This window comes from Xanthomonas sp. NCPPB 3569 (genome assembly GCF_041475645.2).
Taxonomy (GTDB): domain Bacteria; phylum Pseudomonadota; class Gammaproteobacteria; order Xanthomonadales; family Xanthomonadaceae; genus Xanthomonas; species Xanthomonas phaseoli.
Map to the genome: position 1 here is coordinate 1199827 of NZ_CM192969.1, position 54497 is coordinate 1254323.

At 62.6% G+C, this 54497-nt stretch carries 61 protein-coding genes and 5 tRNA genes (1 of these 66 running past the window's edge); 57 read left to right on the forward strand and 9 right to left on the reverse strand.

Annotated elements, in window-relative coordinates; all coding sequences use genetic code 11:
• The 25 genes from ACCQ03_RS05070 to tuf (ACCQ03_RS05190) form a co-directional block, all read left to right on the forward strand.
• Nucleotides 1-208: the 3' end of a tetratricopeptide repeat protein gene (locus ACCQ03_RS05070; RefSeq protein ID WP_057678922.1), read on the forward strand. It extends 1481 nt beyond the left edge of the window; 208 of the gene's 1689 nt are visible here — the last part of the coding sequence; its start codon lies off the left edge, out of view; it ends in the stop codon at nt 206-208.
• Nucleotides 205-858 carry a lipoprotein insertase outer membrane protein LolB gene (gene lolB / locus ACCQ03_RS05075; RefSeq protein WP_057678923.1) on the forward strand — a complete coding sequence of 218 codons (654 nt, stop codon included), beginning with the start codon at nt 205-207 and terminating at the stop codon, nt 856-858. The genes ACCQ03_RS05070 and lolB overlap by 4 nt, the downstream gene beginning before the upstream one ends.
• Entirely contained in the window at nt 840-1727 is an 888-nt protein-coding gene (gene ispE, locus ACCQ03_RS05080; RefSeq protein WP_057678924.1) for a 4-(cytidine 5'-diphospho)-2-C-methyl-D-erythritol kinase, read from the forward strand. The genes lolB and ispE overlap by 19 nt, the downstream gene beginning before the upstream one ends.
• 3 nt (nt 1728-1730) lie before the next feature.
• Nucleotides 1731-1807 (forward strand) — tRNA-Gln (locus ACCQ03_RS05085).
• 165 nt (nt 1808-1972) lie between these two features.
• On the forward strand, nt 1973-2932 hold the full coding sequence (locus tag ACCQ03_RS05090) for a ribose-phosphate diphosphokinase (protein WP_003486761.1): 960 nt from the start codon (nt 1973-1975) through the stop codon (nt 2930-2932).
• Nucleotides 2933-3039: 107 nt separating this feature from the next.
• Nucleotides 3040-3675, forward strand: a complete 636-nt coding sequence (locus tag ACCQ03_RS05095; protein WP_017155010.1) for a 50S ribosomal protein L25/general stress protein Ctc — start codon at nt 3040-3042, stop codon at nt 3673-3675.
• A 51-nt stretch (nt 3676-3726) separates the two neighbouring features.
• On the forward strand, nt 3727-4311 hold the full coding sequence (gene pth, locus ACCQ03_RS05100) for an aminoacyl-tRNA hydrolase (protein ID WP_041019062.1): 585 nt from the start codon (nt 3727-3729) through the stop codon (nt 4309-4311).
• 74 nt (nt 4312-4385) lie between these two features.
• Entirely contained in the window at nt 4386-5477 is a 1092-nt protein-coding gene (gene ychF, locus ACCQ03_RS05105; protein ID WP_041019061.1) for a redox-regulated ATPase YchF, read from the forward strand.
• 154 nt (nt 5478-5631) lie between these two features.
• Nucleotides 5632-5717: transfer RNA gene (locus ACCQ03_RS05110), tRNA-Tyr, on the forward strand.
• 29 nt (nt 5718-5746) lie between these two features.
• Nucleotides 5747-5820: transfer RNA gene (locus tag ACCQ03_RS05115), tRNA-Gly, on the forward strand.
• Between the two features lie 33 nt (nt 5821-5853).
• A tRNA-Thr gene (locus tag ACCQ03_RS05120) sits at nt 5854-5929 on the forward strand.
• A gap of 46 nt (nt 5930-5975) precedes the next feature.
• On the forward strand, nt 5976-7166 hold the full coding sequence (gene tuf, locus ACCQ03_RS05125) for an elongation factor Tu (RefSeq protein WP_003486726.1): 1191 nt from the start codon (nt 5976-5978) through the stop codon (nt 7164-7166).
• A gap of 106 nt (nt 7167-7272) precedes the next feature.
• Nucleotides 7273-7348, forward strand: a tRNA-Trp gene (locus tag ACCQ03_RS05130).
• Between the two features lie 49 nt (nt 7349-7397).
• Complete coding sequence (gene secE / locus ACCQ03_RS05135) at nt 7398-7805, forward strand: preprotein translocase subunit SecE (protein WP_005917581.1); 408 nt, start codon at nt 7398-7400, stop codon at nt 7803-7805.
• 13 nt (nt 7806-7818) lie between these two features.
• A complete protein-coding gene (gene nusG / locus ACCQ03_RS05140) occupies nt 7819-8376 on the forward strand; it encodes a transcription termination/antitermination protein NusG (RefSeq protein ID WP_017156205.1) in 558 nt (185 codons plus the stop codon).
• Nucleotides 8377-8572: 196 nt separating this feature from the next.
• Nucleotides 8573-9001, forward strand: a complete 429-nt coding sequence (rplK, locus tag ACCQ03_RS05145) for a 50S ribosomal protein L11 (RefSeq protein ID WP_017156206.1) — start codon at nt 8573-8575, stop codon at nt 8999-9001.
• Nucleotides 9002-9004: 3 nt separating this feature from the next.
• Nucleotides 9005-9703, forward strand: a complete 699-nt coding sequence (rplA, locus tag ACCQ03_RS05150) for a 50S ribosomal protein L1 (RefSeq protein ID WP_003486747.1) — start codon at nt 9005-9007, stop codon at nt 9701-9703.
• Nucleotides 9704-10249: 546 nt separating this feature from the next.
• A complete protein-coding gene (gene rplJ, locus ACCQ03_RS05155) occupies nt 10250-10783 on the forward strand; it encodes a 50S ribosomal protein L10 (RefSeq protein WP_017156207.1) in 534 nt (177 codons plus the stop codon).
• Between the two features lie 54 nt (nt 10784-10837).
• Nucleotides 10838-11203 (forward strand): 50S ribosomal protein L7/L12, encoded by a 366-nt coding sequence (gene rplL / locus ACCQ03_RS05160; RefSeq protein WP_017156208.1) that lies wholly within the window; start codon nt 10838-10840, stop codon nt 11201-11203.
• A 295-nt stretch (nt 11204-11498) separates the two neighbouring features.
• Entirely contained in the window at nt 11499-15650 is a 4152-nt protein-coding gene (rpoB, locus tag ACCQ03_RS05165) for a DNA-directed RNA polymerase subunit beta (RefSeq protein WP_003486738.1), read from the forward strand.
• 149 nt (nt 15651-15799) lie between these two features.
• A complete protein-coding gene (gene rpoC, locus ACCQ03_RS05170; RefSeq protein ID WP_011346539.1) occupies nt 15800-20014 on the forward strand; it encodes a DNA-directed RNA polymerase subunit beta' in 4215 nt (1404 codons plus the stop codon).
• A gap of 218 nt (nt 20015-20232) precedes the next feature.
• Nucleotides 20233-20607, forward strand: coding sequence for a 30S ribosomal protein S12 (rpsL, locus tag ACCQ03_RS05175; RefSeq protein WP_002811712.1), 375 nt, complete (start codon nt 20233-20235; stop codon nt 20605-20607).
• A 12-nt stretch (nt 20608-20619) separates the two neighbouring features.
• Nucleotides 20620-21087 carry a 30S ribosomal protein S7 gene (gene rpsG / locus ACCQ03_RS05180; protein WP_005917592.1) on the forward strand — a complete coding sequence of 156 codons (468 nt, stop codon included), beginning with the start codon at nt 20620-20622 and terminating at the stop codon, nt 21085-21087.
• A 137-nt stretch (nt 21088-21224) separates the two neighbouring features.
• Nucleotides 21225-23342: an elongation factor G gene (gene fusA / locus ACCQ03_RS05185; RefSeq protein WP_209227938.1), complete on the forward strand. Its 2118-nt coding sequence runs from the start codon at nt 21225-21227 to the stop codon at nt 23340-23342.
• A 48-nt stretch (nt 23343-23390) separates the two neighbouring features.
• Entirely contained in the window at nt 23391-24581 is a 1191-nt protein-coding gene (gene tuf, locus ACCQ03_RS05190) for an elongation factor Tu (protein ID WP_003486726.1), read from the forward strand.
• Nucleotides 24582-24868: 287 nt separating this feature from the next.
• On the opposite strand, the gene ACCQ03_RS05195 is transcribed toward tuf (ACCQ03_RS05190), so the two are convergent.
• Nucleotides 24869-25543, reverse strand: a complete 675-nt coding sequence (locus tag ACCQ03_RS05195; RefSeq protein WP_057679582.1) for a hypothetical protein — start codon at nt 25541-25543, stop codon at nt 24869-24871.
• Between the two features lie 58 nt (nt 25544-25601).
• The gene (locus tag ACCQ03_RS05200; protein ID WP_205626767.1) at nt 25602-25748 is read right to left on the reverse strand and encodes a hypothetical protein; all 147 of its coding nucleotides are present in this window, start codon (nt 25746-25748) and stop codon (nt 25602-25604) included.
• Nucleotides 25749-26827: 1079 nt separating this feature from the next.
• Here ACCQ03_RS05200 and rpsJ point away from each other — a divergent pair.
• The 28 genes from rpsJ (at nt 26828) to ACCQ03_RS05340 (ending at nt 41999) form a co-directional block, all read left to right on the forward strand.
• Nucleotides 26828-27139 carry a 30S ribosomal protein S10 gene (gene rpsJ / locus ACCQ03_RS05205; protein ID WP_003486723.1) on the forward strand — a complete coding sequence of 104 codons (312 nt, stop codon included), beginning with the start codon at nt 26828-26830 and terminating at the stop codon, nt 27137-27139.
• A gap of 11 nt (nt 27140-27150) precedes the next feature.
• Entirely contained in the window at nt 27151-27801 is a 651-nt protein-coding gene (gene rplC, locus ACCQ03_RS05210) for a 50S ribosomal protein L3 (protein WP_005993363.1), read from the forward strand.
• A gap of 12 nt (nt 27802-27813) precedes the next feature.
• Nucleotides 27814-28419, forward strand: coding sequence for a 50S ribosomal protein L4 (gene rplD / locus ACCQ03_RS05215; protein WP_010371054.1), 606 nt, complete (start codon nt 27814-27816; stop codon nt 28417-28419).
• The gene (gene rplW / locus ACCQ03_RS05220; protein ID WP_057679583.1) at nt 28416-28730 is read left to right on the forward strand and encodes a 50S ribosomal protein L23; all 315 of its coding nucleotides are present in this window, start codon (nt 28416-28418) and stop codon (nt 28728-28730) included. Before rplD ends, rplW begins: the two co-directional genes overlap by 4 nt.
• Nucleotides 28731-28740: 10 nt before the next feature.
• Nucleotides 28741-29568, forward strand: a complete 828-nt coding sequence (rplB, locus tag ACCQ03_RS05225) for a 50S ribosomal protein L2 (protein ID WP_003486715.1) — start codon at nt 28741-28743, stop codon at nt 29566-29568.
• Between the two features lie 6 nt (nt 29569-29574).
• Nucleotides 29575-29844, forward strand: coding sequence for a 30S ribosomal protein S19 (gene rpsS, locus ACCQ03_RS05230; RefSeq protein WP_005917128.1), 270 nt, complete (start codon nt 29575-29577; stop codon nt 29842-29844).
• A gap of 12 nt (nt 29845-29856) precedes the next feature.
• Entirely contained in the window at nt 29857-30192 is a 336-nt protein-coding gene (gene rplV / locus ACCQ03_RS05235) for a 50S ribosomal protein L22 (RefSeq protein WP_003486710.1), read from the forward strand.
• Between the two features lie 17 nt (nt 30193-30209).
• Nucleotides 30210-30944, forward strand: a complete 735-nt coding sequence (gene rpsC, locus ACCQ03_RS05240) for a 30S ribosomal protein S3 (RefSeq protein ID WP_057679584.1) — start codon at nt 30210-30212, stop codon at nt 30942-30944.
• A 5-nt stretch (nt 30945-30949) separates the two neighbouring features.
• Nucleotides 30950-31363, forward strand: a complete 414-nt coding sequence (gene rplP, locus ACCQ03_RS05245; protein WP_042823914.1) for a 50S ribosomal protein L16 — start codon at nt 30950-30952, stop codon at nt 31361-31363.
• Nucleotides 31363-31548, forward strand: coding sequence for a 50S ribosomal protein L29 (gene rpmC / locus ACCQ03_RS05250; protein ID WP_017156219.1), 186 nt, complete (start codon nt 31363-31365; stop codon nt 31546-31548). The genes rplP and rpmC overlap by 1 nt, the downstream gene beginning before the upstream one ends.
• Nucleotides 31549-31559: 11 nt before the next feature.
• Nucleotides 31560-31829, forward strand: a complete 270-nt coding sequence (rpsQ, locus tag ACCQ03_RS05255; RefSeq protein ID WP_057679585.1) for a 30S ribosomal protein S17 — start codon at nt 31560-31562, stop codon at nt 31827-31829.
• A gap of 14 nt (nt 31830-31843) precedes the next feature.
• On the forward strand, nt 31844-32212 hold the full coding sequence (rplN, locus tag ACCQ03_RS05260; protein ID WP_003486699.1) for a 50S ribosomal protein L14: 369 nt from the start codon (nt 31844-31846) through the stop codon (nt 32210-32212).
• Nucleotides 32213-32227: 15 nt separating this feature from the next.
• The gene (gene rplX / locus ACCQ03_RS05265; RefSeq protein ID WP_003486696.1) at nt 32228-32545 is read left to right on the forward strand and encodes a 50S ribosomal protein L24; all 318 of its coding nucleotides are present in this window, start codon (nt 32228-32230) and stop codon (nt 32543-32545) included.
• A gap of 11 nt (nt 32546-32556) precedes the next feature.
• Nucleotides 32557-33099, forward strand: coding sequence for a 50S ribosomal protein L5 (rplE, locus tag ACCQ03_RS05270; RefSeq protein ID WP_008571668.1), 543 nt, complete (start codon nt 32557-32559; stop codon nt 33097-33099).
• Nucleotides 33100-33117: 18 nt separating this feature from the next.
• On the forward strand, nt 33118-33423 hold the full coding sequence (gene rpsN, locus ACCQ03_RS05275) for a 30S ribosomal protein S14 (RefSeq protein ID WP_005917137.1): 306 nt from the start codon (nt 33118-33120) through the stop codon (nt 33421-33423).
• A gap of 205 nt (nt 33424-33628) precedes the next feature.
• Complete coding sequence (gene rpsH, locus ACCQ03_RS05280) at nt 33629-34027, forward strand: 30S ribosomal protein S8 (protein ID WP_003486688.1); 399 nt, start codon at nt 33629-33631, stop codon at nt 34025-34027.
• Between the two features lie 15 nt (nt 34028-34042).
• The gene (rplF, locus tag ACCQ03_RS05285) at nt 34043-34570 is read left to right on the forward strand and encodes a 50S ribosomal protein L6 (RefSeq protein WP_017156220.1); all 528 of its coding nucleotides are present in this window, start codon (nt 34043-34045) and stop codon (nt 34568-34570) included.
• A 91-nt stretch (nt 34571-34661) separates the two neighbouring features.
• Nucleotides 34662-35021 (forward strand): 50S ribosomal protein L18, encoded by a 360-nt coding sequence (gene rplR, locus ACCQ03_RS05290; RefSeq protein ID WP_003486684.1) that lies wholly within the window; start codon nt 34662-34664, stop codon nt 35019-35021.
• 158 nt (nt 35022-35179) lie between these two features.
• The gene (rpsE, locus tag ACCQ03_RS05295; protein ID WP_003486682.1) at nt 35180-35722 is read left to right on the forward strand and encodes a 30S ribosomal protein S5; all 543 of its coding nucleotides are present in this window, start codon (nt 35180-35182) and stop codon (nt 35720-35722) included.
• The gene (gene rpmD / locus ACCQ03_RS05300; RefSeq protein ID WP_209226037.1) at nt 35715-35906 is read left to right on the forward strand and encodes a 50S ribosomal protein L30; all 192 of its coding nucleotides are present in this window, start codon (nt 35715-35717) and stop codon (nt 35904-35906) included. Before rpsE ends, rpmD begins: the two co-directional genes overlap by 8 nt.
• A gap of 4 nt (nt 35907-35910) precedes the next feature.
• A complete protein-coding gene (gene rplO / locus ACCQ03_RS05305) occupies nt 35911-36354 on the forward strand; it encodes a 50S ribosomal protein L15 (RefSeq protein ID WP_003486676.1) in 444 nt (147 codons plus the stop codon).
• Nucleotides 36355-36361: 7 nt separating this feature from the next.
• Complete coding sequence (secY, locus tag ACCQ03_RS05310; protein WP_008571664.1) at nt 36362-37726, forward strand: preprotein translocase subunit SecY; 1365 nt, start codon at nt 36362-36364, stop codon at nt 37724-37726.
• 332 nt (nt 37727-38058) lie between these two features.
• Nucleotides 38059-38415 (forward strand): 30S ribosomal protein S13, encoded by a 357-nt coding sequence (gene rpsM / locus ACCQ03_RS05315; RefSeq protein WP_057661874.1) that lies wholly within the window; start codon nt 38059-38061, stop codon nt 38413-38415.
• A 10-nt stretch (nt 38416-38425) separates the two neighbouring features.
• Nucleotides 38426-38818: a 30S ribosomal protein S11 gene (gene rpsK, locus ACCQ03_RS05320; protein ID WP_003486671.1), complete on the forward strand. Its 393-nt coding sequence runs from the start codon at nt 38426-38428 to the stop codon at nt 38816-38818.
• A 15-nt stretch (nt 38819-38833) separates the two neighbouring features.
• Nucleotides 38834-39460, forward strand: coding sequence for a 30S ribosomal protein S4 (rpsD, locus tag ACCQ03_RS05325; protein WP_002811641.1), 627 nt, complete (start codon nt 38834-38836; stop codon nt 39458-39460).
• 53 nt (nt 39461-39513) lie between these two features.
• A complete protein-coding gene (locus tag ACCQ03_RS05330; protein ID WP_002811635.1) occupies nt 39514-40512 on the forward strand; it encodes a DNA-directed RNA polymerase subunit alpha in 999 nt (332 codons plus the stop codon).
• Nucleotides 40513-40693: 181 nt separating this feature from the next.
• Nucleotides 40694-41077: a 50S ribosomal protein L17 gene (gene rplQ, locus ACCQ03_RS05335; RefSeq protein WP_003486665.1), complete on the forward strand. Its 384-nt coding sequence runs from the start codon at nt 40694-40696 to the stop codon at nt 41075-41077.
• A gap of 403 nt (nt 41078-41480) precedes the next feature.
• Nucleotides 41481-41999 (forward strand): disulfide bond formation protein B, encoded by a 519-nt coding sequence (locus ACCQ03_RS05340; protein WP_008571663.1) that lies wholly within the window; start codon nt 41481-41483, stop codon nt 41997-41999.
• A 139-nt stretch (nt 42000-42138) separates the two neighbouring features.
• Here ACCQ03_RS05340 and ACCQ03_RS05345 read toward each other — a convergent pair whose 3' ends face one another.
• Genes ACCQ03_RS05345 through ACCQ03_RS05355 form a run of 3 tightly spaced genes read right to left on the reverse strand, consistent with a single transcriptional unit; the run spans nt 42139 to nt 44892 of the window.
• Nucleotides 42139-42489, reverse strand: a complete 351-nt coding sequence (locus ACCQ03_RS05345) for a hypothetical protein (protein ID WP_057679587.1) — start codon at nt 42487-42489, stop codon at nt 42139-42141.
• A 59-nt stretch (nt 42490-42548) separates the two neighbouring features.
• Nucleotides 42549-44672 carry a TonB-dependent receptor gene (locus ACCQ03_RS05350; RefSeq protein WP_150145596.1) on the reverse strand — a complete coding sequence of 708 codons (2124 nt, stop codon included), beginning with the start codon at nt 44670-44672 and terminating at the stop codon, nt 42549-42551.
• 34 nt (nt 44673-44706) lie between these two features.
• Nucleotides 44707-44892 (reverse strand): hypothetical protein, encoded by a 186-nt coding sequence (locus ACCQ03_RS05355; protein ID WP_081022913.1) that lies wholly within the window; start codon nt 44890-44892, stop codon nt 44707-44709.
• A 24-nt stretch (nt 44893-44916) separates the two neighbouring features.
• On the opposite strand from ACCQ03_RS05355, the gene ACCQ03_RS05360 reads away from it, so the two are divergent.
• On the forward strand, nt 44917-46314 hold the full coding sequence (locus tag ACCQ03_RS05360; RefSeq protein WP_150145598.1) for a class II 3-deoxy-7-phosphoheptulonate synthase: 1398 nt from the start codon (nt 44917-44919) through the stop codon (nt 46312-46314).
• An 84-nt stretch (nt 46315-46398) separates the two neighbouring features.
• Nucleotides 46399-47526, forward strand: coding sequence for a mechanosensitive ion channel family protein (locus tag ACCQ03_RS05365; RefSeq protein ID WP_057679590.1), 1128 nt, complete (start codon nt 46399-46401; stop codon nt 47524-47526).
• A gap of 307 nt (nt 47527-47833) precedes the next feature.
• On the opposite strand, the gene ACCQ03_RS05370 is transcribed toward ACCQ03_RS05365, so the two are convergent.
• The 3 genes from ACCQ03_RS05370 to typA all read right to left on the reverse strand — a co-directional run bounded on the left by ACCQ03_RS05370 (nt 47834) and on the right by typA (nt 51903).
• Nucleotides 47834-49483: an amidase gene (locus tag ACCQ03_RS05370; protein WP_209226063.1), complete on the reverse strand. Its 1650-nt coding sequence runs from the start codon at nt 49481-49483 to the stop codon at nt 47834-47836.
• Nucleotides 49484-49586: 103 nt separating this feature from the next.
• The gene (locus tag ACCQ03_RS05375; RefSeq protein WP_017156227.1) at nt 49587-50006 is read right to left on the reverse strand and encodes a DUF2127 domain-containing protein; all 420 of its coding nucleotides are present in this window, start codon (nt 50004-50006) and stop codon (nt 49587-49589) included.
• A 67-nt stretch (nt 50007-50073) separates the two neighbouring features.
• Nucleotides 50074-51903, reverse strand: a complete 1830-nt coding sequence (gene typA / locus ACCQ03_RS05380) for a translational GTPase TypA (RefSeq protein ID WP_057679592.1) — start codon at nt 51901-51903, stop codon at nt 50074-50076.
• A 241-nt stretch (nt 51904-52144) separates the two neighbouring features.
• Between typA and ACCQ03_RS05385 the strand changes: the two genes are divergently transcribed.
• Together ACCQ03_RS05385 and ACCQ03_RS05390 are read left to right on the forward strand one after the other, a co-directional pair.
• Nucleotides 52145-52639 (forward strand): peptidylprolyl isomerase, encoded by a 495-nt coding sequence (locus ACCQ03_RS05385; RefSeq protein WP_017156228.1) that lies wholly within the window; start codon nt 52145-52147, stop codon nt 52637-52639.
• A 118-nt stretch (nt 52640-52757) separates the two neighbouring features.
• Entirely contained in the window at nt 52758-53744 is a 987-nt protein-coding gene (locus ACCQ03_RS05390; protein ID WP_057679593.1) for a malate dehydrogenase, read from the forward strand.
• Between the two features lie 83 nt (nt 53745-53827).
• On the opposite strand, the gene ACCQ03_RS05395 is transcribed toward ACCQ03_RS05390, so the two are convergent.
• A complete protein-coding gene (locus ACCQ03_RS05395) occupies nt 53828-54442 on the reverse strand; it encodes a glutathione binding-like protein (RefSeq protein ID WP_057679594.1) in 615 nt (204 codons plus the stop codon).
• Nucleotides 54443-54497 lie beyond the last annotated feature (55 nt).

A 54497-nucleotide genomic window follows, 5' to 3' on the forward strand; every position in this document is an offset into this window, starting at 1 on the left:
GTACCGGATGGGCCGCACCAAGGAAGCGCTGGTGCAGCTGCGTCGGGCCTGGGCGCTGGTCAAGGACCCGGAAATCGCGGCCCACGTGGGCGAAGTGCTGTGGGTCAGCGGCAAGCAGGATGAAGCGCGTCGCTACTTCGATGAAGCGCGCCGTCTCGACCCGGACAACCGTGCGCTGCAGCGCGCCGTGGAAAAGTTCGGGCTATGAGCAAGATGGTTCGAACGCTGGCCCTGGGCGGGCTGGTGCTGGTCGGCCTGTCGGCCTGCGTCAGCGTGCCGCGCGGGCAGGGCAGTGCGGCGGCCGTGGTCGATCATGTTTCCGACGGTGCGCGCCAGGCTGAAGCCGCTCGCCAGGCCTGGTTGCAGGTGCATCCCAACTGGTCCTTCCAGGGCCGGGTGGCGATCAGCAAGGACCGCGACGGCGGCAGCGGCCGCATCGATTGGCAGCAGGACGGCCCACGCTACCGCGTGCAACTCAGTGCGCCGGTCACCCGGCAAAGCTGGGTGCTCACCGGCGACACCACCAGCGGCGCCGGCCGGCTGGAAGGACTGGACGGCGGTCCGCGCAGTGGCCCCAATGCCGAGCAGGTGCTGCTGGAAGCAACCGGCTGGACTATCCCGGTCAACCAGATGCCGGACTGGGTGCGCGCGCTGCGCATCGCCGATGCGGCTGCCGCACGCGTCGATCTGGATGCGGCCGGGCGCCCGCGCACCGTGCAGCAGGACGGCTGGACCATCGATTTCCTGGCCTGGGCGCCGGCCGGCGTTGGCCAGCCCGAGCTGCCACAGCGGATCGAAGCCCGCAACGGCCAAGCAAAGGTGCGCCTGTTGGTCGACCAATGGACCGTATCGCCCTGATGGACGTGCCGGGAAGCGATTGGTTGGCGTGGCCCGCGCCGGCCAAGCTGAATCTGTTCCTGCAGATCACCGGGCGCCGTGCCGACGGCTACCACCTGCTGCAGACCGTGTTCCGGCTGCTGGACTGGGGGGACACCGTTCATCTTCGTGTGCGCCGCGACGGTCAGATCCGCCGCCTGGGCGAGAGTTTGCCCGGCGTTGCCGAAGACGATGACCTGGTGGTCCGCGCCGCGCGCCTGCTGCAATCGGCAACCAACGCCCAGGCGGGCGCGGAGATTCGGGTCGACAAGCGCATCCCGGCCGGCGGCGGTTTTGGCGGCGGCTCCTCGGACGCGGCGACCGTGCTGGTCGCGCTCAACGCCTTGTGGGGCCTGGGTCTGGCGGCCGATGCGCTGGCCGCGCTGGGCTTGCAGCTGGGCGCAGACGTGCCGGTCTTCGTGCGCGGCCGCAATGCCTGGGCCGAAGGCGTGGGCGAACAGCTGACCCCGATTTCCCTGCCGGAAGCGGCATATCTGCTGGTCGACCCTGGCATTCATGTGCCGACCCCGGCGTTATTTCGATCACAGGAATTGACGCGGGATGCTGCGCCCGCGAAAATAGCGGACTTCGCTTCCGGTTCCCTGCTCGACAATGCGTTCGAGCCGGTCCTGCGGCGCCGCGAACCCGCCGTCGAGGCGGTGTTCCAGGCGCTTTCCAGGGTCGGTACACCGCGTTTGACCGGGTCGGGAAGTGGTTGTTTCGTCGAGTTCGCCACGCGCGCTGCTGCAGAACAGGCGCTGGCGCAGTTGCCGGGCAGCCTGCGGGCGTGGGTGGTGGAGGGTGCAGTGCACTCGCCATTGCTCGACGCGCTGGACGCGACACAGGTTTGATGCAGGGGCGTCGCCAAGAGGCCCAAGGCACCAGGTTTTGATCCTGGCATTCGTAGGTTCGAATCCTACCGCCCCTGCCAGTTTGTCGAGAAAGGCAGGTCCGCCTGCATCAGGTTTCACTGCAGATCCTTTTGCAACACCTCGCGCATCCTTGCGCGGGAATCGAACGAAAGCCCGGCATTGGTTCGGCTTTGTCCTGCTCCACCATCGATCCGCACGCTCTTCGCCGCCGCCCGAGAGATCTCATGCAAGACCAACGTAATCTGCTGGTGTTCTCCGGCAATGCCAACAAGCCGCTTGCCCAGAGCATCTGCAAGGAACTGGGCGTTCGCATGGGCAAGGCGTTGGTCACGCGCTTTTCCGACGGCGAAGTGCAAGTGGAAATCGAAGAAAGCGTGCGTCGGCAGGAAGTGTTCGTCATCCAGCCCACCTGCGCGCCCAGCGCCGAAAACCTGATGGAACTGCTGGTGCTGATCGACGCGCTCAAGCGCGCCAGCGCCCAGTCGGTGACCGCGGTGATCCCGTATTTCGGTTATTCGCGCCAGGACCGTCGCATGCGCTCCTCGCGCGTGCCGATCACCGCCAAGGTGGCTGCCAAGATGATCTGCGCCATGGAGGCCGACCGCGTGCTGACGGTCGACCTGCACGCCGACCAGATCCAGGGCTTCTTCGATGTGCCGGTCGACAACGTCTATGCCTCGCCGCTGCTGCTGGCCGACATCTGGCGCGCCTACGGCACCGACAACCTGATCGTGGTGTCGCCGGACGTGGGCGGCGTGGTGCGCGCACGCGCCGTCGCCAAGCGCCTGGATGACGCCGATCTGGCCATCATCGACAAGCGCCGTCCGCGCGCCAACGTGGCCACCGTGATGAACATCATCGGCGACGTGCAGGGCAAGACCTGCGTGCTGGTCGACGACCTGGTCGATACCGCCGGTACCTTGTGCGCCGCTGCCGCAGCGCTGAAGCAGCGCGGCGCGCTCAAGGTCGTGGCCTACATCACCCACCCGGTGCTGTCGGGTCCGGCGGTGGACAACATCAACAATTCGCAGCTCGACGAGCTGGTGGTCACCGACACGATTCCGCTGAGCGAAGCGGCGCGCACCTGCGCCAAGATTCGTCAGTTGAGCGTGGCCGAGCTGCTGGCCGAGACCATCCGCCGTATCGCCTTCGGCGAATCGGTCAGCTCGCTCTACGTCGACTGATGCCCATTCGGTGCCCGGATTGCCGGGTGCCGCCACACGTCTCACCTGGTCGCGGGTGAGACGCTTCATCGCCGCGAGGCGGTGTTCCAACTAGGTAGTGAAATCCAATGGCAAAGACTCATGAAATCAAGGTCGAGCGCCGCGCTGACGAGGGGAAGGGTGCGAGCCGCCGCCTGCGTCACGCTGGCGTCATTCCGGCCATCGTGTACGGTGGCGAACTCGAGCCGGTCAGCATCCAGCTCAACCACGAGCAGATCTGGCTCGCCCAGCAGAACGAGTGGTTCTACTCGTCCATCCTGGACCTGAACCTCAATGGCGACGTGCAGCAGGTGCTGCTGCGCGACATGCAGCGCCATCCGTTCAAGCAGCTGATCATGCACATCGACTTCCAGCGCGTCAGCGCCAACGAGAAGCTCAGTGCTGCCGTGCCGCTGCACTTCATCAACGAAGCCAACTCGCCGGCCGGCAAGTCGAGCGAAGTGGTCGTCACCCACGAGCTCAACGAAGTGCAGGTGGTCTGCCTGCCGAAGGACCTGCCGGAGTTCATCGAAGTGGACCTCGGTGCACTGGAAGTGGGCAACGTGATCCACCTGTCCGAAATCAAGCTGCCGGCCGGTGTTGAAATTCCGGAGCTGAAGCTGGGCAAGGAGCACGACGTGGCAGTGGTTGCTGCCAAGCACGTGCGGATCGAAGAAGACGACGCTGCCGGCGAAGAAGGCAGCGAAGGCGCCGAGACCAAGTAATCCGTCGGCCGATCCCCTGCACTACGCGCGGGATCGGCTGCGGTCACTGGCATGTCTGCACTCCGCCTGATCGTCGGGCTCGGCAATCCGGGCCCGGAACACGCGCAAACCCGGCATAACGCCGGGTTTCGTTTCGTCGATGCCCTTATCGAGCGCAGTGGCGCCCGCTGGGCATTGGACAGCAAGTTGTTCGGCGAGACCGCCAAGGTCGAGATCGCCGGGCAGCCGGTCTGGCTGCTCAAGCCGGCCACCTTCATGAATCTCAGCGGCAAGTCGATCACCGCCGCATTGCGGTTCTGGAAGATCGAGCCCGAACACCTGCTCGTCGCCCATGACGAACTGGATCTGGCGCCCGGCACGGCACGGCTCAAGTTCGACGGCGGTCACGGCGGGCAAAACGGCTTGCGCGACACCATTCGCCTGCTCGGGCACGGCAAGTTTCACCGTCTGCGCGTCGGTATCGGTCATCCCGGTCACAAGGATCGCGTGGTGCCCTGGGTGCTGGGGCGGGCAGGGCGCGAGGACGATGCGGCGATCGGCGCTGCGGTGGATGCCGCCATCGACGTGCTGCCGCTGGCGATGGAAGGCAATTTCAACGAGGCGATGAAACGCCTGCATACCAGCAGGGATGCGTGATTGGGGATTGGGGATTCGTGGCCAGGTGGCATGACGAATCTCCAATCCCGAATCCCAAATCCCGGATGTGACCCATGGGTATCAAATGCGGCATCGTCGGCCTGCCCAACGTCGGCAAGTCGACCCTGTTCAACGCGCTGACCAAGGCGGGCATCGCTGCGGCCAATTTTCCGTTCTGCACCATCGAGCCGAACGTCGGCATCGTGCCGGTGCCCGATCCGCGCCTCAATCAGCTGGCTGACATCGTCAAGCCGCAAAAGCTGATTCCCACTGCGGTCGAGTTCGTCGATATCGCCGGCCTGGTGGCCGGTGCGGCGAGCGGCGAAGGCCTGGGCAACAAGTTCCTGGCCCACATCCGCGAAGTCGATGCGATCACCCACGTGGTGCGTTGCTTCGAGAACGACGACGTCATCCATGTCAACAACAAGGTCGACCCGATCGCCGATATCGAAACCATCGATACCGAGCTGGCGCTGGCCGATCTGGATAGCGTGGAAAAGGCCCTCAACCGTGCCGAACGCAGCGCCAAGGGCGGCGACAAGGATGCGGCGGCGCGCAAGCCGGTGCTGGCCAAGTTGCAGGCCGCGCTGGCCGACGGCAAGGCGGGTCGTGCCGCCGGTCTGGACGATGAAGAAAAGGCGCTGGTGCGCGATCTGTTCCTGCTGACGCTCAAGCCGGTGCTGTACATCGCCAACGTGCTGGAAGACGGCTTCGAGAACAATCCGCACCTGGATGCGGTGCGCGCGCATGCGGCTGTCGAAGGTGCCGAAGTGGTGCCGGTCTCGGCGGCCATCGAAGAAGAGCTGTCGCAGCTGGACGATGCCGATCGCGATAGTTTCCTGGCCGATCTCGGCCTGGAAGAGCCAGGTTTGAATCGTGTCATCCGTGCGGCCTACACACTGCTTGGCCTGCAAACGTATTTCACCGCAGGCGTCAAGGAAGTGCGCGCCTGGACGGTCAAGGCTGGTTCGACCGCGCCGCAGGCTGCTGCCGTGATCCATACCGATTTCGAAAAGGGCTTCATCCGCGCCGAGACGATCGGTTTCGACGACTTCATCAAATACCGCGGCGAAACCGGCGCCCGCGATGCCGGGCGTCTGCGTCTGGAAGGCAAGGAATACCGCGTCCAGGAAGGCGATGTGCTGCACTTCCGCTTCAACGTGTGATCGGCTGTGTGCGGCGCCTGACGCCGCGTGTGGTCAAGAGTGAAGAATTGCTCAAAATTTTTGTTGACACTGCATGCGTCCCACAACAAAATAACGGGCTGCTTCACCCCGAACCGAATTCGCCTCTCGGCGCACAGGTCCGGTAGTAAAAGCTGGAGGGATACCCAAGCGGCCAACGGGGGCAGACTGTAAATCTGCTGGCTTACGCCTTCGGTGGTTCGAATCCACCTCCCTCCACCAGTTTCACGTTGTGGCATGCAGTTCCCGGCGCGGGAGTAGTTCAACGGTAGAACCTCAGCCTTCCAAGCTGATGGTGCGGGTTCGATTCCCGTCTCCCGCTCCATTGAACGCAAATGCATGGCATAATGCAAAACTCGCTCACGTAGCTCAGTCGGTAGAGCACCTCCTTGGTAAGGAGGAGGTCGAAGGTTCGATTCCTTTCGTGAGCACCATTGCTCAATCGTCTTCAACTCCAAACGATTACCGAGACACGCACCCATGGCAAAAGCTAAATTCGAGCGCACCAAGCCGCACGTGAACGTCGGCACCATCGGTCACGTTGACCATGGCAAGACCACGTTGACCGCTGCGCTGACCAAGATCGGTGCCGAGCGTTTCGGTGGTGAGTTCAAGGCGTACGACGCGATCGACGCAGCGCCGGAAGAGAAGGCGCGCGGCATCACGATTTCGACCGCGCACGTCGAATATGAATCCCCGACCCGCCACTACGCGCACGTTGACTGCCCCGGCCACGCCGACTACGTCAAGAACATGATCACCGGTGCAGCGCAGATGGACGGCGCGATCCTGGTGTGCTCGGCCGCCGACGGCCCGATGCCGCAGACCCGCGAGCACATCCTGCTCTCGCGTCAGGTCGGTGTGCCGCACATCGTGGTGTTCCTGAACAAGGCCGACATGGTCGACGACGCCGAGCTGCTCGAGCTGGTCGAAATGGAAGTGCGCGAGCTGCTGAGCAAGTACGACTTCCCGGGCGATGACACCCCGATCATCCACGGTTCGGCGCGTCTGGCGCTGGACGGCGACCAGAGCGACATCGGCGTGCCGGCGATCCTGAAGCTGGTCGAGGCGCTGGATTCGTTCATTCCGGAGCCGACCCGCGACGTCGACCGTCCGTTCCTGATGCCGGTCGAAGACGTGTTCTCGATCTCCGGTCGCGGCACCGTGGTGACCGGTCGTATCGAGCGCGGCATCATCAAGGTCGGCGACGAAATCGAAATCGTCGGTATCCGCGACACCCAGAAGACCACCGTCACCGGCGTGGAAATGTTCCGCAAGCTGCTGGACCAGGGCCAGGCAGGCGACAACGCCGGTCTGCTGCTGCGCGGCACCAAGCGTGACGACGTCGAGCGCGGCCAGGTGCTGTGCAAGCCGGGTTCGATCAAGCCGCACACCGAGTTCGAAGCCGAAGTCTACGTGCTGTCCAAGGACGAGGGTGGCCGTCATACCCCGTTCTTCAAGGGCTACCGTCCGCAGTTCTACTTCCGCACCACCGACATCACTGGCGCCTGCCAGCTGCCGGAAGGCGTGGAGATGGTGATGCCGGGCGACAACGTGAAGATGGTCGTGACCCTGATCAACCCGGTCGCGATGGACGAAGGTCTGCGCTTCGCCATCCGTGAAGGCGGCCGTACCGTCGGCGCCGGCGTGGTTGCCAAGATCATCAAGTAAGCGCCTGTATCCAGCTGCCTGTTGGCGGCTGGATTCAAACGAATGGCGGGCCGGCTGAACCGCGGTCCGCCTTCGTTGTCTTGGGGTTTGCGGTAAACGAGTACATACGCCAGTAGCTCAATTGGCAGAGCAGCGGTCTCCAAAACCGCAGGTTGGGGGTTCGAGTCCCTCCTGGCGTGCCACTCCTCTTTCCGGCCCAGCGATTCGGGTCAGATCGGTAACTAGAGCCGGATGAATAGCAAAATCGAGCCTTCCAAGAGCGCGTCCTCTAGCGCTGATGTCGTTAAGTACGTTGTCTCCGCTGCCCTTGTGGTTGCGGGGCTTTTTGTGTGGTTCTGGTTCTCCGCTCCCGAGCGCGCGACCCAGTTGGGCGCGTGGACGCCGCAGTTGCGTGCGTTGGCTGTCATCGTTGGATTGGTGGCGGGCGCATTTGTGTTTTTGGGCACCGGCAAGGGCCGGGAGACCCGCGAATTCCTGTCCGAATCCAGGTTCGAGTTGCGTAAGGTGGTCTGGCCCACGCGCCAGGAAGCTATCCGCACCACCTGGGTCGTGATTGTGGTTGTAATCATTCTGAGTTTGCTGTTGGGCGGCTTCGACTTTGTCATCCAGAAGCTCACGCAGTGGTTCCTGGCTCGTTGAGGAGAATCAAGCAGTGAAGCGTTGGTATGTCGTTCACGCCTATTCAGGCTTCGAAAAATCCGTTGCGCAGGCATTGCGCGACCGTATTGCGCGCGCCGAGATGGAAGACCGTTTCGGCGAGGTGCTGGTGCCGACCGAAGAGGTCATCGAAATGCGCGCCGGCCAGAAGCGTCGGTCCGAGCGCAAGTTCTTCCCGGGCTACGTGTTGGTGCAGATCGAAACGCATGAAGAGGCCGGTATTCCGCGCATCGACAACGAAAGCTGGCACCTGGTGAAGGAGACTTCGAAGGTGATGGGCTTCATCGGCGGTACCGCGGACCGTCCTTTGCCGATTCGTGATGAGGAAGCGGATGCGATCCTGCAGCGTGTGCAGGATGGCGTCGAGAAGCCGCGTCCGAAGGTGTTGTTCGAGCCGGGCCAGATGGTGCGCGTCACCGAGGGTCCGTTCAACGACTTCAACGGCGTTGTCGAGGAAGTCAACTACGAAAAGAGCAGGCTGCGTGTCGCCGTGCTCATCTTCGGTCGCTCTACGCCGGTCGAGCTCGAATTCGGTCAGGTCGAGAAGGGCTGACCCAGCGGGTGCCGGCTAGGCGCTTGCTCCAAATGCTGCTATAGTGCGCGGCTCGCTGTCCTGGCGAACCGCCTGGAACCAATGGCTGCCGCATGGCGGCCATCTGCGTGTGGTCAACAACGTGAAGCCGGGACACGTGAATCCCGGTCCGATGGGGAGTCTGCAGGTCAGGCGCTAGCACCCGGAGAGTATTGAAATGGCTAAGAAGATTACTGCTTTCATCAAGTTGCAGGTCAAGGCCGGTCAGGCCAACCCTGCGCCGCCGGTCGGCCCTGCCCTGGGTCAGCGCGGTCTGAACATCATGGAATTCTGCAAGGCATTCAACGCCGCGACGTCGAAGCTGGAGCCGGGTTTGCCGACGCCGGTGATCATCACCGCGTATTCCGATCGTACCTTCACGTTCGTCACCAAGAGCACCCCGGCCAGCGTGCTGCTCAAGAAGGCTGCAGGCGTGGCCTCCGGCTCGAAGCGTCCCAACACCGACAAGGTGGGCAAGGTGACGCGCAAGCAGCTGGAAGAGATCGCCAAGGTCAAGGAAGCCGATTTGACGGCAGCCGAGCTGGAAGCGGCAGTGCGCACGATTGCGGGTTCTGCCCGCAGCATGGGTTTGACGGTGGAGGGCTAAGACATGGCACAGAGCAAGCGCGTTAAGGCCATTACGGCCGCTGTCGTTCCGGGCAAGACCTATGCCTTCGAAGACGCAATCAAGATCCTGAAGACCGCCACCAAGGCCAAGTTCGTCGAGTCGATCGACGTTGCCGTGCGCCTGGGCGTGGACGCCAAGAAGTCCGACCAGCAGGTGCGCGGTTCCACCGTGCTGCCGGCCGGTACCGGTAAGAGCGTGCGCGTTGCAGTGTTCGCACCGGCCGGCGCCAAGGCTGACGAAGCCCTGGCCGCTGGCGCCGAGGCAGTGGGCATGGACGACCTGGCCGAAAAGATGCAGGCCGGCGATCTGAACTATGACGTGGTCATCGCGACCCCGGACGCCATGCGCGTCGTCGGTAAGCTGGGCACCCTGCTGGGTCCGCGCGGCTTGATGCCGAACCCGAAGGTCGGCACCGTCTCGGCCAATCCGGGCGAAGCGGTCAAGAATGCCAAGTCGGGCCAGGTGCGCTACCGCACCGACAAGGCCGGCATCATCCACTGCACCATCGGCAAGGCCAGCTTCGACGACGAAGCGCTGAAGTCGAACCTGCAGGCGCTGTTGCTGGATCTGGTCAAGGCCAAGCCGGCCACCTCCAAGGGTACCTACCTGCAGAAGGTGTCGGTCAGCTCGACCATGGGTCCGGGCGTGACGGTCGACCAGTCGAGCCTGTCGCTGAAGTAATCCGATACGTCGGGCGTCATGCGCCTGACGTATTCCTGTAGTACTGCATTGTTTTTCCGGCCCGGGTCACCGTGTGCTGGGAGTCCGTTCCCTCCTTTGGGGTAACGGACATTTTGAAGGCGATCGCCGGCACGTCCGGCGGTAGCCGTCAAAGACCGCAGGTGCGGTCAGCGCAGATCGACGACGGGCAGGGATGCTCGCACTGGCAAGGAGTCGCCGTCGATGCAGCGGGATCGCTTAATTGGTTCGTGTCGAACCGGCCGGCGTAGATGGTGTCGCCCTTCTGGAGCTTTCTGGTTTACGCGCGTCTGGGACATCCCGGATCGAGTCCACTCCAGGTCTAGAGCGGCCACCAAAGGAACATCGGTCGATGTTCCCGGCTTCCAGGAAGGAGGCTGCCCTGGACCGCAACCGGCAGGAGCCGCGAGCGGAGTAGTTTGAAGCGGGGATAGCGATTCGGCATTGGGGATTTGCAGGGGCTGCTTCATGGCCTTCGACGAATCACCAATCACCAATCACCAATCCCGGCTTTAACGGAGGAGTGCAATGGCTCTCAATCTGTCCCAGAAGCAAGAAGTAGTCGCCGAGCTGGCAGACATCGCCGCCAAGGCCCACTCCCTGATCGCCGCCGAATACGCTGGCACCACGGTCTCCCAGATGACCGCGATGCGCAAGCAGGCCCGCGAAACCGGCGTGTTCTTGAAAGTTGTCAAGAACACCCTGGCTGCGCGTGCCGTTGAAGGTACTGATTTCGCTGTCGCTGCTGACAAGCTGGTCGGTCCTCTGCTGTATGCGTTTTCGATGGAGGAGCCCGGCGCAGCCGGTCGCCTGATCAAGGAATTTGCCAAGAGCAACGACAAGCTGCAGGCCAAGGTCGTGTCCATCGGCGGGGAACTGTTCCCGGCTGGTCACGTCGACGTGTTGGCCTCGCTGCCGACCCGTGACCAGGCCCTGGCCATGCTGGCCCGCGTGCTGTCCGAACCGGCTGCCATGTTCGCCCGTGCCGTCAAGGCCGTTGGCGACAAGCAGGGTGGTGGCGAAGAAGCTGCCGCGCCGGCTGCCGAGACTGCCGAAGCTTGATGTCCTAGCGTTCGCTAGAACCCCAATCCAGAAAATCATTTAAAGGTAATCACAATGTCCCTTACCAACGAACAGATCGTCGACGCCATCGCCGAGAAGTCCCTGATGGAAGTGATGGAGCTGGTCAAGGCCATCGAAGAGAAGTTCGGCGTCTCCGCCGCTGCCCCGGTCGCTGCTGCTGCAGCCGGTCCGGCCGCCGTGGTTGAAGAGCAGACCGAGTTCACCGTGGTGCTGACCAGCGCCGGCACCAACAAGGTTGCCGCGATTAAGGCTGTCCGCGGCGTGACCGGCCTGGGTCTGAAGGAAGCTAAGGACCTGACCGAAGCCGGTGGCGTCCTGAAGGAAGGCGCTTCGAAGGACGAAGCCGAGAAGATCAAGAAGGAACTGACCGAAGCTGGCGCGACTGTCGAAATCAAGTAAGCAGTACCTTGCATCGCCAGCGTTTCATGGTGATGCACTGAAGGCTGGGAGCGTAAAGCTCCCGGCCTTTGGCCGTTGATGGAAAGCCGGGATTTGAGATTCGGCATTCGGGATTCGAAGGCGGCCTTCGCTAATCCCCAATCCCGTCATCCCCAATCCTCGCCTCACCGAGTTGGTAGTTGGAAGTAGCGGGAGAAGGCGTGCTGGTGCCGGCAATACCAGCGACTTCCAACTGACAATTTTGTTATTTCAGGGCCGCCGCGACGTGGCCCCCGCAGCCTAGGGTGAAGATCTCATGACGTCTTATTCGTTCACCGAAAAAAAGCGTATCCGCAAGGACTTCGGTAAGCAGCGCTCGATCCTCGAAGTGCCGTTTCTGCTTGCCATCCAGGTGGATTCCTACCGCGAATTCCTGCAGGAAGACGTGGAGCCGAACAAGCGCAAGGACCTCGGTCTGCACGCGGCATTGAAGTCGGTGTTCCCGATTTCCAGCTACAGCGGCAACGCTGCGCTGGAGTACGTCGGTTACAAGTTGGGTCAGCCGGTGTTTGACGAGCGTGAATGCCGTCAGCGCGGCATGAGCTATGGCGCGCCGCTGCGCGTGACCGTGCGCCTGGTGATCTACGACCGCGAGTCGTCGACCAAGGCGATCAAGTACGTGAAGGAGCAGGAGGTCTATCTCGGCGAAATTCCGCTGATGACCGGCAACGGTACCTTCATCGTCAACGGCACCGAGCGCGTGATCGTCTCGCAGCTGCACCGCTCGCCGGGCGTGTTCTTCGACCACGACCGTGGCAAGACCCACAGCTCGGGCAAGCTGCTCTATAGCGCCCGCATCATTCCGTACCGCGGCTCCTGGCTGGACTTCGAGTTCGACCCGAAGGATGCGCTGTTCACCCGTATCGACCGTCGCCGCAAGCTGCCGGTGTCGATCCTGTTGCGTGCGCTTGGCTACAGCAATGAAGAAATGCTGGCCGAGTTCTTCGAGATCAACACCTTCCACATCAACCCGGACGAGGGCGTCCAGCTGGAGCTGGTGCCGGAGCGTCTGCGTGGCGAAACGCTGAACTTCGACCTGGCCGATGGCGACAAGGTCATCGTGGAAGCGGGCAAGCGCATCACTGCGCGTCACGTCAAGCAACTGGAAGCTGCCGGCGTTGCCGCGCTGGCCGTGCCGGACGACTACCTGGTCGGCCGCATCCTGTCGCACGACGTAGTCGATGGCTCCACCGGCGAACTGCTGGCCAATGCCAACGACGAGATCAACGAAGACCAGCTGGCTGCCTTCCGCAAGGCGGGCGTCGATGCGGTCGGCACCCTGTGGGTGAACGACCTGGATCGTGGCCCGTACCTGTCCAATACCTTGCGCATCGATCCGACCAAGACGCAGCTGGAAGCGCTGGTCGAAATCTACCGCATGATGCGTCCGGGCGAGCCGCCGACCAAGGAAGCCGCGCAGAACCTGTTCCACAACCTGTTCTTCACCTTCGAGCGCTACGACCTGTCCACGGTCGGCCGCATGAAGTTCAACCGTCGCGTCGGTCGCAAGGACGTGCTGGGCGAGTCGGTGCTGTACGACAAGAAGTACTTTGCCGAGCGCAACGACGAAGAATCCAAGCGTCTGGTTGCCGAGCACGCCGACACTTCCGACATCCTGGAAGTGATCAAGGTGCTCACCGAAATCCGTAACGGTCGCGGCGTGGTCGATGACATCGATCACCTGGGCAACCGTCGCGTGCGTTCGGTCGGCGAAATGGCCGAGAACGTGTTCCGCGTGGGCCTGGTCCGCGTCGAGCGCGCGGTCAAGGAGCGTCTGTCGATGGCCGAGTCCGAAGGCCTGACCCCGCAGGAACTGATCAATGCCAAGCCGGTGGCTGCAGCGATCAAGGAATTCTTCGGCTCCTCGCAGCTGTCGCAGTTCATGGACCAGAACAACCCGCTGTCGGAAGTGACGCACAAGCGTCGCGTCTCCGCGCTGGGTCCGGGCGGTCTGACCCGCGAGCGCGCCGGCTTCGAAGTGCGCGACGTGCACCCGACCCATTACGGCCGCGTCTGCACCATCGAAACGCCGGAAGGCCCGAACATCGGCCTGATCAACTCGCTGGCCGTGTTCGCCCGCACCAACCAGTACGGCTTCCTCGAAACGCCGTACCGTAAGGTGCTGGACGGCAAGGTGTCCGACGACGTCGAATACCTGTCGGCGATCGAAGAAAACGAGTACGTGATCGCCCAGGCGAACGCGCTTACCGATGCCAAGAACATGCTCACCGAGCAGTTCGTGCCGTGCCGGTTCCAGGGCGAATCGCTGTTGAAGCCGCCGTCCGAAGTGCACTTCATGGACGTCTCGCCGATGCAGACCGTATCGGTCGCAGCGGCACTGGTGCCGTTCCTCGAGCACGACGACGCCAACCGCGCACTGATGGGCGCCAATATGCAGCGCCAGGCCGTGCCGACGCTGCGTTCGCAGAAGCCGCTGGTGGGTACCGGTATCGAACGTGCAGTGGCGCGCGACTCCGGCGTGACCGTCAACGCGCTGCGTGGTGGCGTGATCGAGCAGATCGACGCCGCGCGCATCGTGGTCAAGGTCAACGAGGCAGAAATCGGCGGCGGCACCGATGCCGGCGTGGATATCTACAACCTGATCAAGTACACCCGCTCCAACCAGAACACCTGCATCAACCAGCGTCCGCTGGTGAATGTGGGCGACGTGATCGCGCGCGGCGACGTGCTGGCCGACGGCCCGTCCACCGACATCGGTGAGCTGGCGCTGGGCCAGAACATGCTGATCGCCTTCATGCCGTGGAACGGCTACAACTTCGAAGACTCCATCCTGCTCTCCGAGCGCGTGGTCGAAGAGGATCGTTACACCACGATCCACATCGAAGAGCTGACCTGCGTGGCGCGCGACACCAAGCTGGGGCCGGAGGAAATTTCCGCCGACATCCCGAACGTGTCCGAGCAGGCCTTGAACCGTCTGGACGAAAGCGGTGTGGTGTACATCGGTGCGGAAGTGCGCGCCGGCGACATCATGGTCGGCAAGGTCACGCCGAAGGGCGAAAGCCAGCTGACCCCGGAAGAAAAGCTGCTGCGTGCGATCTTCGGCGAGAAGGCGTCCGACGTGAAGGACAGCTCGCTGCGCGTGCCCCCGGGCATGGACGGCACCGTCATCGACGTGCAGGTCTTCACCCGCGACGGCATCGAGAAGGACAAGCGTGCGCGTCAGATCGAAGAGTCTGAAATCAAGCGCGTCAAGAAGGACTTCGACGACCAGTTCCGCATCCTGGAAGCGGCGATCTACGCACGCCTGCGCTCGCAGATCGTGGGCAAGGTCGCCAATGGCGGCGCCAACCTGAAGAAGGGCGACACCGTCACCGACGCGTACCTGGACGGGCTGAAGAAGTCCGATTGGTTCCAGCTGCGCATGAAGGACGAAGACGCTGCCGACGCCATTGAGCGTGCGCAAAAGCAGATCCAGGCGCACGAGAAGGAATTCGAAGCACGTTTTGCCGACAAGCGCGGCAAGATCACCCAGGGCGACGACCTCGCACCGGGCGTGTTGAAGATGGTCAAGGTGTTCCTGGCGGTGAAGCGCCGCATCCAGCCGGGCGACAAGATGGCAGGCCGCCACGGCAACAAGGGTGTGGTCTCCAACGTGGTGCCCGTGGAAGACATGCCGTACATGGCCACCGGCGAGTCGGTCGACATCGTGTTGAACCCGCTCGGCGTGCCGTCGCGTATGAACATCGGCCAGATTCTGGAAGTGCATCTGGGCTGGGCCGCCAAGGGCCTGGGTCGCAAGATCCAGCGCATGCTGGAAGCCCAAGCCGCCGTCAGCGAGCTGCGCAAGTTCCTCAACGACATCTACAACCACGACAACGCGATCAATGCACAGCGCGTGGACCTGTCGCAGTTCAGCGATGAGGAATTGCTCAACCTGGGCAAGAACCTGATCGACGGCGTACCGATGGCGACTCCGGTGTTCGACGGCGCCAGCGAAGCGGAAATCAAGCGCATGCTGGAACTGGCCGACCTGCCGCAGAGCGGTCAGACCCAGCTGTACGACGGTCGCACTGGCGAAGCGTTCGATCGCAAGACCACGGTCGGCTACATGCATTACCTGAAGTTGAACCACTTGGTCGACGACAAGATGCATGCACGCTCGACTGGCCCGTACTCGCTCGTGACCCAGCAGCCGCTGGGCGGCAAGGCGCAGTTCGGTGGTCAGCGCTTCGGCGAAATGGAAGTCTGGGCGCTGGAAGCCTACGGCGCGGCCTACACCCTGCAGGAAATGCTGACGGTGAAGTCCGACGACGTGCAGGGCCGCAACCAGATGTACAAGAACATCGTCGATGGTGAGCACGAGATGGTCGCGGGCATGCCGGAATCCTTCAACGTGTTGGTGAAGGAAATCCGCTCGCTGGCGATCAACATGGAACTGGAAGAGTAAGAGCCGGGCCCGGTCAGGGGCCGGCAACCCGGAAGAGGCGAGCGCTCAGCGCGTGCGTTCTTCCGGGGGACGGTCCCTGATTCCAGTCCCGATCGAAGCTGTTCGCGTTTCATCTCAGATACGAAATTCCTCCGACCCGGAGATATCAAATGAAAGACCTGCTCAACCTCTTCAATCAGCAGCGCCAGACGCTGGATTTCGACGCGATCAAGATCGCGTTGGCGTCGCCGGACCTGATCCGTTCGTGGTCCTACGGCGAAGTGAAGAAGCCCGAAACCATCAACTACCGGACCTTCAAGCCCGAGCGTGACGGCCTGTTCTGCGCCGCCATCTTCGGACCGATCAAGGACTACGAGTGCCTGTGCGGCAAGTACAAGCGCATGAAGCACCGTGGCGTGGTCTGCGAAAAGTGCGGCACCGAAGTGACCCTGGCCAAGGTGCGCCGCGAGCGCATGGGCCACATCGACCTGGCCTCGCCGGTGGCGCACATCTGGTTCCTCAAGTCGCTGCCCTCGCGCATCGGCCTGATGCTGGATATGACCCTGCGTGACATCGAGCGCGTGCTGTACTTCGAAGCCTATGTCGTCACCGAGCCGGGCCTGACCCCGCTCGAGCGCCGCCAGCTGCTGACCGAAGAGCAGTACCTGACCGCACGCCAGGAGTACAACGACGACTTCGACGCCGCGATGGGCGCCGAGGCGGTGTATGAGCTGCTGCGCACGATCGACCTGCAATCGGAAATGACCCGCCTGCGCGAAGAAATCGCCAGCACCGGTTCGGAAACCAAGCTCAAGCGCCTCACCAAGCGCATCAAGCTGATCGAAGCCTTCCTGGAATCGGGCAACCGTCCGGAATGGATGGTCATGACCGTGCTGCCCGTGCTGCCGCCAGACCTGCGTCCGCTGGTGCCGCTGGATGGCGGCCGCTTCGCGACCTCGGATCTGAACGATCTGTACCGACGCGTGATCAACCGCAACAACCGCCTGCGTCGCCTGCTGGAGCTCAATGCGCCGGACATCATCGTGCGCAACGAAAAGCGCATGCTGCAGGAATCGGTCGATGCGCTGCTGGACAACGGCCGTCGCGGTCGTGCCATCACCGGCACCAACAAGCGTCCGCTGAAGTCGCTGGCCGACATGATCAAGGGCAAGCAGGGCCGGTTCCGTCAGAACCTGCTCGGCAAGCGCGTGGACTACTCTGGCCGTTCGGTCATCACCGTCGGTCCGTACCTCAAGCTGCACCAGTGCGGCCTGCCGAAGAAGATGGCGCTGGAGCTGTTCAAGCCGTTCGTGTTCGCCAAGCTGCAGCGTCGTGGCCTGGCCACCACCATCAAGGCCGCCAAGAAGCTGGTCGAGCGCGAAGAAGCCGAAGTCTGGGACATCCTGGAAGAAGTGATTCGTGAGCATCCGGTGCTGCTGAACCGAGCGCCGACCCTGCACCGTCTGGGTATCCAGGCGTTCGAACCGGTGTTGATCGAAGGCAAGGCCATCCAGCTGCATCCGCTGGTGTGTACCGCCTTCAACGCCGACTTCGACGGTGACCAGATGGCCGTCCACGTTCCGCTCTCGCTGGAAGCCCAGCTGGAAGCGCGTGCGTTGATGATGTCCACCAACAACATCCTGTCGCCGGCCAACGGCGAGCCGATCATCGTGCCGTCGCAGGACGTGGTGTTGGGTCTGTACTACATGAGCCGCGCCCTGGAGAACAAGAAGGGCGAAGGCATGGTGTTCGCCAACACCAGCGAAGTGAAGCGCGCCTACGACAACCGCGTGGTCGAACTGCACGCCAAGGTCAAGGTGCGCATCACCCAGGTGGACGTGGAAGCCGGCGGCAAGCGCAGCAGCGGCACCTCGATCGTGGACACCACGGTCGGCCGGGCGCTGCTGAGCGAAATCCTGCCCGAAGGCCTGCCGTTCCAGCTGGCCAACACCGAGATGACCAAGAAGAACATCTCGCGTCTGATCAACTCCAGCTACCGTCTGCTGGGCTTGAAGGACACCGTCGTGTTCGCCGACAAGCTGATGTACACCGGCTACGCCTACGCTACCCGCGCCGGCGTGTCGATCGGTATCGACGACATGCTGATCCCCGACGAGAAGAAGGGCATCCTCACCGAGGCCGAAGCCGAAGTGCTGGAAATCCAGGAGCAGTACCAGTCGGGTCTGGTCACCGCCGGCGAGCGCTACAACAAGGTCGTGGACATCTGGTCGCGTACCAGCGAGCGCATCGCCAAGGCGATGATGGACACCATCGGTACCGAAAAGGTCGAGAACGCCAAGGGCGAGACCATCGACCAGAAGTCGATGAACTCGCTGTACATCATGGCCGACTCCGGTGCCCGTGGTAGCCAGGCGCAGATCCGTCAGCTGGCCGGTATGCGCGGCCTGATGGCGCGTCCGGACGGCTCGATCATCGAGACGCCCATCAAGGCGAACTTCCGCGAAGGTCTGAACGTGCAGGAGTACTTCAACTCCACCCACGGTGCCCGTAAGGGTCTGGCCGATACTGCGCTGAAGACGGCGAACTCCGGTTACCTGACCCGCCGCCTGGTCGACGTGGCGCAGGACGTGGTGATCACCGAAATCGATTGCGGCACCACCGAAGGGTTGATCATGACCCCGATCGTGGAAGGCGGCGACGTGGTCGAGCCGTTGCGCGAGCGCGTGCTGGGTCGCGTGGTGGCCGAGGACGTGTACCTGCCGGGCAACGACGAAGAGCCGATCGTCACCCGCAACACGCTGCTCGACGAAGCCTGGGTGGCCAAGCTCGAAGACGCCAGCGTGCAGTCGGTGAAGGTGCGTTCGACCATCAGCTGCGAATCTTCGTTCGGCGTGTGCGCACGCTGCTATGGCCGTGACCTCGCACGTGGTCACCAGGTCAACATCGGTGAAGCGGTCGGCGTCATCGCCGCGCAGTCGATCGGTGAGCCGGGTACCCAGCTGACCATGCGTACGTTCCACATCGGTGGTGCGGCATCGCGTGCGGCTGCGGTGGACAACATCACCGTCAAGACCACCGGTTCGGTGAAGTTCAACAACCTCAAGTCGGTGGCGCATGCCAGCGGTTCGCTGGTTGCGGTCTCGCGTTCTGGCGAACTGTCCGTGCTCGATGGCCATGGCCGCGAGCGCGAGCGTTACAAGCTGCCGTACGGTGCGACCATCACGGCCAAAGACGGCGATGCGGTCAAGGCCGGGCAGAGCGTTGCCAACTGGGATCCGCATAACCATCCGATCGTGTCGGAAGTGGCCGGCTTCATCCGCTTCATCGACTTCGTCGACGGCGTCACCGTCATCGAGAAGACCGACGAGCTGACCGGTCTGGCGTCGCGTGAAATCACCGACCCGAAGCGTCGCGGTGCACAGGCCAAGGAACTGCGCCCGATCGTGCGCATCGTCGATGCCAAGGGTAACGACCTGACGATTCCGAATACGGATCTGCCGGCCCAGTACCTGCTGCCGCCGCGCTCCATCGTCAACCTGCAGGACGGCGCTGCCGTCGGCGTGGGCGACGTGGTCGCCAAGATCCCGCAGGAAGCGTCCAAGACCCGCGACATCACCGGTGGTCTGCCGCGCGTTGCCGACTTGTTCGAAGCACGCAAGCCGAAGGATCCGGCGATCCTGGCCGAACGCTCGGGCATCATCAGCTTCGGTAAGGACACCAAGGGCAAGCAGCGCCTGATCATCAAGGACACCGATGGTTCGGAACACGAAGAGCTGATTCCCAAGTACCGCCAGATCATCGTGTTCGAAGGCGAGCACGTGACCAAGGGCGAGACCGTGGTGGACGGCGAGCCGAGCCCGCAGGACATCCTGCGTCTGCTGGGCGTCGAGCCGCTGGCCGCATACCTGGTCAAGGAAATCCAGGACGTGTATCGCCTGCAAGGTGTGAAGATCAACGACAAGCACATCGAGGTGATCACGCGCCAGATGCTGCGTAAGGTCGAGATCGTCGACCAGGGCAATAGCAAGTTCCTCAACGGCGAGCAGGTCGAGCGCCAGCGCGTCATCGAGGAAAATGCCCGTCTGGTCAAGCGCAACGAACTGCCGGCCAAGTACGATCCGGTGTTGCTGGGTATCACCAAGGCATCGCTGGCCACCGAGTCGTTCATCTCGGCGGCGTCGTTCCAGGAGACCACCCGCGTGTTGACCGAGGCAGCCGTCCGCGGCACCCGCGACAACCTGCGCGGTCTGAAGGAAAATGTGATCGTGGGTCGTCTGATCCCGGCCGGTACGGGTCTGGCGTATCACGCCGGACGTCGCAAGGCCTCGGGTCTGACCGACTCGGAAATGGAAACGCTGTCGGGCAAGCCGGCAGCTGCCGAACCGGTCGCAGCAGTGGCCGACGCTGGCGCGGACGAGGAGTAAGCGCTCCGACGGCGGTCGCAAGACCGCCGTAAGCCAAGCGAAAAGGAGGGCAGGACGCCCTCCGTTTTCCGGCCTGGGATGGGCCAGCAGGTTCAGATTTCGTGAAGTTGACGGAGTTCCGTCCTGCCAGCTATACTTCTCTGTCTCGGTGGGCCGGTCTCGGCCTGCCTTCGTTTTCGTGCAGGCCGTCTCGGCCTATCAATCAGAAGAATCAACTGATGACGACGATCAATCAGCTGGTCCGCAAGCCTCGGCAAGCGACCACCTACAAGAGTGCCTCTCCGGCACTGGACAAGTGTCCGCAGCGCCGTGGCGTCTGCACACGCGTCTATACCACTACCCCGAAGAAGCCGAACTCGGCCCTGCGTAAGGTCGCCAAGGTGCGACTGACCAACCAGGAAGAGGTCATCAGCTACATCGGTGGTGAAGGCCACAACCTGCAGGAGCACTCCGTGGTCCTGATTCGCGGTGGCCGCGTCAAGGATCTTCCCGGTGTGCGTTATCACACCGTCCGTGGTTCGCTGGACGCCGCCGGCGTCGCCAAGCGTCGTCAAGGCCGTTCCAAGTACGGCGCCAAGCGCCCGAAGAGCTAAGGAAATACTCAAATGTCCCGTAAAGGTTCTACTCCGCAGCGCACCGTCCTGCCAGATCCAAAGCATGGCAGCGAAACCATTGCCCGCTTCATCAATATGGTGATGCAAAGTGGCAAGAAGTCGGTTGCTGAGAAAATTGTCTATGGCGCAATGGACGTCATTGGCGAAAAGAATCCGAATGCCATCGAGCTGGTGCAGAAAGCACTGGACAACGTGGCCCCGGCCGTCGAAGTTAAATCGCGTCGCGTCGGTGGTGCTACCTATCAGGTGCCCGTCGAAGTGCGTTCCTCCCGTCGCATGGCGCTGGCAATGCGCTGGTTGATCGATTCCGCGCGCAAGCGTGGCGAGAACACCATGCCGCGTAAGCTGGCTGCAGAACTGTTGGACGCCTCGGAAAGCCGCGGCGGCGCGATCAAGAAGCGCGAAGAGACCCACCGTATGGCGGAGGCGAACAAGGCGTTCGCACATTACCGCTGGTGACCTCGGGGGCCTTGGTAACGGGGCCCTTCAGCACCATATGAGTGCTGTTTGCGACGCATGTTGCGTCGCATCCAATCCGAAGGCCGCCGAAAGGCGGCGTTCGGCCATCCGAAATCCAAGAAATTGAGAGGCTCCCCGTGGCCCGCACCACCCCTATCGAGCGTTACCGCAACTTCGGCATCATGGCCCACATCGATGCCGGCAAGACCACCACGTCCGAACGCATCCTGTTCTACACCGGTGTCAGTCACAAGATCGGCGAAGTCCATGACGGCGCTGCAGTGATGGACTGGATGGAGCAGGAGCAGGAGCGTGGTATCACCATCACCTCCGCTGCGACCACCGCGTTCTGGTCGGGTATGGACAAGTCCATGCCGCAGCACCGCTTCAACATCATCGACACCCCCGGGCACGTCGACTTCACCATCGAAGTGGAGCGTTCCTTGCGCGTGCTCGACGGTGCGGTGTTCGTGCTGTGCGCCGTCGGTGGCGTGCAGCCGCAGTCCGAGACGGTGTGGCGCCAGGCCAACAAGTATTCCGTGCCGCGCATGGCCTTCGTCAACAAGATGGACCGTACCGGTGCCAACTTCGACAAGGTCGTTGAGCAGCTGAAGGCCCGTCTGGGTGCGTACGCCGTGCCGATGCAGGTGCCGATCGGCGCCGAAGACGGCTTTGAGGGCGTGGTCGACCTGCTGAAGATGAAGGCGATCCATTGGGATACCGCATCCCAGGGCACCACCTTCGAATACCGCGATATTCCGGCCGACCTGGTCGATGTCGCGACCGAGGCACGTTCGTTCATGGTCGAAGCGGCTGCGGAAGCCAGCGAAGACCTGATGGACAAGTACCTCAACGAGGGTGACCTGAGCGAACAGGAGATCCTGTCGGGTCTGCGCGAGCGCACCTTGAAGGTGGAAATCGTGCCGGTGTTCTGCGGTTCGGCATTCAAGAATAAGGGCGTGCAGGCCATGCTCGACGGCGTCGTGCACTTGCTGCCGTCGCCGGCTGACCGTCCGCCGGTGCAGGGCATCGACGAAGACGAGAAGGAAGATACCCGCGCTGCCACCGATACCGCGCCGTTCTCGGCGTTGGCGTTCAAGATCATGACCGACCCGTTCGTGGGCTCGCTGACGTTCTTCCGTGTCTATTCGGGCACGCTGAACTCCGGTGACCAGGTCTACAACCCGGTCAAGTCGAAGAAGGAGCGCGTGGGCCGCATCCTGCAGATGCACTCCAACAATCGCGAAGAGATCAAGGAAGTGCGCGCGGGCGACATCGCCGCTGCCGTGGGTCTGAAGGACGTCACCACCGGTGACACGCTGTGTGCGCAGGACAAGATCATCACCCTTGAGCGCATGGTGTTCCCGGAGCCGGTGATCTCGATGGCGGTGGAGCCGAAGACCAAGTCGGACCAGGAAAAGATGGGCATGGCCCTGGGCCGTCTGGCGCAGGAAGATCCCTCGTTCCGCGTCAAGACCGACGAAGAATCCGGCCAGACCATCATCTCGGGCATGGGCGAGTTGCACCTGGACATCATCGTCGACCGCATGCGTCGCGAGTTCAATGTCGAGGCCAACGTCGGCAAGCCGCAGGTGGCCTACCGCGAAACCATCCGCAAGTCCGACGTCAAGTCTGACTACAAGCACGCCAAACAGTCTGGTGGTAAGGGTCAGTACGGTCACGTGGTGATCGAGCTGTCGCCGATGACCGAGGAAGAGCGCAAGAGCGAGAACGTCAAGGACGATTTCCTCTTCGTCAACGACATCACCGGCGGCATCATCCCGAAGGAATTCATCCCCTCGGTCGAAAAGGGCCTGCGCGAGACGATCACCAGTGGTCCGATCGCCGGCTTCCCGGTGGTGGGCGTGAAGGTCAAGCTGGTGTTCGGCTCGTACCATGACGTCGACTCCTCGGAAATGGCGTTCAAGCTGGCTGCTTCGATGGCGTTCAAGCAGGGCTTCGCGAAAGCCAGCCCGGTGTTGCTGGAGCCGATCATGAAGGTCGAAGTCGTCAGCCCGGAGGATTACCTGGGCGACGTGATGGGCGACGTGAGCCGCCGTCGTGGCGTGTTGCAGGGTCAGGACGACAGCCCGTCGGGCAAGATCATCAACGCGATGATCCCGTTGGGTGAAATGTTCGGTTACGCCACTTCGCTGCGCTCGATGAGCCAGGGCCGTGCGACGTTCTCGATGGAATTCGACCACTACGAAGAGGCACCGGCCAACATCGCCGACGCCGTCACCAAGAAGGGCTGAGTTCGCCCAGCCGCTTCTCACAAATTTTTCAATTAGAGGTAGTTAGTCATGGCAAAAGCTAAATTCGAGCGCACCAAGCCGCACGTGAACGTCGGCACCATCGGTCATGTTGACCATGGCAAGACCACGTTGACCGCTGCGCTGACTAAGATCGGTGCCGAGCGTTTCGGTGGTGAGTTCAAGGCGTACGACGCGATCGACGCAGCGCCGGAAGAGAAGGCGCGCGGCATCACGATTTCGACCGCGCACGTCGAATACGAATCCCCGACCCGCCACTACGCGCACGTTGACTGCCCCGGCCACGCCGACTACGTCAAGAACATGATCACCGGTGCGGCGCAGATGGACGGCGCGATCCTGGTGTGCTCGGCCGCCGACGGCCCGATGCCGCAGACCCGCGAGCACATCCTGCTCTCGCGTCAGGTCGGTGTGCCGCACATCGTGGTGTTCCTGAACAAGGCCGACATGGTCGACGACGCCGAGCTGCTCGAGCTGGTCGAAATGGAAGTGCGCGAGCTGCTGAGCAAGTACGACTTCCCGGGCGATGACACCCCGATCATCCACGGTTCGGCGCGTCTGGCGCTGGACGGCGACCAGAGCGACATCGGCGTGCCGGCGATCCTGAAGCTGGTCGAGGCGCTGGATTCGTTCATTCCGGAGCCGACCCGCGACGTCGACCGTCCGTTCCTGATGCCGGTCGAAGACGTGTTCTCGATCTCCGGTCGCGGCACCGTGGTGACCGGTCGTATCGAGCGCGGCATCATCAAGGTCGGCGACGAAATCGAAATCGTCGGTATCCGCGACACCCAGAAGACCACCGTCACCGGCGTGGAAATGTTCCGCAAGCTGCTGGACCAGGGCCAGGCAGGCGACAACGCCGGTCTGCTGCTGCGCGGCACCAAGCGTGACGACGTCGAGCGCGGCCAGGTGCTGTGCAAGCCGGGTTCGATCAAGCCGCACACCGAGTTCGAAGCCGAAGTCTACGTGCTGTCCAAGGACGAGGGTGGCCGTCATACCCCGTTCTTCAAGGGCTACCGTCCGCAGTTCTACTTCCGCACCACCGACATCACTGGCGCCTGCCAGCTGCCGGAAGGCGTTGAGATGGTGATGCCGGGCGACAACGTGAAGATGGTCGTGACCCTGATCAACCCGGTCGCGATGGATGAAGGTCTGCGCTTCGCCATCCGTGAAGGCGGCCGTACCGTCGGCGCTGGCGTGGTTGCCAAGATCATCAAGTAAGCAATGCCTGCAGCACGGCAGCTTCCGCTACCGTGTCGCTAGAAAGGAAAGGTCGGCGAAAGCCGGCCTTTTTCTTTGTCTGCGTGTTGGCGAAGTCCCGGCTTGGCGCGGGAATGCAGTTGCCGATGCAGAGAGAGATCAGAGAAAACAGGGCGCCTGCGCCACTCATAACGCTGTGCTAGGTGGCTGAGTCGGTGCGCGCGCAGATCGCACCGGCGGCATGATGATGGATCGACGAGCCGGCTGTCATGACGTAATGCGGCATGGCGCGCAGATGGCGACAATGGTCAGCGAATACCGTTGATCAGGCCGTTTGTCGGGTCTTTGAGCAGATTCAGGCCGGGCAATCGGAAATTGTCCAACTCCTGCTTGGTGGTTGCGATGTTCAACCCGACGATGGCCAAGGTGTCCGGGTCCACGTCGACGCCCAGCGGCATGGCGGGGAACTGGACATAGTCGCGGCTGGCATTCCACTGCGGGCTGCCGCCGATCGTTTGGAGGATGCGGTTGATATGGGTGCCGGCCGGATGGCCGAGCAGCTTGAAGGGCAGGGGCGCCTTCGGATCGGCGAAGGCGATCAGGTTGCTGACGCGGTCATCGCGGAATCCCACCACCAACTCGCCATGCGCCAGGGTGCCAGCTGGACGCGGCTGCTGCGCCAGCTGTGCTTTGAGGTCGCGCGGGTATAGATACAGCAGGCTGAGTCTGTGCGGGTCCACCGCATCGGTGCGAGTAATGTCAGGCTGCCCCAGCGCGGCCACTACCTGTTGCTTGCGCATTCCAAGTGCGACTGGACCGATGTGCGCGCATGCTGCCGGCAACGTGGTCGCGCTGGCGGATGTGGTAAACGCCTGGTGCAACGCATGCGAGCAGGCCTTGCCCTCGTTGTTGGCAGCGTGGGACTGCTGGGCGACGAGTCCGAGGAGCAGCAGGCCGAAAAACGAGAGAAAGTGCTGGGTCATAAAGGTCTCCGATGGCGAAATCCTTCAAGGGCGAGGCGGGCCGGGAAGGAAAGGCTAGCTACTCGTGTTGCTTGACACGCTTATCCTCGTTTCGCCTTTGCATCTGGCGGTTATCTGGCCCGCGATGGAGTTCGACCCGATGAGCGCCGGTGGGGCCTTCGATGTCGCCGAGCCCGGAAGCGTTGATCGCGATACGGTCCAGCATCAGCGCCGTCAGATGCCACGTCGCTTGCGCGGATACGGACGTCTTCGATGAGTTCGATATGGTTGGCGCTGCCAGTGTAATGGGCGGGTTCTAGTGAGTGATCGACACCTTGCTACCGGGTGGGTCGTGGCGTGCTGCTTATGGTGTTGTCTGCAGGGCCATCGTTGTGCGCATCAGTGCTGCGACCTTAGTGTGCTTTGCCCGCACCGGCGGACCGGTGACGCACATGGGGCAAAGTCCTGGGTGCAGAGCGTGCCACGATCACTGCAGTACCGCGGCCACGCGGTTGGGATTCAATATTGCCGTGAAGCAATGTGGCTGCCCCCACTCGTGCGCCGCTAGGTGAATCGAGCGCCTGGTTGCGGAAAAGCGAACTTTCCATTCCACGCTGACCCGATCTCATCATCTGTTGTGAATGCCGTGCCGGTCCTGCCCGGTGGTCGTCACTGGAGATCAGGATGGTGGTGATCTTCTTTCTGACACTTGCAGACTGGCTTTTGCGACCCTTTCGTCGCTAGAGCGACATCGCTCGCGGCATCGGCTGGCGAAGGGCGTCCCCCATGTTGACGACAGGGCGCCGGCTACGACAGGGAGTTCAGTCGTTGTCCATGCCGCCGTGTCTGCGCCCCGGCCCTGAATTCTGGCCAGTCCGGGACTGGTGCCACGACGAGGTGGCGTCCGGAACGGGCTCATGTCCCCAGAGTCGCGACCTTGCTCACTCGGGAGCAGAACAGTGCGCTTGCAGACGCCGCGGCGAGCCACTACAATACGCGGCTCAGTGTCCCTGGGTAGGGCGCTGAGTTACAGCGAAAAGAACGGCAGGATGCCGCTCGTGTTCGCCAGACCGGGAAGGTCGCGTTGCATAGGGCACTCAACAACTCACGTGTTGTTGACCGTGCTCTTGTTGCGCATTATACTTTTCCGTCTGGGCAGGCCGGGTTACCGGGCTGCCTCAGTTTTTGGGCGGAGGAAATGCCCTCGCCAGCAGGATGCGCGGCGATTTCATCAACGTCAGGAATATCGGGGCAGGTATCCCAGAGGCCTTGCCCGTCGCTCTTTTAACGAAGGAAGCTTCCGTCATGTCGGAACAAAAGATCCGGATTCGGCTGAAGGCGTTCGATCATCGTTTGATCGACCGTTCGGCCAGCGAGATCGTCGAAACGGCTAAGCGGACCGGCGCGCAAGTGCGTGGCCCGATCCCGTTGCCGACCAAGATCGAACGTTACACCATCCTCGTATCCCCGCATGCCGACAAGGATGCGCGTGACCAGTACGAAACCCGCACGCACAAGCGTGTGCTCGATATCGTCGACCCGAACGACAAGACCGTGGACGCGCTGATGAAGCTCGAACTCGCGGCTGGCGTCGACGTACAGATCAAGTTGACCTGAGGACTACGACCATGACGAAGAAATATTCGTTGGGCTTCGTGGGCCGCAAGGCTGGCATGAGCCGCGTCTTCACTGAAGACGGCCGCTCGGTGCCGGTTACGCTGATCGAAGCAACTCCGAACCGCATCGCGCAGATCAAGACCGTCGAAACCGACGGCTACAGCGCCGTGCAGATTACCGTTGGCGCGCGTCGCGCCGCACTGGTCAACAAGCCGGCCGCCGGTCACTTCGCCAAGGCGAAGGTGGAAGCGGGTCGCGGCTTGTGGGAATTCCGTGTTGAAGATGCCCAGCTCGGCGATTTCGCCGTCGGTGGCGAAATCAAGGCGGACATCTTCGAGGTCGGCCAGAAGGTCGACGTCCAGGGCGTCACCAAGGGTAAGGGTTTCCAGGGCACCATCAAGCGCTACAACTTCCGTATGGGCGATGCAACCCACGGTAACTCGCTGTCGCATCGCGCGCCGGGTTCGCTGGGTCAGCGCCAGACGCCGGGTCGCGTTTTCCCGGGCAAGAAGATGTCGGGCCACATGGGCGCCGTGCAGCAAAGCACGCAGAACCTGGAAGTGGTCAAGGTCGACGTCGAGCGTGGTCTGATTGCTATCCGCGGCGCCGTGCCTGGCGCAGCTGGTGGCGACGTGATCGTCCGTCCGGCGAGCAAGGCATAAGGAGAGATGACGATGGAACTCGTTATCACGGGTAGCAACAACAAGGTCTCGGTCTCCGACGCCGTGTTCGGTCGCGAATTCAGCGAAGATCTGGTTCACCAGGTCGTCGTCGCTTATCGCAATGCCGGTCGCGCCGGTACCAAGGCACAGAAGACGCGTTCGGAAGTTGCGGGCACGACCAAGAAGTCGAAGAAGCAGAAGGGCGGCGGTGCGCGTCATGGCGCGCTGACGGCTCCGATCTTCGTCGGCGGCGGCGTGACCTTCGCGGCCAAGCCGCGTAGCTTCGAGCAGAAGGTCAACCGCAAGATGTACCGCGCGGCCATCTGCGCGATCTTCTCCGAGTTGAACCGTCAGGGTCGTCTGATGATCGTCGACGCGTTCGATCTCGAAGCGACCAAGACCAAGGGTCTGATCGAGAAGCTGAAGGGACTGGATGTGGGTAAGCGCCCGCTGATCGTCACCGAAGAAGCCTCCGAGCACCTGTATCTGTCCGCCCGCAATCTGCCGTATGTGCAGGTGCGTGACGTGCAGGGTCTGGATCCGGTCGCACTGGTCGGGGCCGATACGGTCGTGATCACCGCCGATGCGGTCAAGAAGGTCGAGGAGTGGCTGGCATGAGCGGCAACGAAAAAAGCAGCAACGAAAAAATCTTCAGCGTGCTGCGTGCTCCGCGAGTCTCCGAAAAGACCGCGCGCCTGCAGGAAATCTCCAACCAGTATGTCTTCGAAGTTTCGAACGACGCCACCAAGGCCGATGTAAAGGCCGCGGTTGAGCAGTTGTTCGACGTCAAGGTCAAGGCAGTCAACGTGGTCAACGTCAAGGGCAAGAGCAAGTCCTTCCGTAACCGTGCTGGCAACCGTGGCAATTGGCGCAAGGCGTACGTCCGCCTGGTCGATGGTCAGTCCATCGACGTAACGGCCAAGGCCTGAGGTCCATCCCATGCCATTGATGAAGTTCAAACCCACCTCTCCCGGCCGTCGTTCCGCCGTGCGCGTGGTCACTCCCGATCTGCACAAGGGCGCACCGCACGCGGCGCTGCTCGACTCGCAGAGCAAGTCCGGTGGTCGTAACCACCATGGCCGCATCACCGTGCGTCACGTCGGTGGTGGCCATAAGCAGCACTACCGCATCATCGACTTCAAGCGCAACAAGGAAGGCATTCCGGCGCGTGTGGAGCGGATCGAATACGATCCGAACCGTACCGCTCATATCGCCCTGCTGTGCTATGTCGACGGCGAGCGCCGCTACATCATCGCCCCGAAGGGCCTGAAGGCTGGCGACCAGGTCATTGCCGGTGCCAATGCACCGATCAAGACCGGCAACACGCTGCCGCTGCGTAACATCCCGGTCGGTACGACGGTTCACGGTATCGAGCTGAAGCCGGGTAAGGGCGCTCAGATCGCACGTGCTGCCGGTGCAGCCGTCCAGCTGGTCGCTCGCGAAGGCATCTATGCCACGCTGCGCCTGCGCTCGGGCGAAATGCGCAAGGTGCCGGTCGAGTGCCGCGCCACCATCGGCGAAGTCGGCAACGACGAGCACAACCTCGAGAAGTTGGGCAAGGCCGGCGCCAAGCGTTGGCGCGGTGTTCGCCCGACCGTTCGCGGTGCGGCCATGAACCCGGTCGATCACCCGCACGGTGGTGGTGAAGCGAAGGCTGGTCAGGGTAATCCGCATCCGGTCACCCCGTGGGGTGTTCCGACCAAGGGTTACAAGACGCGCAAGAACAAGCGCACCCAGCAGTTCATCGTCCGCGATCGTAGGGGCTAATCGACCATGGCACGTTCACTTAAGAAGGGCCCGTTCGTCGATCACCACCTTGCAAAGAAGGTGGAGTCCGCTGCGGGTAGCAAGAAGCCGATCAAGACCTGGTCGCGCCGTTCGATGATCCTGCCTGAAATGGTAGGCATCACCATCGCCGTGCATAACGGCAAGAACCACATTCCGGTGCTCGTCAACGAGAATATGGTCGGCCACAAGCTCGGCGAATTTGCCGTCACCCGGACCTTCAAGGGTCACGGTGGCGACAAGAAGTCGGGCAGGTAAGGAGAGATGACGATGGAAGCGAAAGCAATCCTGCGCACCGCGCGCATCTCCCCGCAGAAGGCCCGCCTGGTCGCTGACCAGGTGCGTGGTTTGTCCGCCGAACGTGCGGTCAATCTGCTGAAGTTCTCGGACAAGAAGGCTGCACACCTGATCAAAAAGGTGGTGGAGTCGGCGATCGCCAATGCCGAGAACAATCAGGGCGCGGATGTCGACGAGCTGAAGGTCAAGACCATCATGGTTGATGAAGGTCCCTCCCTGAAGCGTTTCATGGCGCGGGCGAAAGGCCGCGGTACCCGCATCCTCAAGCGCACCAGCCACATCACTGTGGTTGTGGGCGCCGCCAAGTAAGCGGAAAGGAAAAGACCATGGGTCATAAAGTTCATCCGACTGGAATTCGCCTGGGCATCGCCAAGGACTGGAATTCCAAGTGGTACGCAAACAAGGCCGAGTTCGCCGCCTATCTGGCAGCCGACATGAAAGTGCGTGAAATGCTGCGCAAGAAGCTCGCGCAGGCAGGTGTCAGCAAGATCTTGATCGAGCGCCCTGCCAAAACCGCCCGCGTGACCATTCATACCGCCCGTCCGGGCGTGGTGATCGGCAAGCGTGGCGAGGACATCGAAAAGCTGCGCAAGGAAGTGAGTGAGCTGATGGGCGTTCCGGCGCACATCAACGTCACCGAAGTGCGCAAGCCGGAGCTGGATGCGCAGCTGGTCGCCGAGTCGATCGCGCAGCAGCTTGAGCGTCGCATCATGTTCCGCCGTGCAATGAAGCGCTCGGTCGGTAACGCGATGCGCCTGGGTGCCTTGGGCATCAAGGTCAACGTGGCTGGCCGCCTCAACGGTGCAGAAATCGCCCGTTCGGAGTGGTACCGCGAAGGCCGCGTGCCGCTGCACACGCTACGTGCCGACATTGATTACGGTTTTGCCGAGGCGTCCACGACATACGGCATCATCGGCATCAAGGTCTGGATCTATAAGGGCGAAGTCTTCGACTTCTCTCAGGTTGGCCAGGAAAAGCAGGACGACAGCCCGCGCAACGATCGTAACGATCGCGGCGACCGTGGTGACCGCCCGTCGCGTCCGGCTCGTGAAGCGAGGTAACGGCAATGTTGCAACCCAAGCGAACCAAATATCGCAAGATGCACAAGGGCCGTAACGACGGCCTGGCATGGAGCGGAAACGCCGTCAGCTTCGGCGAGTATGGCCTCAAGGCCACGGCGCATGGTCAGCTGACCGCGCGCCAGATTGAAGCAGCACGCCGCACGATCAGCCGCCATGTCAAGAAGGGCGGCAAGATGTGGATCCGTGTGTTCCCCGACAAGCCGATCACCAAGAAGCCGATCGAAGTCCGCATGGGCTCCGGTAAGGGCAACGTGGAGTACTGGGTCGCGCAGATTCAGCCGGGCCGCATGATCTATGAAATCGAGGGAATCCCCGAAGAGATCGCACGTGAGGCGTTCCGCCTTGCCGCTGCCAAGCTCTCGGTGACCACCACTTTCGTGACCCGGACGGTGCGCTGATGGATACCAAACAACTCCGCGAAAAGTCGGCTGACGAATTGAAGGCCCACCTGATCGATCTGCGTAAGGAGCAGTTCTCGCTCCGGATGCAGCAGGTCACCGGCCAGCTGCCGAAGACCCACGAAACCCGCCGGGTGCGCCGCGAGATTGCTCGCGTCAAGCACCTGCTCGGCAGCACCAAGTAAGGACGGCCGCGATGAGCGACAATAACGAAAAGCAAACGCTGCGCACGGTCGAAGGCCGTGTCGTCAGCAACAAGATGGACAAGACGGTCACCGTGTTGGTGGAGCGCCAGGTCAAGCATGCGCTGTACGGCAAGTACATCAAGCGCTCGACCAAGCTGCACGCACACGACGCCGACAATGCCTGCAACGAAGGCGATGTCGTGCGCGTGACCGAGATTGCTCCGATGTCCAAGACCAAGAACTGGCGGGTGGTGGAAATCGTCGCCCGTTCGGCCGAATAAGGGAGATCTGAATCATGATCCAGATGCAGAGCTACCTCGATGTCGCCGACAATTCGGGTGCCAAGGAAGTGATGTGCATCAAGGTGCTGGGCGGCTCAAAGCGCCGTTACGCACACATTGGCGACATCATCAAGGTGACCGTCAAGGACGCCATTCCGCGTGGCAAGGTCAAGAAGGGCGAAGTCTACGACGCCGTCGTGGTGCGTACCCGCAAGGGTGTGCGCCGTCCCGACGGTTCGCTGATCCGCTTCGATGGCAACGCCGCTGTGCTGTTGAACAATAAGCAGGAGCCGATCGGGACCCGCATCTTCGGGCCGGTGACGCGCGAGCTGCGTTCCGAGAAGTTCATGAAGATCGTCTCGCTCGCTCCCGAAGTGCTGTGAGCGGAGGACATACACATGGCTAACCGTATCAAGAAGGGCGACCAGGTCGTCATCAACACCGGCAAGGACAAGGGTAAGCAGGGTGAAGTGGTGCGTGTGGACGGCGATCGCGTGATCGTCTCCAACGCCAACGTCATCAAGCGCCATACCAAGCCGAACCCGCAGGCAGGCGTTGCCGGCGGCGTGGTCGAGCGTGAAGCGTCGATCCATATCTCCAACGTCAATATCGTCAACCCGGCAACGGGCAAGGGCGAGCGCGTTGGCTTCAAGGTGCTGGAGGATGGACGCAAACTGCGTGTGTTCCGCTCCAGCGGTGAGGCGCTCGACGCCTGAGGAATGAGATCATGAACACTCGTCTCGAAAAGTTTTACAAGGAAAACGTGGTGCCGGCCCTGATGAAGGAATTCGGCTACACCAATCCGATGGAAGTGCCGAAGCTGGTCAAGGTCACGCTCAACATGGGCGTGGGCGAAGCCGCTACCAACAAGAAGATCCTGGAAAATGCGGTCGCCGACATGGCCAAGATCTCCGGTCAAAAGCCGGTGGTCACCAAGTCGCGCGTTTCGGTCGCATCCTTCAAGATCCGTGACGGTTGGCCGATCGGCTGCAAGACCACCTTGCGTCGCGCCAAGATGTACGAGTTCCTGGATCGCCTGATCAACATCTCGTTGCCGCGCGTGCGCGACTTCCGTGGTGTGTCCGGTCGCTCCTTCGACGGTCGTGGCAACTTCAACATGGGTGTGAAAGAACAGATCATCTTCCCGGAAATCGACTTCGACGCCGTCGACGCGATTCGCGGTATGGATATCGCCATCACCACCACCGCCAAGACGGATGCGGAAGCGAAGGCGCTGCTGGCAGCGTTCAAGTTCCCGTTCCGTAACTGACCGTCGAGGACATCCGAAATGGCAAAGACCTCCATGATCCACCGCGACATCAAGCGTGCAAAGCTGGCGAAGAAATTCGCCGGCAAGCGTGATGCGCTGAAGAAGATCCTCTCCAGTCAGGACGCGTCCTACGAAGAGAAGATCGATGCGTCGACCAAGTTGCAGAAGCTGCCGCGCGATTCGTCGCCGAGCCGCCATCGCAACCGTTGCGAATTGTCCGGTCGTCCGCGCGGTGTCTACCGCAAGTTCGGTCTGGGCCGCAACATGCTGCGCAAGGCCACGATGAACGGCGACGTTCCGGGCCTGCGTAAGGCAAGCTGGTAACAGCATTCCGGCCGCCCGCGGCCGGATTTGAACAGGATGGTTCTGTTCAACACGAGAGTCCGACGCAAGTCGGGCTCTTTTGTCGTATACTTCCGCTTCTGTCTTGCCCGTAGGGGCCTGGCATGGCGTCAAGGGTCCTGGCCCGTCCCCAGGAAAACACAAGATTTTCGCGAAAGCGGATATCGGTGCACTCAAAGGTACTCACATGAGCATGACTGATCCCATCGCCGACCTGCTGGTTCGCATCAAGAATGCGGCCGCGGTTGGTAAGCAGACGGTGAAATTGCCGTCGTCCAAGATTAAGGTTGCGATCGCCCAGGTCCTGAAGGACGAGGGTTACATCACCGACCTGCGCGTGACCCAGACCGAAAACAACAAGGCGGAACTGGAAATCGTGCTGAAGTATTTCGAAGGCCGCCCGGTCATCGAGACCCTGAAGCGTTTTTCGCGCTCGGGTCTGCGCCAGTACCGCGGCAAGACCGAGCTGCCCAAGGTCCTCGGTGGCCTGGGTATCGCCATCATCTCCACGTCGAAGGGCATCATGACCGATGCGCAGGCTCGCGAAGCCGGCGTTGGTGGTGAAGTTCTGTGCTTCGTGGCCTAAGGGAAGGAATCGAACATGTCCCGTGTAGCCAAGAAGCCTGTTTCCCTCCCGAAGGGTGTTGAACTCAAGGTCCAGCCTGAGCTGGTCAGCGTCAAGGGCCCGAAGGGCACGTTGACCCTGCCGAAGCCGGCTGGTGTCGAAATCGCCATCGATGGCGACGTTGCCACGCTGTCGGCTAACGATCCGTCGCAGATCGCCCTCACCGGCACCGTGCGCGCCATTTTGGCCAATATGGTCAAGGGTGTCTCCGAAGGCTTCGAGCGCAAGCTCGAGCTGGTGGGCGTCGGTTACCGTGCTGCCATGCAGGGCAAGGACCTGAGCCTGGCGCTCGGCTTCTCGCACCCGCTGGTGTTCGTGGCGCCGGAAGGCATCACGCTGTCGACCCCGAGCCAGACCGAAATCGTGGTCCAGGGCGCCGACAAGCAGCGCGTCGGCGAAGTTGCCGCCAAGATCCGCGGTTTCCGTCCGCCGGAGCCCTACAAGGGCAAGGGTGTGAAGTACGCCGGTGAAGTCATCATTCGCAAGGAAGCCAAGAAGGCGTAAGGCAGGTCCCTCTGCGAGGAGCCCGGCCATCCATGGCCGGACTTTTCAATGTACAAGCCTGTTTTCCTTCAGCTTTCGTAGGATAAATATCATGAGCATCAACAAGAACATCGCCCGTCTGCGTCGCGCCAAGTCCACCCGTGCGCACATCCGTGAGCTGGGCGTTGCCCGTCTATCGGTGCTGCGCACCGGCCAGCACCTGTATGCGCAGGTCTTCACTGCCGACGGCTCCAAGGTGATCGCTGCTGCGAACACCCTGCAGGCCGACGTCAAGGACGGCCTGAAGAACGGCAAGAACAGCGATGCGGCTGCCAAGGTCGGCAAGCTGATCGCCGAGCGCGCCAAGGCTGCGGGTATCGAGAAGGTCGCATTCGACCGCTCGGGCTACCGTTACCACGGCCGCATCAAGGCGCTCGCTGACGCGGCGCGCGAAGGCGGCCTGCAGTTCTAAGTACTGCTGCGAAGGTGGTCATCGACCACCTTCGCGATACCGCCGGCAGGAAGATGCCGGACCGACCCGTTCTTTTGCAGCGGCATCGGGAACACCGCGTCACTTCACAACCATAAGCGGCTTCGAGCCGTACATACTCAATCAATCAAGGAATCAAGATGGCAGAAGAACGTGCACCGCGGGGTCGTGATCGCGACCGTAACCGCGAAGAGAAAGTCGACGATGGCATGATCGAGAAGCTGGTCGCGGTCAATCGCGTCAGCAAGACCGTCAAGGGCGGTCGCCAGTTCACCTTCACCGCGCTGACCGTGGTCGGCGATGGTCTGGGCAAGGTCGGTTTCGGCTATGGCAAGGCGCGCGAAGTGCCGGTCGCCATCCAGAAGTCGATGGAACAGGCGCGCAAGAACCTGGCCACTGTCGATCTGAACAACGGCACCTTGTGGCATGCGGTCAAGTCGGGCCATGGCGCAGCACGCGTCTACATGCAGCCGGCTTCGGAAGGTACGGGCGTCATCGCGGGCGGCGCCATGCGCGCTGTGCTGGAAGCGGTTGGCGTGAAGAACGTGCTGGCCAAGGCCGTTGGTTCGCGTAATCCGATCAACCTGGTCCGCGCGACTCTGAAGGGTCTGTCGGAAGTGCAGTCGCCGGCACGCGTTGCGGCCAAGCGCGGCAAGAAGGTGGAGGAGCTCAACCATGGCTAAGGACACCAACAAGACCGTGAAGGTGCGCCTGGTGCGTGGCCTGCGTGGAACCCAGTCGCGTCACCGCCTGTCGGTGCGTGCGTTGGGCCTGAATAAGCTCAGCGATGTGCGTGAACTGAAGGACAGCCCGCAGGTGCGTGGCCTGATCAATACGGTTCACTACCTCGTCAAGGTTGAGGAGTAATCCCATGACTCTGCGTCTTAATGACCTCAAGCCGGCCGACGGCGCCCGTACCGAGCGCACCCGCGTCGGTCGTGGTATCGGTTCGGGCCTCGGCAAGACCGCTGGTCGCGGTCACAAGGGTTCGTTCGCTCGTAAGGGTGGCGGCAAGATCAAGGCCGGCTTCGAAGGCGGCCAGACCCCGATGCAGCGCCGTCTGCCCAAGATCGGTTTCCGCTCCAAGATGGCGCGCGATACCGCAGAAGTGCTGTCGTATCAGCTGGACAAGCTGGATGCCGGTGATGTCGATTTCGCAGCGCTGCGTGCGGCCAATTTGGTCCCGAGCCGCGCCAAGAAGGCGAAGATCGTGCTGAAGGGCGAGCTGAGCAAGAAGTTCGTGCTGAAGGGCGTTGCGGCAACCGCAGGCGCCAAGGCGGCAATCGAAGCTGCCGGCGGCAGCGTAGAGGAGTAATCGGCAGATGGCGCAGGCTGGCATTGGTAACCTCGGTGGCGGGCTCGGCAAGTTCACGGAACTTCGCCAGCGGCTACTGTTCGTCCTCGGGGCATTGATCGTCTATCGCATCGGTTGCTACGTGCCGGTGCCTGGCGTGAATCCCGATGCCATGCTTTCGTTGATGCAGGCGCAGGGCGGCGGCATCGTGGACATGTTCAACATGTTCTCGGGCGGCGCCCTGCACCGTTTCAGTATTTTTGCGTTGAACGTGATGCCGTACATCTCGGCATCGATCGTGATCCAGTTGGCCACGCATATCTTTCCCGCCCTCAAGGCGATGCAGAAGGAAGGCGAATCGGGCCGACGCAAGATCACACAGTATTCGCGCATCGGTGCGGTGTTGCTGGCAGTGGTGCAGGGCGGCAGTATCGCGCTGGCACTGCAGAACCAGACCGCCCCGGGCGGCGCTCCGGTGGTCTATGCGCCGGGCATGGGCTTCGTGCTCACCGCGGTGATCGCATTGACCGCTGGCACCATCTTCCTGATGTGGGTCGGTGAGCAGGTCACCGAGCGCGGCATCGGTAACGGCGTATCGTTGATCATCTTCGCCGGTATTGTCGCAGGCCTTCCGTCGGCAGCGATCCAGACCGTTGAAGCGTTCCGCGAAGGCAATCTGAGCTTTATTTCGCTGTTGTTGATCGTCATCACGATCCTGGCGTTCACGCTGTTCGTCGTATTTGTCGAGCGTGGGCAGCGCCGGATCACGGTCAACTACGCGCGCCGCCAGGGCGGTCGCAATGCGTACATGAACCAGACCTCGTTCCTGCCGCTGAAGCTCAACATGGCCGGCGTGATTCCGCCGATCTTCGCGTCCAGCATCCTGGCATTCCCGGCGACGCTGTCGATGTGGTCCGGCCAGGCGGCCTCGGGTGGGGTGGGGTCGTGGCTGCAGAAGATTGCCAATGCGCTTGGGCCCGGTGAGCCGGTGCACATGCTGGTCTTCGCTGCGCTGATTATTGGTTTTGCGTTCTTCTATACCGCGCTGGTGTTCAACTCGCAGGAAACCGCGGACAACCTCAAGAAGTCGGGCGCACTGATTCCGGGCATCCGTCCTGGCAAGGCGACCGCTGATTATGTCGATGGCGTGCTGACGCGTCTGACCGCAGCCGGTTCGTTGTACCTGGTGATCGTTTGCCTGTTGCCGGAAATCATGCGCACGCAGCTCGGTACCTCGTTCCACTTCGGTGGCACTTCGCTGTTGATCGCGGTAGTGGTGGTGATGGACTTCATTGCGCAGATTCAGGCGCACTTGATGTCGCACCAGTATGAGAGCTTGCTGAAGAAGGCCAACCTGAAGGGTGGGTCACGCGGCGGTCTTGCGCGCGGTTAAGTGGTACACTAGATCTTCATTGCGTGAAGACGGCCTGGTTCCCGGGCCACGATCTTCCGATCAGAAGGGTGGCTCGCGCGACGTCTCGCGCGCGGGTGTGACGGGGTGGTCTTGTGCGGGAGTAGCACAGGCGATTCAGAGCGGTTTTCTGGATCAACACCGTCCGGCGCCGGAGCGAGGGCACACTCCCCACGCCGGGTCCATGGAACCTTTGGTTCCACGGGCTTCAAAGCAATCCGAGGCCTTGCTATAATTCCGAGTTCACTTTTGATCCATCCTGCCGGATGGCGCCTGGGCGCTGTCGGGCCATCACTCAGTTGGAGAATCGCGTCATGGCGCGTATTGCAGGCGTCAACCTGCCAGCCCAGAAGCACGTCTGGGTCGGGTTGCAAAGCATCTACGGCATCGGCCGTACCCGTTCGAAGAAGCTCTGCAAATCCGCAGGCGTTACCTCGACCACGAAGATTCGTGATCTGTCCGAACCCGAAATCGAGCGCCTGCGCGCCGAAGTCGGCAAGTATGTCGTCGAAGGCGACCTGCGCCGCGAAATCGGTATCGCGATCAAGCGACTGATGGACCTGGGCTGCTATCGCGGCCTGCGTCATCGCCGTGGTCTCCCGCTGCGTGGTCAGCGCACCCGTACCAACGCCCGCACCCGCAAGGGTCCGCGCAAGGCGATCAGGAAGTAAGGGATAGATCATGGCCAAGCCAGCAGAAAAGAAAACGAAGAAGAAGATCAAGCGCGTCATCACTGACGGCGTCGCTCACGTCCACGCTTCGTTCAACAACACCATCGTCACCATCACCGATCGCCAGGGCAATGCACTGTCGTGGGCTACGTCCGGCGGCGCCGGTTTCCGTGGTTCGCGTAAGTCGACCCCGTTCGCTGCCCAGGTTGCCGCCGAGAAGGCTGGCCGCGCTGCGCTCGATTACGGCGTGAAGTCGCTGGAAGTGCGTATCAAGGGTCCGGGTCCGGGCCGTGAGTCGGCCGTGCGTTCGTTGAACAACGTGGGCTACAAGATCACCAACATCATCGACGTGACGCCAATCCCGCACAACGGGTGCCGTCCGCCGAAGAAGCGTCGCGTCTAAAGGGAGCGATAAGAAATGGCTCGTTATATCGGTCCTACCTGTAAGCTCGCGCGTCGCGAAGGCGCCGACCTTTCCCTCAAGAGCCCGGCGCGTGCGCTGGACTCCAAGTGCAAGCTTGAGCAGAAGCCCGGCCAGCACGGCGCGGCTCGCAAGGGCAAGCTCTCCGACTACGCCACCCAGCTGCGCGAAAAGCAGAAGGTCAAGCGTATCTACGGTCTGCTGGAACGTCAGTTCCGCAACTACTACAAGAAGGCCTCTACCAAGAAGGGCAACACCGGCGAGAACCTGCTGCAGTTGTTGGAAACCCGTCTGGACAACGTCTGCTATCGCATGGGCTTTGCCGTCACCCGTCCGGCTGCGCGCCAGCTGGTGTCGCACCGTGGCGTGCTGGTCAACGGCAAGTCGGTGAACCTGGCCTCGTACCAGATCAAGGCCGGCGATGCGATCACGCTGTCGGAAAAGGCACAGAAGCAGCTCCGCGTGCAGGAAGCCCTGACCGTGGCTGAGCAGCACGACATGACGCCGTCGTGGGTTGAAGTCGATTCGAAGAAGTTCAGCGGCGTGTTCAAGGCCGTTCCGGATCGCGCTGACCTGCCTTCGGATATCAACGAAGCGCTGATCGTCGAGTTGTATTCGAAGTAATTCACATTGGAGAACCTCCGGTACTGCCGGAGGTTCGCAGGAGACCCCGCAACATGACGGTTACCGCCAACCAGGTTCTGCGCCCCCGTGGTCCGCAGATCGAACGTCTTACCGACAACCGTGCCAAGGTCGTGATCGAACCCTTGGAGCGCGGTTACGGGCACACGTTGGGCAATGCCCTGCGTCGTGTGTTGTTGTCGTCGATCCCCGGTTTTGCGATCACCGAGGTCGAGATCGACGGCGTGCTGCACGAGTACACCACGGTCGAAGGTCTGCAGGAAGACGTGCTCGACGTCCTGCTGAACCTGAAAGACGTGGCCATTCGCATGCATAGTGGCGATAGCGCCACGCTGTCGCTGTCCAAGCAGGGTCCGGGTACGGTCACTGCGGCAGACATCAGGACCGATCACAACGTCGAGATCATCAACGGCGACCATGTGATCTGCCACCTGACCAAAGACACCGCGCTGAACATGCGCTTGAAGATCGAGCGTGGTTTCGGCTACCAGCCGGCTGCTGCACGTCGTCGTCCGGATGAAGAGACCCGTACCATCGGTCGTCTGATGCTGGATGCGTCGTTCTCGCCGGTGCGTCGCGTTGCCTACGCCGTGGAAGCTGCGCGCGTTGAACAGCGTACCGACCTCGACAAGCTGGTCATCGATATCGAAACCAACGGCACGATCGATGCCGAGGAAGCCGTGCGCACCGCCGCCGACATCCTCAGCGATCAGCTGTCGGTATTCGGCGATTTCACCCACCGCGATCGCGGTGCGGCCAAGCCGGCTGCCAGCGGTGTGGATCCGGTGCTGCTGCGCCCGATCGACGACCTCGAGCTGACCGTGCGTTCGGCCAACTGCCTCAAGGCCGAGAGCATCTATTACATCGGCGATCTGATCCAGAAGACCGAAGTGGAGCTGCTCAAGACCCCGAACCTGGGCAAGAAGTCGCTCACCGAAATCAAGGAAGTGCTGGCACAGCGCGGCCTTGCGCTGGGCATGAAGCTGGAGAACTGGCCGCCGGCCGGCGTCGCCCAGCACGGCATGCTTGGTTAATGCATCAAGGCATGGGCGTCTTCGGGCGCCCATGTTCGTTTTTCTACATCGACGGGTTAAAGCCTGCGATGACATCCGGTTCAAGGACGGCCGGCTCGGACCAACCGCAGTCCATTCAACAACGCCAGGATGGCGACAACGTCACTGAAGCAGTCTCAATATTCCTTAGGAAATCACACTCATGCGTCACCAGAAATCCGGTCGTAAGTTCAACCGTACCAGCGCGCACCGCGAAGCCATGTTCCGCAATATGGCCGCTTCGCTGTTCAAGCACGAGCTGATCAAGACCACCTTGCCGAAGGCCAAGGAACTGCGTCGCGTCGCCGAGCCGCTGATCACGATCGGCAAGGTCGATGGCGTTGCCAATCGTCGTCTGGCGTTCGCTCGCCTGCGCGACAAGGAAGCGGTGGGCAAGCTGTTCGTCGAATTGGGCCCGCGTTATGCGACCCGTCCCGGCGGCTACCTGCGTATCCTGAAGGCCGGCTTCCGTGCTGGTGACAATGCGCCGATGGCGTATGTCGAGCTGGTCGACCGTCCGGTCGTTGCCGAAGAAGTGGCCGAGTAATCGGATCGCCTCTGTAAAGATTCTCGAAAAAGCCCGGCACGCGCCGGGCTTTTTTATTGCCAGTCGAATGGGTTGGGTGCTGAACGCTGTTGGCTCTATCAGTCGGCCGGCGCGTGCTGCGCAAGCTGGGGCGATGCGGGTAAGCAGGCGTGCACGGAAACGCGCCTGCGGCTTGGTCGATGCGTGTCGGTGCCCGAGGCTGCACCGGCGTCGCCGTGATTGGATGTTTCATGCGGTGATCCTGACCTCTGGGGTAATGCGTGCAGCGCTTGCTCGCCTTGTCGCCGCCATGCGGCAGATCCCTCCCGGCGCCTCGCCCGAAGGGCCGCGCGTTCGAGCATGCGTGGTCACGGCCGTGGCGATGGCTGATAATCGACAACCTGACCCAAGGCAAGCAGTGACGATGAATCCATTTCGTTGGAGTTTCCGGGCGCAGTTTCTGCTGGGCTTTCTTGCATGCGCAGGATTGCTGGCTTACGCGATCTATGTGCAGTTGCATCTGGGTCTGGAGCCGTGCCCGCTGTGCATCTTCCAACGGATCGCCTTCGCGGCGCTGGCAGTGTTTTTTCTGCTCGGCGCACTGCATGGGCCGCGTGCCGCCGCCGGGCGCAAGGTCTATGGGGTCTTGAGTTTCATCGCCGCAGGCGTGGGCATGGGCATCGCTGCGCGGCATGTGTGGGTGCAGATCCGGCCCAAGGACATGATGTCTTCGTGCGGGCCGCCGTTGAGCTTTCTGAGCGAGACGATGGGGCCCTTCGAGGTGTTCCGCACCGTGCTGACCGGCACCGGCGACTGCGGCAATATCGATTGGCGCTTCCTCGGGTTGAGCATGCCGATGTGGAGCATGGTGTGGTTCGTGGGGTTGGCGTTGTGGGCGCTGTACGCGGGCTTCAAGGCGCGGCGTAGCTCGGTCCATCACTAACGGCTCCGGTGCGTTGCAGTGCCCTGCGGCAGCCTGGTAGGCGTGCAGGGTCATCGTGATGGTCAACGGGTGCTGTGCGTCACCTAGGCGACGCTGATGCGTGATTGGCGGGTAGAAGGGGCGCCTGATCCGCTGCAGGTCAGGCACCTTGGTTCGTCGCAAGGTGGCCGGCCTGCGCTGCGTTGGGCCGGCGCGTCTGCTTCCAGGCCTTGGTGCTGGACGCCGCTGCCGCTGCCGCTGCCGCTACTGCTACCGCTACGGCTGCTGCTGCCGCTTTTGTACGCGTCTGCGGCGTGTCGACCGCGAGCGCCAATGAGGACATCGAAGGCGTGACTGATTCCTGGCTCTTTCCGCTGGCCAGCGCTGGTGGATCGCCGTTGGATCGCGGCACCGCTCGAATCAATGAGCCGATGCATGCGTCTGCCAAACGATGCGCATCCCGCATGCGGGCGGTAGGCAGCGTGGCCAGCTGCTCGCTAGGCTCGGTCATCGGACTTCGGCAACGAATGGGCCGGTTATGCACCGTTCCATCCGTTGCCTTGCACCGCATCAGAAGTCCTGTTGCAGGCTCACATAGACGCCGCGGCGCGGCGCCCACTGTGGCGCGAAGACGCCGATACCGCCGCCATCGCGCAACTGGTAGCTGCGGTTGAGGACATTGACTGCGGCCAATTGCACGTGCAGCGGATGCGTATTGACGTCGAAGTCGTGGCCGACGCTGGCGTTCAACTGGAAGTACGACGGAAGCGAAGCGCCGTTGGGCACAGTGTCGGTATCGGTGCGCAAGCCGCTGCCGAACAGATAGTTGAGGCCGACCTTGCTGCCTTCGCTGAAGGCGTAGTTGATGCCGCCGGAAGAGGTCAGCTTCTGGTCGTGATCCAGGTGGATCCAATTGTCGTAGGTATAGGCCAGCGCATCCGGATCGAAATTGTACAGGCTGGTCATGACCCGCTTGCCCATGGCTTTGCTGTAGGCAAGATTGAAATACGCCGTCACCGGCCCGTTAGTGTAGTCGGCACTGAATTCGGCGCCGCGGATGCGGCCATAGCGGTAATTGAAGGTGGAATAGATATAGGCGGCACCGAACTGGCCTTCGTCCTGGAGCCGGTCTGCCTTGCGGTAATAGGTGTCCAGGCCGAGCGTCAGATGGTCGGTGACCACTTGCGAGATGCCCAGGTCGTAGTAGTCGCTACGCTCGCTCAGTGGCGTGGTCGGGCCGTCACCGGCCGACTGTTGGTTGGTGGTGCCGTCGTAGAGCGCGATGTCGCTGGTGGAGATCAGCTCGCTGGCCGGTGGGGTGAAGTAACGCGCGTATCCGGCGTGCAGGGTGGTGCTGTCGCTGGCGCGCCAGATGACGCCCAGGCGCGGGCTGAGCTGACCTTCGGTCGCGCCGAAGGCCTTGTATTTGTCGCCGCGCAGCCCGTAATTGACGGTCCAGTCCTCGCCGATCTTCCACTCGTCCTGCAGGTAGAGCGCGTAGGTGCTGGCATGGAAACGGCTGCCGTCGGGAATGAACAGTGGCACGTTACTGCTCTGGCTGCCGTCGTCGTTGGCGGGGAAGACATACGAATTGTTGCTGGCGATGGCGTGTTCGAAATTGCCATACACGCCGTAGCGCAGCGTGTGCGAGCCGCCCCATGGCGTCGCGAAATCCGCCTGCACGGTATTGGCGCGGTTGCTGCGGTCCACCTGCGAGGCGATGCCGTTGAAGATCAGGTCGCCGGCAACGTCGGGGGAGAAGGCGACGTTGCTGTAACGCTGGCCGGCGGAGAGCTGATAGTTGGTGTCGCCGAGCGTGCCTTGCAGGGCCAGGGTGCCGAAGCGGGTGTTTTCGCGCTGGTTCTCGTCCAGGCGCGAGGAGTCGAAATCGGTGGTGCCCAGGTAATCGAAGGCCGGCGTCTGCCCTGGATTGTTGGGGATCTGGAAGCGATTGTTCGCGTAGCCGACGAGCAGGCTGAGACGGGTGTTGTCGTTGACCAGGTAGGTCAGATCGGCGAAGCCCTTGCCCTGATGGGTTTTGTCATGGAGGGGGTTGAGGCTGTCGACCGGGTTTTCCAGGCCATTCTTGTTCTGGTCGTAATCGCCGCTGACGAACCAGCTCCAACGCCCGCTGCTGCCCCACAGCGAGGCGTTGGGGTTGATGGTGCCGAATGACCCGGCGGTGATACCGACGCTACCGCCATTGCCGAGTTCGGCACCGCTCTTGGTGGTGATGTCGACCACCGCAGCGGTGCGGTCGCCGAACTGTGCCGGCAACGCGCCATCGAGCAGCTTGAGGTTCTTGATGATGCGGGGCTCCAGGCTCTGGCCGAAGCCGGAGATGGATTCGGGAATGATCACGCCGTTGATGCGGTACTGCAGGTTGGCGTGGTCGCCGCGCACGTGGATGCCGCCGTAGGAATCCTGCACCACGCCCGGGGCTTGCAGCAGGACCTGATTGAGTGGGGTCGCCGCGCCGAGCGGCAGGCGATCGATGTCGTCAGCGGTGATGGCGAATTGGCTGCTGCCGATGTCCGGCGACAGGGCATTGCGCGCCGCCTCGAGCTTGGCGATCACATTGACCGTGTCCAGATCGGTCGTGCGTTCGGCGTCGGCATCGGCAGCAAACGCCATACCGATGGGGGCTGCCAGCAGGGCGGCGGTAATGGCGGCAGACAGGAGACGAGGAGTCATGGCGGTTTCGCGGGGCGGGTGAGGGGAGGTATTGTTACCTTGTAACGTTGAGCGCTTTGGCGAGCGCTAGCGTAGGTCGAAAGTCATGGCTCGACAGGCAATGTTGTTTGCTGTTCAGGTCCAAGCGCCTGCGCGCGATAAGCGCGTTGGACGGATTTGGCGGCAATTCGGTGCCACTGGCCTCCCGGCGCTTTGCGTAGCATTCCGGCTCTGCGAACATCGCAGGCTGCCTAGGAGTCCTTTCATGAATCTTCCTGTTGCCACTTCCGCTACCGATTCGGCCGCCGCAGCGTGGGCACCGGACAGCTGGCGCGGCAAACCTGCATTGCAGCTGCCGGTGTACCCGGATGAGCGCGCGCTGCAGGCGGCCATGCACGAGTTGGGGCGGCTGCCGCCGCTGGTGACCTCGTGGGAAATCTTTGCGCTCAAGCGCCAGTTGGCCGAAGCGCAGGAAGGCAAACGCTTCCTGCTGCAGGGTGGCGATTGCGCTGAAAATTTCAGCGATTGCGAATCGGGCACCATCTCCAACCGGTTGAAGGTGCTGCTGCAAATGAGCCTGGTGCTGGTGCATGGCCTGCATTTGCCGGTGGTGCGGGTGGGGCGCTTTGCCGGGCAATACGCCAAGCCGCGCTCGGCCGACACCGAAACGCGCGATGGGGTGACCTTGCCGAGCTATCGCGGCGATGTGATCAACGCGCCGGACTTTACCGAGGCCGCGCGCGTGCCCGATCCGCGTCGCATGATCACCGCGCATTCGCGCTCGGCAATGACGATGAACTTCGTGCGCGCGTTGATCGACGGCGGCTTCGCCGACCTGCATCACCCCGAATACTGGAATCTGGACTGGGTGGGCTATTCGCCGCTGGCGGCGGACTACCAGAAGATGGTGGCCTCGATCGGCGACGCCGTGCGCTTCATGGAAACGCTGTCCGGGGCAGAGGTATACAACCTCAATCGCATCGATTTCTACACCTCGCACGAGGCCTTGTTGCTGCCGTACGAAGAAGGCCTGACCCGTCAGGTGCCGCGCCAGTGGGGCTGGTTCAATCTGAGCACGCATTACCCATGGATCGGGATGCGGACGGCCGCGCTGGATGGCGCGCACGTGGAATACCTGCGTGGCGTGCGTAACCCGATTGCGATCAAGGTCGGGCCGTCGGTGCAGCCTGACCAGCTCTTGCGCCTGATCGATGTGCTCAATCCCGAGGACGAGCCCGGGCGTTTGAGCTTCATCCATCGCATGGGCGCGGCGCAGATCGCCGAGAAGTTGCCGCCGTTGCTGGATGCGGTCAAGCGCGACGGGCGGCGGGTGCTATGGGTGTGCGATGCGATGCATGGCAATACCGAAAGCACCGGAAATGGCTACAAAACGCGGCGCTTCGACAATATTCGCAACGAAGTGGAGACCTCGTTCGATCTGCACGCGGCCGCCGGCACGCGGCTGGGCGGCGTGCATCTGGAACTCACCGGCGAAGATGTCACCGAATGCACCGGCGGTGCGCGCGAGCTCACCGAGCGCGATCTGGAACGGGCGTATCGCTCCAGCGTGGATCCGCGTCTGAACTACGAACAGTCGCTGGAAATTGCGATGGCGATCGTGCGCAAGCAGCAACAGGTGGCCTCGCAGCCGCTGCGCGCATGATCGGCGTATGCGCATGACGTGATGCTCATGCCGCGTGCGGCATGCTCTGGCAGCCATCCCTCTTTCCCCCACAGGAGGAACGGTTTGACTGCCGATTGGAACGTCATCCGCGAATACGCAATTCCGCTCGGTGCCTCGCTGCTGGCGGGCATCGTTACCTGGTCGTTGATGCTGTGGCTGTTTCGCCGCATGCAGGGCCGCGACTACCGCCGCGCGCGCATCATTCGCGTGATCACGCTGCCGGCGGCATTTATCCTGCCGTTGCTGTTTCTGGGGATTGCCACCGAAGCGACCCCGTTGGCCGGCAAGGCGCTGGCAGCGGTGCAGCATCTGCTGCACCTGGGAATCGTCGGCTGCGTCACCTGGCTGCTGGTACGCGCGGTGGCCGCCGGCGAAGCGGCGATCTTGCGCAGCAACCCGATCGAGGTGTCGGACAACCTCACCGCACGGCGCATCCAGACCCAGGCGCGGGTGCTGAGCCGCGTGCTGATGGGCACGGTGATCTTGCTCGGCATTTCGGTGGTGCTGCTGACCTTCCCGCAGGTGCGCCAGATCGGCAAGACCTTGCTGGCGTCGGCCGGCATCATCGGGCTGGTGGCCGGTATCGCGGCCAAGCCGGTGTTCGGCAACCTGATCGCCGGCTTGCAGATTGCACTGACCCAGCCCATTCGCCTGGACGATGTGGTGATCGTGGAGGGCGAGTGGGGCCGCATCGAAGAGATCGGCAGCTCGTACGTGGTGGTACGGATCTGGGACGAGCGCCGCATGGTGGTGCCGCTGACCTGGTGGATCGAAAACCCGTTTCAGAACTGGACGCGCAGCAGTGCCGATCTGCTCGGCACCGCGTTCCTGTGGCTGGATTACCGCACGCCGATTGCAGCGGTACGTGCGGAGCTGGAGCGTATTTGCCACAGCGAACCGCTATGGGATGGCCGCGTGTGCGTGACCCAGATTACCGACACCAGCGACAACACCATCCAGGTGCGACTGCTGGTCAGCGCACGCAATTCGGGCGATGCCTTCGATCTGCGCTGCCTGGTGCGCGAACGCATGATCGATTTCCTGACCCGCGAGCATGCCTATGCCTTGCCGAGGCTGCGCGCCGAAATCGCGACGCAGGAAAGAACGCCATCACGCCCTGCCGAGCCGATTGCACAGGAGAGCGTGCGCTCGCCGGGCGCCGAAGACGGCGAGCCTGCGGCCAGCATCTAGCGCGGCCAAGACCGCTTGCACGGTCGCCAAGCGGTGCGGCCGGTGCTCGGCATCCGCATGTCCTCCGGTGTCTTCGCACCGTGCGCGCTACGTACGCATCAGCGACTGCTCGCTACGGTTTGATAGTCGTGCTTGGGGCCTCGTATAGCGCTGGCTACCGGCGTCCAAGACGTACGGTTGGTACTTATGAAGGTATCGGAGGGCACGGTCTTGGCGCTTGCATTTGTTCGCGCAAGTACTGGCTGCGCTTGCATGCGTCAGTGCGGCGTCCAATGCCAGCCGTGGCACGTGGTCATGCGTCGCCCAATCAATTCTTCTTGATCGACGCCCGTGCCGGCACGACGGGCACGGGTGCTGATGTGGCTGGATCGCGCGCACTCGGCGCACTTGGCGCATAGCCCGGCGTAAAGCGCGCATGGCTGCGTTGTTCGTACGCATACGCCAGCTCGATCAGGCGCGGCTCGCTCCAGGCCGTGCCCATGAACAACAGGCCGAGTGGCAAGCCCTGGGTCTGCCCCATCGGCACGCTCAGGCTCGGATAGCCGGCCACCGCCGCGGCACCATAGCCGGCACCGGGGAAGGTATCGCCCTTGCCGAGTGTGGTGATCCATGCCGCGCCGGTGGTAGGCACGATCAAGGCATCCAAGCGATCTGCCTTCAAGGCTGCGTCGATGCCTTCCGGTCCGGCGAGCCGTCTGGCAGTGGCGCGCGCACTCAGGTACCCCGCATCGTCCAGACCGGGCGCTGCCTGCGCCTGTTCGAACAATTCCTGCCCGAAGTACGGCATCTCGCGCTGCGCCTGCGTGCGATTGAACGCAATCAACTGCCCCAGGCTCGCCACGGGCGCGCGGTGGTTCTGCAGATACGCGTTCAAACCGGCCTTGAATTCGACCAATAAGACCGTTTGCTCGGCAGCATCCCACTTGCCATCCGTGGCCAGCGCGGTCTCGACCACGGTGGCGCCGGCGTCACGCAGGGTGCGCACGGCGCGGTCGAGCGCCGCGGCGATCGCCGGGTCCTCGCGCAGCGGGTTGCGCAACAGGCCCAGGCGCGCGCCACGCAGGCTGTCGGGTTTCAGGTGGGCCAGGTAATCGACGCTGGTCGCCGGTGCCTTGGCGGTGGCCGGGTCCTGCGGGTCGGGTGCGGCGATGGCCTGCAGCACTGCAGCCGCATCGGCGACGCTGCGCGTCATCGGGCCGGCGGTGTCCTGGCTGGCGGAAATCGGGATGATGCCGTCGCGACTGACCAGGCCCACGGTCGGCTTGAGCCCGACCAGGCCGTTGACCGATGCCGGGCAGGTGATGCTGCCGTCGGTTTCGGTACCGATGCCGACGGTGGCCAGGCTGGCCGCGATGGCCGCACCGGTACCGGCACTGGAACCGCAGGGATTACGATCCAGCGCATACGGATTGCGCGTGAGCCCCCCGCGTCCGCTCCAGCCGGAACTGGATTGGGTGGAGCGGAAATTGGCCCATTCGCTGAGGTTGGTCTTGCCCAGGATCACCGCACCGGCGGCGCGCAGGCGCTGCACCACAAACGCATCGCGGTCGGGGCGGAACTCGGCCAGCGCGAGCGAGCCAGCGCTGTTGACCATCGGCAGCGCGTCGATATTGTCCTTCAGCAGCACCGGGATGCCGTGCAGCGGCCCACGCACGTGGCCGGCTTTGCGTTCGGCGTCCAGGGCGCGTGCGTCGGCTTCGGCCTGTGGATTGAGTTCGATCACCGCGTTGAGCCTGGGGCCGGCGCCATCGATGCTGGCAATCCGCTGCAGATACGCGCGCGTCAGTTGCAGGCTGCTGCTCTGGCCGCTGGCCATGCGCGCCTGCAGGCCGGCGACGTCGGCCTCGCTCAGATCGAACGAAAGGACGGTGGATGCGTTGGCAGCACCGGTCGCAGAACGCGACGGATCATCGGCATGCGCACAGCCGCACAGCGCGGCAAGCAGCGCGAAGGACAAAAGAGTGAATCGCATGGAAGGTCGTCCCCGGGGAGAAGTTGCAGGCTAACGGCGCTGCGTCGGGGTGACAACGGAAGGACGCGCCCGCCAACGGGCGGCAAACTCAGCGACTGCGGCGCCGCACCAGATCGCGTGCCAGCACGCCGACCACCAGCAGGTTGATCGCCAGCACGCCCCAGGCGGTCCAGCCAGGATGGCGCACGATGGCGTAGATATCGAAAGGCAGATAGATGGCCGCCGACAGGCAGCCCAGCACCGAGGCCCACGCCTTGGCACGCCACAGACCCCAGGCTTCCACCACATGCAGCAGGCCATAGGCCAGCATGGCGGCAGCAGCTAGATGCACCGCATCGGGGCTGATGGTCTTGAGCAACGACGGCAGCGCGCCGTGGTCGGGGTCCAGATTGAAGCGGCGGATCAGGGTGATGACCGCGTTTTGCAGCGGGAGCGGGCCCAGAATTTCCAGGCCCGTCGCCGCCAGCAGCGCAAGCGTTCCCTTGACCGCCTCAAGCAAGGCGATCACATGCAGTCCCGGATGCGCGCGCGGATCCGGGCTATAGGGTTTGTTACTCACGCGTCAGCTCAACAACTCAGCCCGAACGGCCGGCGCGCTTGCGGTCGCTTTCGGTCAGAAACTTCTTGCGCAGGCGGATTTCCTTCGGGGTGACTTCCACCAGCTCGTCGTCCTCGATGAAGTCCAGCGCCTGTTCCAGCGTGTACTTGATCGCCGGGGTCAACTTGATCGCATCGTCCTTGCCCGAGGCGCGCATGTTGGTCAGCGGCTTGGTCTTGATCGCGTTGACGGTCAGGTCGTTGTCCTTGGAATGGATACCGACCAGCTGGCCTTCGTACACGTTGTCGCCTTCGGCGGCGAACAGGCGGCCACGCTCTTCCAGCGGTCCCAGGGCATAGGCCGGGGTCGCGCCCGGTGCATTGGCAATCATCACGCCGTTCTGGCGCTTGGCGATCGCGCCCTGTTCCTTCGGACCGTAGTGGTCGAACACGTGGAACAGCAGGCCCGAGCCCTGGGTCAGGGTGCGGAATTCGTTCTGGAAGCCGATCAGGCCACGCGCCGGGATCATGTAATCCAGGCGCACGCGGCCCTTGCCGTCGGGTTCCATGTTCTTCAGCTGGCTCTTGCGGGTGCCCAGCTTTTCCATCACGCCGCCCTGGTGCTGTTCTTCGATGTCCACCACCAGCTGTTCGATCGGCTCCATCAGCTTGCCGTCGATTTCCTTGATGATCACTTCCGGACGCGACACGGCCAGCTCGTAGCCTTCACGACGCATGTTTTCGATCAGCACCGACAGGTGCAGCTCGCCACGGCCGGAGACCAGGAACTTGTCGGCGTCCGAGCCTTCCTCGACCTTCAGCGCCACGTTGTGCACCTTCTCGCGGTCCAGGCGGTCGCGCAGCTGGCGGCTGGTCAGGAACTTGCCGCCGGACAAGTCCTTGTTGCCGGCGAACGGCGAGTTGTTGACCTGGAAGGTCATCGAGATGGTCGGCTCGTCCACGGTCAGCGCCGGCAGCGCTTCGGGATGATCGAGCGCGCATACGGTGTCGGAGATGGTCAGTTCCTGGATGCCGGAGATGGCCACGATGTCGCCGGCCTCGGCGGTGTCCTGCTCGATACGCTCCAGGCCCAGGAAGCCCAGTACCTGCAGCACCTTGCCCTGGCGCTTCTTGCCTTCGCGGTCGATCACGCTGACCGGCATGTTCTTCTTCAGGGTGCCGCGCTGGATGCGGCCGATGCCGATCACGCCGACGAAATTGTTGTAGTCCAGCTGGCTGATGCGCATCTGGAACGGGCCGTCCGGGTCCACGTCCGGGGCCGAGACGTGCTGCATGATCGCTTCGTACAGCGGGGTCATGTCGCCTTCGCGCACGTCCGAATCCAGGCTGGCGTAGCCGTTCAGTGCGGAGGTGTAGACGATCGGGAAATCCAGCTGCTCGTCGGTGGCGCCGAGCTTGTCGAACAGGTCGAACACCTGGTCGATCACCCAGTCCGGGCGTGCGCCGGGACGGTCGATCTTGTTGACCACCACGATCGGCTTGAAGCCCATCGCAAAGGCCTTCTGGGTCACGAAGCGGGTCTGCGGCATCGGGCCGTCCATCGCGTCGACCAGGATCAGCACCGAGTCCACCATCGACAGCACGCGCTCGACTTCGCCACCGAAGTCGGCGTGTCCAGGGGTGTCGACGATGTTGATGCGGTTACCCTGCCAGGTGATGGCGGTGTTCTTGGCCAGGATCGTGATGCCACGTTCCTTTTCCTGGTCGTTGCTGTCCATCACGCGTTCAGCCAACACCGTGCGTTCGGACAGGGTGCCCGACTGCTTCAGCAGGCAGTCGACGAGGGTGGTCTTGCCGTGGTCGACGTGCGCGACGATGGCGATATTGCGGAGTTTTTCGATAGACATGCGGAAAGGGCCCCTGTCTGGCGCCAGTCTTGAGATGAGGTAAGCCCGACATTATAGCGGTTTCGTTGCGCTGCCGTTGCCGATTGCCCGAAGTTGATTCAGATGGCCCATTCAGCCAGCGTGACGGGCCATGCGCCGGGCGGGCGGGAGCGTTGAACGATGGTCGTACCCATGCGGTCGGCCACGCACCCGGGTGTATCCTAGCGGGCTATTGATCACCCCAGAACCTGCAAGGATTTCTATGTCCCTGATCGCCACTTTCGACACCTCCCGCGGCCCGATCGTCGTCGAGCTGTACCCGGACAAGGCCCCGCTGACGGTTGCCAACTTCGTCAACCTGGCCAAGCGCGGCTTCTATAATGGCCTGAGCTTCCACCGCGTCATCGCCGACTTCATGATCCAGGGCGGTTGCCCGGAAGGTTCCGGCCGCGGTGGCCCGGGCTACCGTTTCGAAGACGAGACCAACAATGGCGTCGGCCACGAGCGCGGCGTGCTGTCCATGGCCAATGCCGGCCCGAACACCAACGGCAGCCAATTCTTCATCACCCACACCGCCACCCCGTGGCTGGACGGCAAGCACACCGTGTTCGGCAAGGTCACCCAGGGCCTGGACGTGGTCGATAGCGTTGCCCAGGGCGACACCATCAAGACGCTCACCATCGAAGGCGACACCGACGCCGTGCTGGCCGCCAAGGCCGACCGCGTTGCGGAGTGGAACAAGATCCTCGCCGCCTGATCGCATCCCGTCGAACGGCCGCCATGTGCGGCCGTTCGCTTGTCAACGCGCGCCGCCAGGCCTTGCGCCCCGCCAGCGTGCGACCCCCGCCAACGTTTTTTAGCAGAGGAAACTCCCCATGAAAGCACCTGTTCGTGTTGCTGTGACCGGCGCTGCCGGCCAGATCGGCTATGCCCTGCTGTTCCGCATCGCCTCCGGCGAAATGCTGGGCAAGGACCAGCCGGTCATCCTGCAGTTGCTTGAACTGCCGATTGAGAAGGCCCAGGCCGCCCTCAAGGGCGTGATGATGGAACTGGAGGACTGCGCGTTCCCGCTGCTGGCCGGCATGGTCGGTACCGACGACGCCGAAGTGGCCTTCAAGGACGTCGATGTCGCCCTGCTGGTCGGTTCGCGTCCGCGCGGCCCTGGCATGGAGCGCAAGGACCTGCTGCTGGCCAATGCGGAAATCTTTACCGCACAGGGCGCGGCCCTGAACAAGGTCGCCAAGCGCGACGTGAAGGTGCTGGTGGTCGGCAACCCGGCCAACACCAACGCCTACATCGCCATGAAGTCGGCGCCGAACCTGGACCCGAAGAATTTCACCGCCATGCTGCGCCTGGACCACAACCGTGCGCTGAGCCAGCTCTCGGCCAAGCTCGGCAAGCCGGTCGCCGGCATCGAGAAGCTGGCGGTGTGGGGTAACCACAGCCCGACCATGTACCCGGATTATCGTTTCGCCACCGCCGATGGCGCCTCCATCAGCGATGCGATCAACGACCAGGAGTGGAACGCTTCCACCTTCATTCCGACCGTGGGCAAGCGCGGTGCAGCGATCATCGAAGCGCGTGGCCTGTCCTCGGCCGCCTCCGCCGCCAATGCCGCCATCGACCACATCCGTGACTGGGTGCTGGGCACCAACGGTAAGTGGGTGACGATGGGCGTGCCGTCGGACGGCTCCTACGGCATTCCGGAAGGCGTGATGTTCGGCTTCCCCGTCACCACCGAAAACGGCAAGTACACCATCGTCAAGGATCTGCCGATCGACGACTTCAGCCAGAAGTACATCGACAAGACCCTGGCCGAGCTGGAAGAAGAGCGCAGCGGCGTGGCGCATCTGCTGGGCTGAGTTGTTCGGTCACTGCTGTCATGAAAACGCCGGGCATTGCCCGGCGTTTTTTGTTGCGCGTCGTGTGGCAGACGCCTGCGCGGTCAGGCCAGACCTTCGGCCTTGAGTGCAGCCTGCACATCGGCATCGGCCAGCATGCGTTGCACGAACGTCTGCAGCGCATTCAATCCATCCAGATTCACCGTGACTTTCTGCGCCCACAGCAAGGTGACGAACAGATACGCATCGGCACCGGTGTGGCTGTCGCTGGCAAGCCAGTTGCGACCTTGCAGATGCGCATCGACGCGCTCGTACAGCGTGCGCAATTTGCTGCGCGCATCGTCCTGGCTGCGTGCAATCAGCGCCGGGTCTTGCAGATACGCGGTGCTGCCGAAGATCGGCTTGAAGGTGGGGTGCACGTCGGCGTTGACGAAGGCGATCCACCGATTGATTTCGGCACGGCTGCGCGCGGTGCCATCGCCGGCCAGGCCGGTGAGCGGTGCGATGTCGGCGATGTAATTGAGGATGGCTGCGTTCTGGGTCAGTGCCCAATCGTCGACCAGCAGCAATGGCACGGCGCCTGCGGGATTCAGGCGCAAGTATTCGGGAGATTTCATCGTCGCCGCATCGACCACACTCAGCTCGAACGGCAGCCCCGACCAACGCAACACGATGTGATCTGCCAGCGAACAAGCGCCGGGCTTGGTATACAGCTTCATGGACGGTACCCGCGGGAATGAAGATCCAAGCTTAGCGGGCAGGCGACGCCGTGTG

Excerpts from the sequence above, each read along its gene's own strand:
- rplE (WP_008571668.1), top strand. The coding sequence starts at position 32,557 with ATGAACACTCGTCTCGAAAAGTTTTACAAGGAAAACGTGGTGCCGGCC.
- rplF (WP_017156220.1), top strand. The coding sequence starts at position 34,043 with ATGTCCCGTGTAGCCAAGAAGCCTGTTTCCCTCCCGAAGGGTGTTGAA.
- rpsN (WP_005917137.1), top strand. The coding sequence starts at position 33,118 with ATGGCAAAGACCTCCATGATCCACCGCGACATCAAGCGTGCAAAGCTG.
- rpsD (WP_002811641.1), top strand. The coding sequence starts at position 38,834 with ATGGCTCGTTATATCGGTCCTACCTGTAAGCTCGCGCGTCGCGAAGGC.
- rpsK (WP_003486671.1), top strand. The coding sequence starts at position 38,426 with ATGGCCAAGCCAGCAGAAAAGAAAACGAAGAAGAAGATCAAGCGCGTC.
- rpmD (WP_209226037.1), top strand. The coding sequence starts at position 35,715 with ATGGCTAAGGACACCAACAAGACCGTGAAGGTGCGCCTGGTGCGTGGC.
- rpsM (WP_057661874.1), top strand. The coding sequence starts at position 38,059 with ATGGCGCGTATTGCAGGCGTCAACCTGCCAGCCCAGAAGCACGTCTGG.
- rplL (WP_017156208.1), top strand. The coding sequence starts at position 10,838 with ATGTCCCTTACCAACGAACAGATCGTCGACGCCATCGCCGAGAAGTCC.
- rplQ (WP_003486665.1), top strand. The coding sequence starts at position 40,694 with ATGCGTCACCAGAAATCCGGTCGTAAGTTCAACCGTACCAGCGCGCAC.
- rplJ (WP_017156207.1), top strand. The coding sequence starts at position 10,250 with ATGGCTCTCAATCTGTCCCAGAAGCAAGAAGTAGTCGCCGAGCTGGCA.
- secY (WP_008571664.1), top strand. The coding sequence starts at position 36,362 with ATGGCGCAGGCTGGCATTGGTAACCTCGGTGGCGGGCTCGGCAAGTTC.
- rpsJ (WP_003486723.1), top strand. The coding sequence starts at position 26,828 with ATGTCGGAACAAAAGATCCGGATTCGGCTGAAGGCGTTCGATCATCGT.
- ACCQ03_RS05355 (WP_081022913.1), bottom strand. The coding sequence starts at position 44,892 with ATGTTCGCAGAGCCGGAATGCTACGCAAAGCGCCGGGAGGCCAGTGGC.
- ACCQ03_RS05385 (WP_017156228.1), top strand. The coding sequence starts at position 52,145 with ATGTCCCTGATCGCCACTTTCGACACCTCCCGCGGCCCGATCGTCGTC.
- ACCQ03_RS05345 (WP_057679587.1), bottom strand. The coding sequence starts at position 42,489 with ATGACCGAGCCTAGCGAGCAGCTGGCCACGCTGCCTACCGCCCGCATG.
- ACCQ03_RS05095 (WP_017155010.1), top strand. The coding sequence starts at position 3,040 with ATGGCAAAGACTCATGAAATCAAGGTCGAGCGCCGCGCTGACGAGGGG.
- ispE (WP_057678924.1), top strand. The coding sequence starts at position 840 with ATGGACCGTATCGCCCTGATGGACGTGCCGGGAAGCGATTGGTTGGCG.
- rpoB (WP_003486738.1), top strand. The coding sequence starts at position 11,499 with ATGACGTCTTATTCGTTCACCGAAAAAAAGCGTATCCGCAAGGACTTC.
- rplP (WP_042823914.1), top strand. The coding sequence starts at position 30,950 with ATGTTGCAACCCAAGCGAACCAAATATCGCAAGATGCACAAGGGCCGT.
- ACCQ03_RS05200 (WP_205626767.1), bottom strand. The coding sequence starts at position 25,748 with ATGCTGGACCGTATCGCGATCAACGCTTCCGGGCTCGGCGACATCGAA.
- ACCQ03_RS05350 (WP_150145596.1), bottom strand. The coding sequence starts at position 44,672 with ATGACTCCTCGTCTCCTGTCTGCCGCCATTACCGCCGCCCTGCTGGCA.
- ACCQ03_RS05395 (WP_057679594.1), bottom strand. The coding sequence starts at position 54,442 with ATGAAGCTGTATACCAAGCCCGGCGCTTGTTCGCTGGCAGATCACATC.
- ychF (WP_041019061.1), top strand. The coding sequence starts at position 4,386 with ATGGGTATCAAATGCGGCATCGTCGGCCTGCCCAACGTCGGCAAGTCG.
- rplC (WP_005993363.1), top strand. The coding sequence starts at position 27,151 with ATGACGAAGAAATATTCGTTGGGCTTCGTGGGCCGCAAGGCTGGCATG.
- rpsL (WP_002811712.1), top strand. The coding sequence starts at position 20,233 with ATGACGACGATCAATCAGCTGGTCCGCAAGCCTCGGCAAGCGACCACC.
- tuf (WP_003486726.1), top strand. The coding sequence starts at position 23,391 with ATGGCAAAAGCTAAATTCGAGCGCACCAAGCCGCACGTGAACGTCGGC.
- rpsG (WP_005917592.1), top strand. The coding sequence starts at position 20,620 with ATGTCCCGTAAAGGTTCTACTCCGCAGCGCACCGTCCTGCCAGATCCA.
- rplW (WP_057679583.1), top strand. The coding sequence starts at position 28,416 with ATGAGCGGCAACGAAAAAAGCAGCAACGAAAAAATCTTCAGCGTGCTG.
- ACCQ03_RS05340 (WP_008571663.1), top strand. The coding sequence starts at position 41,481 with ATGAATCCATTTCGTTGGAGTTTCCGGGCGCAGTTTCTGCTGGGCTTT.
- rpsQ (WP_057679585.1), top strand. The coding sequence starts at position 31,560 with ATGAGCGACAATAACGAAAAGCAAACGCTGCGCACGGTCGAAGGCCGT.
- lolB (WP_057678923.1), top strand. The coding sequence starts at position 205 with ATGAGCAAGATGGTTCGAACGCTGGCCCTGGGCGGGCTGGTGCTGGTC.
- rplA (WP_003486747.1), top strand. The coding sequence starts at position 9,005 with ATGGCACAGAGCAAGCGCGTTAAGGCCATTACGGCCGCTGTCGTTCCG.
- rplO (WP_003486676.1), top strand. The coding sequence starts at position 35,911 with ATGACTCTGCGTCTTAATGACCTCAAGCCGGCCGACGGCGCCCGTACC.
- rpsH (WP_003486688.1), top strand. The coding sequence starts at position 33,629 with ATGAGCATGACTGATCCCATCGCCGACCTGCTGGTTCGCATCAAGAAT.
- rplV (WP_003486710.1), top strand. The coding sequence starts at position 29,857 with ATGGAAGCGAAAGCAATCCTGCGCACCGCGCGCATCTCCCCGCAGAAG.
- ACCQ03_RS05195 (WP_057679582.1), bottom strand. The coding sequence starts at position 25,543 with ATGACCCAGCACTTTCTCTCGTTTTTCGGCCTGCTGCTCCTCGGACTC.
- ACCQ03_RS05390 (WP_057679593.1), top strand. The coding sequence starts at position 52,758 with ATGAAAGCACCTGTTCGTGTTGCTGTGACCGGCGCTGCCGGCCAGATC.
- ACCQ03_RS05330 (WP_002811635.1), top strand. The coding sequence starts at position 39,514 with ATGACGGTTACCGCCAACCAGGTTCTGCGCCCCCGTGGTCCGCAGATC.
- rplN (WP_003486699.1), top strand. The coding sequence starts at position 31,844 with ATGATCCAGATGCAGAGCTACCTCGATGTCGCCGACAATTCGGGTGCC.
- rpoC (WP_011346539.1), top strand. The coding sequence starts at position 15,800 with ATGAAAGACCTGCTCAACCTCTTCAATCAGCAGCGCCAGACGCTGGAT.
- ACCQ03_RS05090 (WP_003486761.1), top strand. The coding sequence starts at position 1,973 with ATGCAAGACCAACGTAATCTGCTGGTGTTCTCCGGCAATGCCAACAAG.
- tuf (WP_003486726.1), top strand. The coding sequence starts at position 5,976 with ATGGCAAAAGCTAAATTCGAGCGCACCAAGCCGCACGTGAACGTCGGC.
- rplR (WP_003486684.1), top strand. The coding sequence starts at position 34,662 with ATGAGCATCAACAAGAACATCGCCCGTCTGCGTCGCGCCAAGTCCACC.
- rpsE (WP_003486682.1), top strand. The coding sequence starts at position 35,180 with ATGGCAGAAGAACGTGCACCGCGGGGTCGTGATCGCGACCGTAACCGC.
- rpmC (WP_017156219.1), top strand. The coding sequence starts at position 31,363 with ATGGATACCAAACAACTCCGCGAAAAGTCGGCTGACGAATTGAAGGCC.
- pth (WP_041019062.1), top strand. The coding sequence starts at position 3,727 with ATGTCTGCACTCCGCCTGATCGTCGGGCTCGGCAATCCGGGCCCGGAA.
- rplX (WP_003486696.1), top strand. The coding sequence starts at position 32,228 with ATGGCTAACCGTATCAAGAAGGGCGACCAGGTCGTCATCAACACCGGC.
- rpsC (WP_057679584.1), top strand. The coding sequence starts at position 30,210 with ATGGGTCATAAAGTTCATCCGACTGGAATTCGCCTGGGCATCGCCAAG.
- rplK (WP_017156206.1), top strand. The coding sequence starts at position 8,573 with ATGGCTAAGAAGATTACTGCTTTCATCAAGTTGCAGGTCAAGGCCGGT.
- rplB (WP_003486715.1), top strand. The coding sequence starts at position 28,741 with ATGCCATTGATGAAGTTCAAACCCACCTCTCCCGGCCGTCGTTCCGCC.
- rplD (WP_010371054.1), top strand. The coding sequence starts at position 27,814 with ATGGAACTCGTTATCACGGGTAGCAACAACAAGGTCTCGGTCTCCGAC.
- typA (WP_057679592.1), bottom strand. The coding sequence starts at position 51,903 with ATGTCTATCGAAAAACTCCGCAATATCGCCATCGTCGCGCACGTCGAC.
- rpsS (WP_005917128.1), top strand. The coding sequence starts at position 29,575 with ATGGCACGTTCACTTAAGAAGGGCCCGTTCGTCGATCACCACCTTGCA.
- secE (WP_005917581.1), top strand. The coding sequence starts at position 7,398 with ATGAATAGCAAAATCGAGCCTTCCAAGAGCGCGTCCTCTAGCGCTGAT.
- ACCQ03_RS05360 (WP_150145598.1), top strand. The coding sequence starts at position 44,917 with ATGAATCTTCCTGTTGCCACTTCCGCTACCGATTCGGCCGCCGCAGCG.